This window comes from Paenibacillus qinlingensis (assembly GCF_013204845.1).
GTDB lineage: Bacteria > Bacillota > Bacilli > Paenibacillales > NBRC-103111 > Paenibacillus_E > Paenibacillus_E qinlingensis.
Genome location: NZ_JABMKY010000007.1, coordinates 1 through 57,671, shown reverse-complemented (window position 1 = coordinate 57,671; position 57,671 = coordinate 1). Strand labels below are relative to the sequence as shown.

Sequence of the window (57,671 nt, the reverse complement as noted above, 5' to 3'; positions counted from 1 at the left end):
GTCCAAGGAAATCTTAGGCCCATGGGTTGGCACCATTATCAATCTGCTCATTTTATTTCATTTCTGGCAGATCGTCGTTCGTGATATTTCCTCCGTATCTAGATTTAGTTCAACCCTTTTACTACATACGACACCTTTGGAAATTCTTATCTTACTAACCTGTGTGTTACTTATTTATTTCGGAAAAACAAGTGTAGAGGTCATAGCACGTGTGAATGACCTGTTCTACCCCCTATTTGTCGTAACCATGATGATCATGCCACTGCTCTTATCAAACGAATTCTATCTGCGGCTCACGACGCCTTTACTAACGATGCCACTTCAGAACTGGACGGCAAGTTCGATTCTGACTCTAGGGAGTGCTGGTGACATTTTCATTCTAGGCGCCTTTCTTCATATGCTGTCCAATGCCAATCACGTTCGATCGGCTATTCGACATGGCTCTTTGCTTGGTTTTTTTCTACTCACACTTATTCTCTTCGTTATTATTGCCGTGCTCGGCCCTAAGATGCCTGCAAGCTTCTCCTATCCTACTTATAATCTGGTTCAAACGATTCATGTCACTGATTTTCTAGATCGACTTGATCTTGTTATGCTCATGATCTGGTATCCAACGGTTACCTGTAAAATAATTACCATTTACTTGGCACTCCTGCTCGGCATTAGCTCTCTCTTCAATGAGCGGAATTATCCGATGATCAACAAACCGATAGCATTGCTATTAGCACTAAGTACATGTCTTTCTTTCAAAAGCACCACCGAGCTGCTCTCTTTTTCCAACTTCAGCTCACCTGTTATTGTTCTGGCGTATCAGCCCTTCATCATGGTCCTCCTTGTTGTATTCGGATATCGGAAGAAACAGAAATATACGAATAACTTCCCTAATTCTGATGGGGGAACTCATGTAAAGAAGGATCCCAAACAAAATTCAGGTAAACTTAGCCAACGAATGACCTACACACAGTGGCTCTGGGGAGGAAATCTAATTCTGGTCATTTGCGTTGCTTTTGTTCTAATCGGTTTGATGTTAGGGGAGAAATCAGCGATGATTGGCACAATTTGCGCAGTAGGCTTCGGCAGTTGTTTACTCCTAGCGAACTTAACCACCTATATGGAACTTACCAAACTGAAGCAAGCGGAGAACAGTAACTAATTTGAACTGCTAATCTGAAATTTGATTTGGAGGAATGCTTATACAAAAAAAAAGAAGCACCCGCCTTCAGCGAGTGCCTTGTACCCATTAAACGGGAACCGATTGATTTAAACGACTTTTCGCGACCTTCAAGTAGCCGTTAACGTTTAAGAATTCACTATCGTTCGTGAAACGCAATTTCATTGCTCCTGCCGCGTCTTGGATATACGGCTTCAGCGCAGTTGCACCGCCGCCAATCACGTAGAAACATTGAATATCTGGGCATTTGCGCCAGCGTTTCTTGATCATTTCCACCATGCGTACCGCAGCACGACGGAAATGCAAATCTACGATGGGCCGTATATCCACTTGTCCTTCTCCTGGAAGCTGAATCGTAAATTGACGATTCTTCACGCGTTGCGCAAGCTTCGCTCGGCTTGGGAACAAGTGGCCGTAGGCATCTTCAACGTCACGAATGATCGCATCCAAATACGTTGCAATACCGATCTGCTCGCCATGGCTAAAATGGTTATCAATCGCCATGCGTTTGATGACAGGGAAATCCGTCGTCAAGGCACCGATTTCGCAGACGCCAATGCAGCCGTTGTATATCTCTTCATCTTTGACCTGCAAGCTGTCGTGTGTAGCCATGTGGAACATAGCTGCAGCACCTTCGATAGAGACAGCTACTTTGCGGATCGAAACTTTAATTTTACGATTATGAAACTGTGGTGTGGAAAGGAATGTCACTTCGTGCTCACCCAGAAGTCGATGTTCAAATGTCTGACTGTATTTCGGGAAAGAACGAACAGGCAAGCCCGTACCCAATGTGTATTCAACTTCGTCAACGTTGCCGTATCCAGGATTAACCGCTTGATTCATGAGACCCTGATAAGCAAGTGCAGTCAGTGCTACAATGAGGGATTGATCCGATAGCGCTTTATTGTCCGTATCTTCCAGCTCTAGGTTATCCTCGTGCTCCAAGGCCAGCTGCCCTACGAAATAACGTTGATTCCGCTGCGAAAGACTTGGACTATAAATAACGACATCCAACGCTTTCCAAGGTGAATCTTCTTCTTGTAAAATGTGTCTTTCGTAGCCCGGCGCTATGATATTCGGTATCACGAATGGTTCTCTAGACCCATCTAGCACCAGCTTAATACTATCGTTCCCTATGTCAATACCTGCAAGCTTAATCATGTGTGCCTCCACTCCAAATCTACAGCTTTCTGTAATTGTATTAGTAAATTCGATCATATACGACAGGATTCCTTCCTACTTTAGACTCATTTTCATAGGACTAGTAGGTAGTAAGGCAGGTTTTTAGCAAAATATGACGAATGATGTACATACCTTCACTTTACCAAATTCAACCATGACAGGAGATAACTTAGTCCTTATGAAGCTTAAGTGGAAACCCAAAAAACTGACACTGGTTATCATTCCAGATGCTACGCAATCGGTTGTCAGATTTCGTATTTCCCATTTATCTGCCTATATCGCTGCAGCATGCTTTTCCTTGCTAATGCTGATTTCCATAACGATTTACTTTATGCATGCACATACAGTCAAACAGGCAAGTGACTTGAAATCGAAGCTAAGCGGTGTCAACCAGCAATGGAGCGCAACCCTAGTTTCTAAGAATGAAGCTATCGAACAATTGCAAAATGAAGTGATTCAACTGTCCCAGCAAGCTGAACAGATGAAAACGCAGGTCGAAGAAGTAAAAAAGCTAGAGAGTGATCTCAAAACTATTGCTGGCATCGATCACGAACCTAGTAACGTCGCCGTTGCAAGCAACACATCTGATGGCAAGGCTAAGAAAGATGCTAATCAACCGATAGTCGGAGAATCTCCCCCTTCAACCGGTGTAGGTGGAAGTCCCAATCCTGTCTCACAGGATATCATTCTTAAACTAGGTCAAGATACACTCGCCTCCTTCACTGCACTGAATGGCGAGGTGCAAGAATTGCAAACGAATTTAACTGCAACGAAACAGAAAGTGGCTGACAAACAGGAGCAGCTTCGCATTACACCAACGTTGTGGCCAACGAGCACGAAGGTTGTTACTTCCCCTTTTGGCTACCGATCAGATCCATTTACCAAAATACCGAGTTATCATTCCGGCATTGATTTCGGTGCTCATGAGAATGATCCCGTCTATGCCACTGCGGCTGGTAAGGTCGTCAGTACAGGTAAGGACATCTATCACGGCAACAACATTGTGATTGAGCATTCCAAGGGTTTACGCACCTGGTATATGCATTTAAATAAAATTTTAGTTAACAAAGGTGATTCTGTAGAAAAAGGCGGTACGATCGGCTTAGTCGGATCTACGGGCCGGAGCACAGGAGCACATCTCCACTATGAAGTACTTAAAAACGGCGAAAGCATCGATCCCAAGCCTTATCTTAAATCGATTCGAAAGGATGATAACTAACATGTTCAAAAAAACAAAAAATCTCATGAATCCAAATACAACCGATACACTGATAGGTGAAGGAACGAGCTTTGAGGGCCGTATTAAATCAGAGGCAAGCATTCGTATTGAAGGCGGAATTACGGGTGATATTGACTGCGCTGGCGATGTCATCATTGGCGAGCACGGCGTCGTGAAATCCAATATCTCGGCACGTGATGTGGTTCTGGCTGGAAGCGTACACGGCAATATCACGACCAAGGGCAAGCTGACTATTACTTCTACAGGGTCTTTAAATGGCAATATTAGCGCCGCTTCTTTCATCATTGAAGAGGGTGGTGTCTTCCAAGGCAGCAGTAAAATGGAGACGAAATCGGCCGTACCTGTTCCCGTGCCAAATAATGAACCTGAAACGGGGAACAGACCCGTTGCTGCTCCTGAAAATATGTATAAAGGCAACACAGTTGCCATGTAATTCCTTATAGCTAGGATAGAATCTTTCCGCATGATATACTAGTTGGAAATTCATTTCTAACTGATGTAGGAGACACGGAAACTATGAGAGAACAAGCCATCCTATTTGACCTAGATGACACGTTAGTGCATTGCAATAAATATTTTGACTTTGTCATTGACCAATTTGTAGATTTGATGCTTACTTGGTATTCAGGACATGGTCTGACTAAGCAGGACATCAGGCAAAAACAATTGCAAATCGACCTTGCTGGCATTCAAATTCACGGCTTTATGCCGGAACGGTTTCCGCAATCATTCGTTGAGACGTACCAATGGTTTGCGCAACACTACAACCGTCCTGTAAGCAGCAAAGAGGTGGACTGGCTCATGCAGCTCGGTCACACGGTCTACAGTTACACCGTCGAACCTTACCCACTGATGAATGAAACTCTTCACAACCTTCAACAAGCTGGTCACAACTTGTTTCTGTATACAGGCGGAGATGTTTCCATTCAAATGAAGAAAATCAAGGATGTCGGTCTTGATCAATTTTTCCAAGATCGTATCTTCGTAACCGTCCATAAGACACGTGAGTTTATGAATACATTGATGCATGAAAAGCAATTTGACCGAGGGCATACATGGATGATCGGCAACTCGATCACAACGGATGTTCTACCGGCACTCCATGCAGGTATCCATGCGATTCATATCCCCGTTGCTGATGATTGGGTATTTAACAATGGAACGATTGATGTCACACCGAAAGGCGCCTTTTACCAGCTGCCTTCCCTGCTGGAAGTGCCAGAGGCCATCCAATCATATATTAAGAAATAAATGACTGAACGAAGTTCCAAGAATGATGTTTAAAGATCTATGTCTAAGATCAAAGTACAAGATCGAAAAACAACAACACTGGAAAGTTCTCTACATTGCTAGCGCAAACAACACAGAAAAGCCCCAACTCCACTTTCCTAGTGGGATTGGGGCTTTTTCTGTGTTGGGCTATGCCTATATTTCGGGCCATTCCTTGAGAATTGTCCCGAATTCGCCGAATTAGCTGTACTTTTTCCAGTTAAACAACTACCGAACCAAAAAACAGTAATAATAGCTGTACTTTTTCCCGTTAATTAGCTCGCTCCGCCAATCGCAGTTGTTTTACTATGCCGCGACGTCGCGTCTGCGAAATATTTCCCAGGAAAGGACATTGAATAACAAGAAGTAGCATACAAGCATGGTGATGGAGAACCCTAACGTCATTCCCTCTGCTAGCGGTTGACCCTCTAAATACTGGGTGAGATCCGTATTCGCGAATAGGAAGTATTTGCCCCATGTATAACGTAAGAACAATAAGGTAATCACTTGGCCAGCGAACATGATGAAAATGCTAAGGCCGATCGCAAGAGAAGCGCTGCGAAACACGGTGGAAATCATAAAGGCCAGCGTAACAATCATCACGAGCTCAATTAATTTAAGTCCATAGGTCGCCAACACATAGAGCAGCATGTTTTTCTCCTGCACCTGCCCTGCGGCATTCACAATTAAATGAGGAAGACTCAGTCGTCCAAAGCCATAGGAGAAGCCGTTCACAATCAGGGCAGTAAGGAACAATACAACCAATAACGTAGCTGCAAAAATAAGTGTTGTCAGATACTTCGATATTAAGATCTTCGACCGGCTAGCAGGACGAATGAGCAGCAGCTTGATGGTTCCCCAAGTAAACTCCCCTGCTACCATATCTCCAGCAATAATGACCGTGAAGAGCGTAACCACAATAATTAACCCAGAAGCAGTGAGCATACCTTCCCATAATGTGTTATCAATTGGTGGGTAATTGTTATCCAGCATGTATTGCTGAAGCGCATTTTGTTCCCGCATCTGTTTCTTGAAATTCTCTGGAATATCCGTATTTGCAAGCTCTGTCTTATTGTGTTCAATCGTTTCGGAAGCTCTTATTTTCCAGCTATCATCATTGTTGTTCGTATCGGAATGTGATAACACACCCGTGAGCACGACAATGACAATTAACAAGACCACTAGAATCCATGTTCGAAGTCGACTATAAATCTTCATATGCTCATTCTTGATGAGATTAAGCAATAGGATCACTTCCCGTCATTTCTAAAAATTGATCTTCCAGCGACTTCATTGTTTTGCGGATGCCATACACGGAAATACCCGCCTGCACGAACTGTTTATTCAAAGAGGCTATCTCTTGTTTATCGAGATCCATAACAAGTTCGTTATCAACGACTTCAACTTGAAAACCTTGTTCGGAGGCTAGCTTTACGGCATGTTGGACGGCATCTACCTCATAGACGACCCGCTGCTTGCCGTCCTCCTGAGCATATTCTTTGATGAGTCTGACATCGACCAATTTCCCATTTTGAATAATAGCTACACGGTCACACATCAGTTCCATCTCTGCTAACAGATGTGAAGACACGATCACTGAAATCCCTTCGTCGCGGGTAAGCTTTCGCAAATGATCTCGCAGCTCCCGTATGCCAGCTGGATCCAACCCGTTTGTCGGCTCGTCCAAAATAAGCACCGAAGGCTTATGTAGAAGAGCTTGCGCGATGCCTAGTCGTTGCCGCATGCCCAGCGAGTAGGTTTTCACCTTGTCATGGATGCGATTCGTCATCCCGACAAGATCAATGACCTCCCCGATTCGCTCCTCGCCAATACCTGGAATCATCCTGGCATAATGCACCAAATTCTTATAACCGCTTAAAAATTTATACATTTCCGGATTTTCTACTATCGCGCCAATATGACGAATCGCCTGTTCAAAATGCGTGCGAATGGAATAACCGCCAATGCGAATATCCCCCTCCGAAATGGACATCAGTCCAACCATCATACGGATAGTAGTCGTTTTACCAGCGCCATTGGGCCCAAGAAATCCGAACACCTCGCCGCGCGGAACATCGAAACTCAGCTTATCAATGATCGTCTTAGAACCAATACGTTTCGAAATATGATCCACCTGTACAATGGGCGTAACAACCTCTTGTGATGCTAACATTCGACATCTCCTCTCTTTTTAACCAATATAATCCAATCCTAGCTTACTTCGGCTGTCATGCCTAGAGATTTTTCAGTCATATGACTGTGCTCACTATGGCTTTTTCCTAATTTTATGTACAATGGTAACATACGAACTGTTAGTAAAAGGAGCTCATCTATGATCCAAAGAAGACCGTGGCACGGTGTAGAGTGGTCACTGTTTATCGTCTTGACCGGCGCTGCACTACTTGGTTTACTGTATAGCTGCCTTCACATCTATGAACAACCATTCTCCCACATCCTGCTAACCATATTGGCTATTTTACTCTCTTACGGGGCTCCTTTTATATTCTGGCGACCTCACTATATTAATCCGACATGCTATCCGATTGCCGTTCTGCTTACAGGCATCCCCCTACAAATTTACTTGGCTTGGATGGAACAGGACGCCTTACTTACCATTAATTGCCCAATTATGGTCATTGGATTCCTCACCGATCGAAAAAATGCGTGGTGGACCGCCCCTATTTTCATGTTAGGCATGCCGATGACTTACTTTTTCCTTCTACATAGCGGTATGGGAGTCGGACAACTATTTAGTTTCATCCTAAATGCCGTTCTCTTCTTTGCAATCGGGTTAAGCTTACAACGCGCTGTTACCTCTAACGAGAAGACCGAGAAGCTGCTAGGCGAGAACCAACGTCAATACCATTTAATCCATGAGCAAAATAACGTCCTTGAACAGTACGCGAACCAAATTGAACAGCTTACTTTAGTTGAAGAGCGCAATCGGATGGCTCGTGAACTTCACGACACGGTTGGACATACATTTACATCCGTCATTATGGGCATGGACGCTGTCTCTTATCTAATCGAAGTTTCGCCTGAGAAAGCCAAGGAGAAGCTCGACGTCCTGCGCAATGTGACCAGAGGCGGTCTAGAAGAAGTACGCCGCAGCATTCATCAAATGGTTCCCCAAGAGGGCGACATGCTGTTATCCCAACAATTGTCACGGCTTGCCAATGAATTTGCCTTGCACACAGGGACTCAGATTCACTTCACGACGGTTAGTGACGAGTTCGAAATTCCCAAACAAACCAAACTGTCCTTAATTCGTTGTCTACAGGAATCACTGACGAATGCCAAACGCCATGGCAAAGCAGCTTCTATTGAAATTGTGCTTACTTATGCCGATGACCAAATCTCTCTTCGCATTGAAGATGATGGTATTGGCACCGAACAATTGAAAATGGGTTTCGGTATTGCTGCGATGCAAGAACGGATAACGGCGCTTCAGGGTACTTTGCAGGTACGCTCCTTGCCTGAAAAAGGCACCGTTGTCCATTGTTTTATTCCTGTCAAACGTTTTCCAACCTTTTAATCGCTGTGAGGAGGATTGTCTATGACTGTAAACCAAGCTCCGCTCAAACTGCTCTTGGTCGATGATCAGGATTTGATACGTGAAAGCTTACACATTGTACTGGGTATGGACCCCGATATTGAGGTCGTCGGCTTAGCTGAAAATGGGCAGGTCGCTGTAAAATTAAGTGAAGAAGTGCAACCCGATGTCGTTCTAATGGACATTCATATGCCGATTATGGATGGTGTTGAGGCTACACGTCAGATTAAAGCTGCTTGGCCGCATATTCGTGTCATCATTTTGACCACTTTCCAGGAAATTGGCTATGTTGTCGATGCACTTAGTGCAGGAGCTGAAGGCTACTTACTCAAAGCTATTCATCCCAAAGAGCTTGCCACAGGCATTAAATGGGTTCATCAAGGCGGCACTTTAATTCCGCATGATATCGCCAAAATGCTCGTTCAGCAAGCGCGTGACGGTGGCGGAGGGAGTTCCTCTGAAGATAAAGAAGAGAGCAGCGTTCGCGTAGAGACGTATGGCCTCAGTGAACGTGAGCTGCAGGTGCTTCATAGCATCGCCGACGGCCTCAATAACCGTGAAATTGCCGAGAAGCTTTTCTTGTCCGAGGGTACTGTGAAAAATTACATCTCCAACATCTACTCGAAAATGGACGTCCGAGACCGGGTTCAAGCTTCGAAGAAAGCGCATGATGAGGGAATTCTGTAATCGAGGGGAATTTCATGAGAAATGCTGCCGTAGCCTGTGCTTCAGGTGAATAGATGGATTTTATGTAGTTAAATTTTGCCATTCCCCGATCAAACATAGAATTGATGGATATTGTACAGTTAATTTCAACTATTTCTCCCAATTTGAACAAAACAGGCGGTTTTACCTACTTGTTCTACAGTTAATTCGAATTTTCGAGAACATTCATCGTAAATAGCTGTACCTTTTCCAGTTAATGCAAATTTGAATAACATTCTGGCATGTAACAAAGACCGCTCTTCATCTAAGAAGAAGCGGTCTTTGTTGTTACACGATTATTCGAAGAGCTTCTCGAGAAAACCCTTTTTTCTTTTGCGAATCTTACTATAGCTCTTCACTCTAGAAAATGGTAAGGACGTGTCTTCCGCTGACGAATCATGGATAGGCCCGGCACTGAGATTGACTTCCTCCGATGTAACTGGTGTATGAATCTCCATCTGATCTTCTTGATTCGCCGCATGCTGATGAACAACAATCGTGTTGACGAGCTGCTCATGCAGTTTGTTCTCAAGCTGGTGCCTGCACAGTCGCAGAAATTGCTCTTGCTGTCTATTCTGGAGTTCAAACTGCTCATGAAGTTGCGCCTGGAGCTCTTCTACCTGCTTGGAAAGCAGCATGACGGTCTTTTGCAAAGAATGCAGATCCTGTGCTCTGACTGGCTCATCGCTCCCGACCTCATCAGAAAACTCTTCATTCCCGACCAATAATGCTTGTAACTCCGCAGCTGTAAGAAGATCTTCTTTCCTCATGCGCTTCCCTCCATTCCGTACAACTTGCAGCCCATGCTTGCACTGCTCTTTCTTCTATTGTACATGAGTTTACGGAAATGTTCACGTTTATTAGTCTAATGAGTCGAACCAGCAGATGGGCTTGGAAGTTATTAGCTTTCTATTCCCAAATAAGATTAACAATGATTATACCTATAGACATAAGATGAAAATGTAGAAATTTGTCATATTTCAGTTGTTTTCATTACATTTACATTAAATATATTGATGTAGACTATTCAAATATAATGTCGAATTGTCGATAAATATTTAAAATGTAGCAAATAGTAAGGGGAGATTGTTAAAGATGTTGCTGCGTAACTGGAGATTATCTTTGAAATTAGGAGTCACAATTGGTTTGGTGCTTCTCTTAGCTTTTGGAAGCTTAATAGGCGTGAATCTCAAGCAAATCTACAGCAGCAGTATAAGTCAAGGAGAATCGGAGGCGAACGAAGCTTCGTCTGCAGTATCCAATGGCTTTCAGAAAGAGATAGATGATACTCTTTCTGCCTTATCCACACTTCGCAGTTTGGTACTGGATGCAAGTATCTCCAAGTCACTGACGCGAGAGGAAATTGTCCGAATTTTAAATGCCGAATTAGTTGAACATGAAAAAATATTGGCTTTCTATACGCTTTGGGAACCTAATGCATTTGATAAGAAAGATACAGCAAATATCAAAAAACAGCCTTATGACGACAGCACCGGGCGCTTTATTCCCTATGTAGTAAGAGTAGATGATAAAATTGATGTTCAACCCTTACTGGATTATGAAAAAGAAGGTGCGGGAGATTACTATCAAATCCCCAAAAAGTCGAAAAAAAATACGTGGATTGAGCCGTATAACTACCCAATCAGCGGAAAGGATGTTTTAATCACTTCATTGGTAATGCCGATTTTGGATAAGCAGGGTAATTTCCTTGGTATCGTAGGGGCAGATATGGCGCTAAGCGACCTTCAAAAGCAAATCCAACAACTAAAACCACTTGGCGGTTACGCATCGATGATCTCTACTGCTGGAAGCTATGTAGCCCATGGAATATCACCGGAGAAAGTGAGCAAGCCTTATAGTGAGAATCCGGAAGCTGCAGCTACGTGGGAAGGTGTTCAAAAAGGAAAGCTCTCCGCTTACATGAAGGGAAGCAACGAAATAGATCTTCACTTATTTACTCCCATACAACTTGAAGGCTCAGATCATGGGTGGTATATGGAATCTGTCATTCCCAAGGAAACGATCTTGCAAGCCTTTAATGAGGGACTGACAATCTCTCTGGTCATTGCAATTATGGCTTTAATTATTATGGCTGTCATTTTGTTCTATATTATTCGGCTCTTTGTTCTGAGTCCTATTCAAGCAGTAAGCCGACTTTCCGTGAAGCTTGCGGAAGGCGAATTTACCGAGAAATTGACGGTCAAAGGAAGAGATGAGTTCGGATTAATGTCGGAACAGTTTAATACAATGGTAGACAAGCTGCGTACGATGATTCACACAGTTACGGAGCATGCTATGTCAGTTGGCGCAACGTCCGAACAACTGAATGCAAGTGCAGAGCAAACAAGTCGAGCCGCCGAAACAATCGCGATTTCTATTCAGGAAATGGCAAGCGGCTCCGAGACACAATTAACTGATGCGCAGGAAACGGCACGATCGATGACGGAAATGGCTAGCGGTGTACAGAAAATTGCTGAATCTACCGCGATCGTTATGGACTCCACAGAGGATGTAAGAGCCAAAACAACGGCAGGAAATGATAATATCCAACAGGCTGTTCGCCAAATGGGCTTTTTGAAAGAGAAAGTGGAAGACGCTTCTATCGTCATTCGTCGTCTTGGAGAGCGATCCGAAGCTATCGGGAGTATCATTGGTGTTATTTCCGGGTTAAGCAGACAAACGAACTTATTAGCACTTAATGCTTCTATCGAAGCATCAAGAGCTGGTGAGCATGGCAAAGGTTTTGCAGTCGTAGCGGCGGAAGTTCGCAAGCTTGCCGAGCAGTCTAACGCAGCTTCGCTTCAAATTGCAGAACTAATCAGTGAAATCAGCGAAGATACGAAATTAGCAGTTAAAAGCATGGATCAAGGAACAACGGAAGTAACCAAGGGTGTTCAAATCGTAAACGATAGCGGTGCAATTTTCGCGTCCATTACACTGGATATGTCACAGGTACATCAACAAATTCAAGAAGTTTCAGCGGCATCTGAGCAAATGTCGGCAAGCACTGAGCAGGTCCTGGCGACAGTAGAACAACTGGCAGACATTGCAAGAAGTTCAAGCCACAATGCGCAAAATGTAGCTGCAGCATCCGAAGAACAATTGGCCACAATGGAAGAAATCAGTGCTTCATCGGAGGCGTTAGGACAACTTGTACAGGAGTTGTTAGATTTGCTTGCCCGATTTAAAGTGTAATGAAAAAGGCTGTCTCACAAGTATAGCTTGTGCGACAGCCTTTTTTGAACGATAAACATGGGGAATGATCCAGGAGTATCACCAGTTGTAGAAAACTGAAGTTTCATTGGAGGGCGGAAGCCCTCCTTTTACTTTATTCACTTACGATCTTTATGGCAAATTCGACGATCCCATCAAGAAACGATCCACTTCACGCGCTACGGCACGACCTTCATTGATCGCCCATACCACGAGACTTTGCCCGCGACGCATGTCGCCAGCAGCGAAAACGCCGTCTACGTTCGTAGCAAACTTCCCGTAGTCCGCTTTCGCGTTAGAGCGCTCGTCTTTGGCAACGCCGAGCTGATCTAATACAGTGCTTTCTGGTCCCGTGAAACCCATCGCAATCAACACCAGCTGCGCTGGGTACACTTTCTCGCTGCCAGGAACTTCAACAGGCACGAACGCGCCTTTATCGTTCTTCTGCCATTCGATCAGAACCGTGTGCAGCTCTTTCAAGTTGCCGTTCTCATCCCCCACGAATTTCTTCGTATTGATTAAGTACGTCCGCGGGTCTTCGCCTTGAAGCGCTGCCGCCTCTTGTTGACCGTAGTCCACTTTCAATACCTTCGGCCATTCTGGCCAAGGGTTGTTCGCTGGACGTGTCTCTGGTGACTTCGGCATGATCTCGAACTGCGTCACACTCTTACATTTGTGACGAATGGACGTACCCACGCAGTCAGTTCCCGTATCACCACCACCGATGACAATAACGTCCTTGCCTTCAGCGGAAATGAATTCACGATCCGCATGCTCGGAATCGAGTAAGCTCTTCGTGTTCTTGCTCAGGAATTCCATCGCCAGATGCACGCCGCCGAGCTCACGACCCTCGATCGGTAGATCGCGGCCTTTCGTAGCTCCGCCGCACAGGACGATCGCGTCGAATTCCTCTTGCAGCTTCTCAATCGGATAGTTCACACCGACGTGAGCACCCGTTACGAAGGCAATGCCCTCGGCTTCAAGTAAATCTACACGACGCTGGACATACTTTTTGTCCAGCTTCATGTTCGGAATACCGTACATTAGCAAGCCACCCACGCGGTCGGCCCGTTCAAATACGGTAACCCAATGCCCTGCTTTGTTCAGCTGCGCTGCTGCCGCAAGCCCGGAAGGACCTGAACCCACAACCGCAACCTTCTTACCTGTGCGCGTCTCCGGCGGTTCAGGCTTGATCCAGCCTTCATCGAAGCCTTTGTCGATGATCGCTTTCTCAATGCTTTTGATCGTAACTGGCGTATCCTTCAAGCCTACAGTACAGGAACCTTCACAAGGCGCCGGACACACGCGGCCTGTAAATTCCGGAAAATTATTCGTCTTGTGCAGACGATCCAAGGCTTCGCGCCATTGACCGCGATACACGAGATCATTCCATTCCGGAATGAGGTTGTTCACTGGGCAACCAGCGGCCATGCCGCTGATTAATGCCCCTGTGTGGCAGAAAGGAATTCCGCAATCCATACAGCGAGAGCCCTGTATCTGTAATTTATCTTGGGTGAGTGGTGTCGCAAACTCTTTCCAATGGCCGATTCGGACCAGCGGAGAAGCTTCGGATGCCACTTCACGAGCGTGTTCTATAAAACCGGTTGGTTTACCCATTTACGTTTAATCCCTCCTGAGTTTCGTTAATTTCCACCGACACGGGAAACATCTCTCATATTCGCCTCGAAAGCAACCATGACCGCTTCTTGCTGGCTTAGACCGGAGCGTTTCACTTTCTCGATAGCATCAAACATCCGTTTGTAGTCCTTCGGTATAACCTTCACGAACTTCCAAACGTACTCATCCCAGTGCTGTATAACCTGGTGGGCAACGCTGCTATCCGTAAATGTGGCATGATGCTGGATCATCGTTTTCAATTCATTCATCTCATACGTTTCTTCCAGCTGCTCGAGGTAAACCATCTCTTTATTCACTTTGCTTTGGAAATCACCGTTCACATCCAAGACGTACGCGATCCCGCCTGACATACCCGCTGCGAAGTTACGCCCTGTTGGACCAAGAACAACGACTCGACCACCTGTCATGTACTCACAGCCATGATCGCCTACACCCTCAACGACGGCACGCACACCACTGTTTCTTACGCAGAAGCGTTCTCCCGCGATACCACGGATGTAAACATCCCCGTCTGTTGCGCCGTATAAGGCTGTATTTCCGATAATCACATTATCTTCCGCTACAAAAGTCGACTTACTTGATGGGAAAATCGCCAGCTTACCGCCGGACAATCCTTTCCCTACATAGTCATTGGCATCTCCTTCGAGGGAAAGTGTGATCCCTTTCGGCACGAAAGCGCCAAAACTTTGACCTGCTGATCCTTCAAAATGAAGACGAATCGTATCGTGCGGCAAGCCTTCCACACCGTGACGGCGTGTCACCTCGCTGCCCACGATCGTTCCGACAACGCGGTTCACGTTCGTAATTGGCAGAATCGCGTGTACGTGCTCTTTGCGCTCAATCGCCGGCTCACAAATATCAAGCAGCTTCGTCATATCCAAGGAGCGATCCAAGCCGTGATCTTGCTGCATTTGGCAGAAGCGACCTACATCTTCGCCCATGTCTGGTTGGTGCAGCAGCGGCGAAAGATCGACGCCTTTGGCTTTCCAATGCTCGACCGCTGGCTTGGACTCCAAGATATCGGTACGTCCTACCATCTCTTCGATCGTGCGGAAGCCGAGCTCTGCCATCATCTCACGCACATCGTTCGCGATGAAGGTCATGAAGTTAACCACATGCTGCGGATCTCCAGCAAATTTCTTGCGAAGCTCCGGATTTTGCGTAGCGACGCCAACCGGACAAGTGTCCAAATGGCAGACGCGCATCATCACGCAGCCGATTGTGATCAGCGGAGTCGTTGCGAAGCCGAACTCCTCGGCACCGAGCAAGGCAGCTACGACAACGTCGCGCCCTGTCATCAGCTTGCCATCCGTCTCGACGACGATACGGCTGCGCAGGTTGTTCAGCACGAGTGTCTGATGCGTCTCCGCCAGACCGAGCTCCCACGGCAGTCCCGCGTGACGAATACTCGTCTGCGGTGACGCGCCTGTGCCTCCATCGTAGCCGGAGATGAGGACAACGTCCGCTTTCCCTTTGGCTACGCCGGCAGCGATCGTGCCAACACCCACCTCGGATACCAGCTTCACGCTGATTCGTGCCCGTGGGTTGGCATTCTTGAGATCGTGGATCAGCTCTGCGAGATCCTCGATCGAATAAATATCATGATGCGGCGGCGGCGAAATCAAGCCTACGCCTGGCGTAACACCGCGAACCTCTGCTACCCAAGGGTACACCTTAGTTCCTGGGAGCTGACCGCCCTCGCCGGGCTTCGCGCCTTGCGCCATCTTGATCTGAATCTCGTCAGCGTTGACGAGATAGTGGCTCGTGACGCCGAAGCGGCCGGACGCCACCTGCTTGATGCTACTTCGGCGAAGATCGCCGTTCGCATCTGGCGTGAAGCGCTCCGGATGCTCGCCGCCTTCGCCGGTGTTGCTCTTGCCGCCGATGCGGTTCATCGCGATCGCGATCGTTTCGTGCGCTTCTTTGGAGATGGAGCCGTAGGACATGGCTCCCGTCTTGAAGCGCTTGAAGATCGATTCGATCGGTTCCACCTCTTCGATCGGAATCGGTGTGCGTCCTGCCTTAAAGCTCAGCAGTCCGCGCAAAGCCATATATTTCTCGTCTTCACGTTTGACGAGTTTGGAGAAGCTTTTATATTGCGCGTAATTGTTCGTGCGAACAGCAGATTGCAAAGCATGCACAGTTTCCGGGGTATAAATGTGATCTTCCCCGTCTCTGCGCCATTGCAAGTCGCCGCCTGTATCCAGCACGCGATCACGTCCCTCTTGCTCGGAGAACGCACGGCTGTGACGCATCAAGGTTTCCTTCGCCACCATTTCGATCCCGATACCACCCACTGGCGTATACGTCCAAGTGAAGTAGCTATCTACCAGCTCTTGGCTCAAGCCGATCGCTTCGAAAATTTGCGCCCCGCGATAGCTCTGAATGGTGGAAATACCCATTTTCGCTAACACTTTGACTACACCTTTCGTGACAGCTTTGATGTAATTATAGACCGCTTTCTCGTGATCAACGCCTACTAGCTGTTTACGCTGAATCATGTCATCTAACGTTTCTAACGCCAGATACGGGTTGATCGCGCCTGCGCCATAGCCGAGCAATAGGGCAAAATGGTGCACTTCACGCGGTTCACCAGACTCAACAAGCAAGCTGACCTTGGTACGTGTACCTTGACGGATCAAATGGTGATGTAAGCCCGATGTTGCCAAAAGAGCTGGAATCGGTGCGCTCACACTATCTACGCCTCGATCAGACAGAATGAGGAGCGTAGCTCCATCAACAATGGCTTGATCTGCAGCCGTGTACAAAGCTTGCATCGCACTTTCTAGCCCATCTGTGCCTGCTGATGCTTCGAAAAGCGTAGACAACGTGACCGTTTTGAAACCGTCGCGCTGAATATGACGCAGCTTCGCCAATTCTTCATTGGAGAGAAACGGCGACTTCAAACGAATTTGACGGCAGCTCTCTGGCTCCGGCTTAATCAGGTTGCGTTCTGGCCCGATCGTGGTGCCCTGCGCCGTAATAATTTCTTCAAAGTTCGCATCAATTGGCGGGTTCGTTACTTGCGCGAACAATTGTTTAAAATAGTTATAAAGCAGCTGCGGACGATCCGAAAGCACCGCCAGTGGCGCATCCGTGCCCATGGAACCGATCGGGTCCACACCTGTTTTGCCCATAGGCTCAAGTGTCTTACGCAGTTGTTCGAACGTATAGCCGAATGCTTGCTGGCGCTGCAGAATCGTATCATGGTCAGAACCAAGTACAATTGGCGCATCTTCTAGATCCTCTAAAGAAACGAGATGCTCATTCAACCAATCCCGATACGGCTGCTCGCTTGCGATGCCGCTCTTGATTTCTTCATCGGTCACGATGCGACCTTCTACGGTATCGACAAGCAGCATACGTCCTGGTCTCAGACGGTCTTTGTACAAAATACGCTCAGGCTCGATATCCAGCACGCCTACCTCGGAAGCAAGCACGATGAAATCGTCCGTCGTTACATAATAACGAGAAGGACGCAATCCGTTACGATCAAGAATAGCCCCGATTTGACTGCCATCTGTAAAAGCAATCGCTGCAGGACCATCCCAAGGCTCCATCAAGGTGCTGTGATATTCGTAAAACGCTTTTTTATCATCATCCATACCTTCGTGCTTGGACCAAGGCTCTGGTACCATCATCATAGCCGCATGCGGCAATGAACGGCCTGAAAGCATCAGGAACTCTAGTGTATTATCAAACATTTGAGAATCCGAACCATCGGTATCAATGACTGGAAGAATACGTTTGAAATCTTCACCAAATAAATCGGAGTCACACATCGCTTGACGTGCATGCATCCAGTTGACGTTACCACGAAGTGTATTGATCTCACCATTGTGAATCAAATAACGGTACGGATGCGCGCGTTCCCAGCTTGGGAACGTGTTTGTACTGAAACGGGAGTGAACAAGCGCTAAGGCAGATTCTACCTTCTCATCTTGCAATTCCACGTAATACGCATCTACTTGCTCAGGTGTTAACATCCCTTTATATACAATCGTTCTGCTAGACAAGCTAGAATAGTAAAATTGCGATCCCGGATGGGATAATTTGATAGCGTTTTCAGATAATTTGCGAATCATGTATAGCTTGCGCTCAAAATCAAGATTCGTCGTAGTATCTGCGCTTTGGCCGATAAACACCTGACGAATATAGGGTTCAGCGGATACCGCAGAATCCCCCAACGAACTGTTATTTGTTGGAACGGTTCTCCATCCAAGAAATTGTTGCCCTTCTTGTTTGACTATTCGCTCAATTGTACTTTCACAAGCTTGACGCGCCTCTAATTCTTGAGGAAAATAGACCATACCTACGCCATAGCTGCCAGCTGTTGGAAGTTTAATGTTCTCTTGTTCACAGGCGGATTGAAAATAAGTATCTGGAATTTGCATCAAAATGCCTGCTCCATCACCCGTATTCGGGTCACTGCCTTGCCCGCCTCGATGATCCAAATTGCAAAGTACACGCAGCGCTTGCTTGACGATGGCATGAGATTTGACACCCTTGATATTGGCAACAAAGCCTATACCACAAGCATCATGCTCATTCCTCGGATCGTACAATCCCTGTTTGGGAGGTAATCCATTAATAGTCATGTTTTGCAACCTTTCTTCCCTCGTTTTTCGCTGGACTTTGTTAGACGCAAGCTTTAAAGTGCTAAAAACCAAAAATTCAATGCTCCATATTTCGACTACATCCGCAATAAGTAGAGGAAATATTCTCAATATTTTTTATATTATATTAACACTTGGTTTCCTATAGTTCAATTTAAAAATATTTAAATTGAAAAGGTTTTCATTTTAATAGAATCGCGATTAGAATCATATTGTAAAGGCACGATCATTTATCTCATTTCCTATATAAGTACGACTAGCCCAGCATGTGATAGCAAACTTTCTATGTTTCATGCTATGATAGCTAATACCGCTGCAAGAACATACATCCAGATTCCACATCTTAGGAGGAGCTCTGTTTGAGTATACAGCATACTTTTGGGGACGGCATGATTAGGGAGCCTCTTTATCAATGGCAGCTAGAAGCTCATCCGGTTGAAATTGAGCTTTTCCGCTCAAAGCCGGTACGCCGCCTGAAGTTTTTACATCATTTCGGGGCATCGGCTCTATTTTCACCACTTACACATTCACGTTTCGAACATACGGTTGGCGTTTGGTCACTCATGGCTCACTTTTGCCCAGAAGAATCTCATCTGCGCATTGCGGCACTGCTCCATGATATCGGGCACCTGCCTTTCTCCCATGCGGTTGAGCGCACACTTGGGTATAATCATCACCGTCAGACTGAACAGTTAATCGGGCAAGGCGTCATCGCGGATATTCTGATCAAGCACGGCATTTCGCCGCGAGCTATTATTGATCTTTTGAAACAAGAAACACCGCTAACGAACCCCTCAACGGTTCTTGGACTCGATCACTTGGATAGCTTCTTGCGCGATACATACTATGCGGGGCGTCAGACGCTGCCGCCTTCGGAAGTAGTAAAAGGACTTCGCTTACGCGGACCCTACATAGAAGCGAATGAGGCTTCAGCCACGGCGCTTGTTGATGCAATTGTCGAAGAGCACCGACTCATCCTGCATCCGCAGTTTCTAGCCATGGATGCGCTGCTGGCGAAAGCAACGGCACATCATTGCGAGACAAATCCTGGCATGAAGGATCGAATCCCCGCACTCATGGATCATGAATTGATTCAAGAGCTGCTGCAGAGCAATAATGAGACGGCTCGCGAAACGATTCATGTACTCATGTACGAGCCACATCGCATTCAAATTACACAAGAACCCGTACCAGGCAGCATCGAAGTCAAGATCGGGAAAGTTTATAAAAAACAACCGCTAATTGGCGAAAAACTCGCCTCAGAAGTTAGCTTTCAAGCCGCTGTAAAGCTGGCTGAGCTGGATAGCATGGCCGCAACTTATTTTTTCACCATATAACCATCCGCAGAAGGGACTGTCCCAGCTTGGCAAAATTGTACTTTCGTTATGGCACGATGAATAGCGGTAAATCGATTGAAGTCTTACGTGTAGCTCATAATTATGAGGAACAGGGCAAAAAGGTGCTTCTCCTCACTTCCGTTATGGATGATCGCTTCGGTGTTGGTAAGGTCGCTTCCCGCATCGGTATGCAAAAAGGAGCCATCGTCGTAGACGAACATTTGGATATGGTCGCTTTAGCGCAGACCGAGCGTCCGAATTGCATTCTAGTCGACGAGGCTCAGTTCCTGAACAAAGCCCAAGTCTCTCAGCTGATTGAAGTCGTTGATGAACTGGATATTCCCGTTATCGCTTACGGGCTTCGCGCTGATTTCATGGGACAATTATTTGAAGGCAGCAATGCACTACTGGCTGTGGCTGATACGATCGAGGAAATTAAAACTGTTTGTTGGTATTGTGATAAAAAGGCGATTATGAACATGCGCTGCAAAGACGGTGTGCCTATCTTCCATGGAGAACAGATCCAGATTGGCGGTAACGAAAGTTACGTTCCAGTATGTCGGAAATGCTATGCCTCCAAAAAGAAAGCTGCGCACATGTAAAGATGGATATGGTATGTGCAAAGAAAGGTGAGTTCCTTGCGTAAAAAACGGATTTTGCTATTATCCGAGGGCTTCGGGAAAGGTCATACACAAGCTGCTCATGCGCTTTCTGGTGAGCTACGCCAATCTTCTTCAGACATGATTACCCGCGTGATTGAGCTTGGCGCTTTCTTGCATCCTACCTTAGCACCTTGGGTCTTCTCGGCATACCGCCGCACGGTAACATCACAACCCAGACTGTACGGTATGCTCTATCGACATCACTATGATAAAAGGCCGAGTCGTGTAGCCAGTCTCGTGCTGCATCGCATCTTCTATGCACGAACGAAAGCTGTTATCAAGCAGTTGAAACCTGATTTGATCGTCTGTACACATCCATTCCCAAGCATCATTGTCTCTAGGTTAAAACGCGCGGGACTGGATATCCCTCTTTTCACCGTAATCACCGATTACGATGTTCATGGGACATGGATAGACTCCGCAGTAGATAAATATTTGGTATCCACTCCCCTTGTCAGGGAGCGCCTAATGGACTGCGGCGTTCAGGACAAGCGGATTGAGGTGACCGGTATTCCGGTTCACCCTAATTTCCGCAAGGCGCACAGCAAAGAACATATTCGTCAAGAATTTGGTCTCAAAGCTATGCCTACCGTCATGGTCATGGGTGGTGGCTGGGGTGTATTTAAGAAAGAAGAAAAAGAAGAGATGCTGACTTATTTAGCGAGCTGGAGCAAGGATATTCAGCTGCTAATCTGTCTCGGCACGAATGAAAAAGCACGCCTCCAGTTGCTGGAGGAAGATGCCTTCCGTCAACCGAATGTTCATCTCATTGGCTATACCACCGAGATTAGCAAGCTGATGGATATCTCCGATCTGCTGATTACGAAGCCAGGCGGGATGACCTGTACAGAGGCGATGGCCAAAGGAATCCCTATGCTGTTCTATAGCCCGATTCCCGGGCAGGAAGAAAAAAACTGCACGTATTTTCAGGAAAATGGATACGGACAGCGCATTACATCGGTGGCGATGATTGACCATTGGTTTAAGCTGCTGCTCGAGCAATATCCCGAGCTTGCCAAACGGAGAACGGACATTCGTGAAGGCTACAATGAAGAAGAACGAAGCTGTGCAACAGCAATCATAGCGTACCTAGAACAGTCGGATAAGCGTTCTTATATTCAGGCATCATCAAAAACACCGCTCATACAATGGTAGTATCCATTGTGAGGGCGGTGTTTTGTTATGAATCCCATTCACCGATTCGGCAAGCAGGCTATTTTTGCTTATTTAGTGATCTGGTTTGTCGGCAGTCTATGGATGATGGCCGTGCTGGGCAGCGGATCTTTCCAGCGCAAAATAATGGGCGTTGATTTCGTCCTCTATCATGAGTATGCCTGTTACGGCTTTGCAGGTGCTCTGGGTGGCGCTCTCTATGGCTTACGCATGTTTCATGAGCATTATCAAGAGCTCACTACGCAGTGGATCTACTGGTACCTCATGCGGCCTGTGCTGTGCTTCGGCTCCGCGATTATTACAATCATCCTCTTCGCGAGCGGTATTATGCTGCTGGAAGTAGGCGACTCGATGTCAGCGCGTATCAGCATCGCCTTTCTAACGGGTTATGGCTATGGAAAATTCATGGAAAAGCTGCGTGATCTGACATCCACATTCTTCAATGGGAAGAATACGAATGGGACGAACGGGAGTGGAAATGGGAGTGATACGCCTACGAAGTGAGTAGGCGGCACAGTGGGCGATCGCACCTGAAACGCAATAACTGGAAAAACTCCATCTATTTATCACCAATTTTCACTTTAATAAAGAATACATGTAAAAAGTACAGCTATATCCACCTACTTGGATCAAATCAACGCTTTCCGGCTTAATTACCTACAGAAAATCCATCTAATCACCGAAAACAAGAAAAAACAGCTGAAATAGATGGAGAAAATCCATCTATTCAGTGATCTTGGCTAGTTGGGGTAGGTGGAGGCTGTGGATGCGAAATGCGGCATTGGACGGAGTGAGGTGTGTAGAGAGTAGATAGATTATACTGTGTGGGGCGTGTCACCAAACACAAAAAATCCACCGCGCGAAAACAGCCGCGGTGGCCAATTGCCTTAGGGTGCATCGAACGTATGCACCTTGTTCCAGTTCACACCACCACTGCCGGTGGTGTACATGACGCTCGGCTGCTCATTATCATTCGTGATGAGCCAGCCGCTATTCGCGTCTGCCATGCCGAGCAGCAGATCGCCATACCCTGTGAACGACTCCGTCCCGTTCACCCAGGTTTTGCCGCCGTCCTTCGTCCAACCGACGGAGTTCGGCTTGTCGCATGCCGGGCAGCTACCGCCCATGAACGCTACGTCGGTGTTCACGACGTAGAGAGGGCCGGGCTTCGAGCCCGTGTTCTTCGGCCCCGACGTATCCCCCGTAGGGAATCCAGGGGCCGGGCCGCCGCCAGCCGTGCTGTTCACCAGCACGGTTTGCCAGCTCTTCCCTCCGTCTTTCGTGTGAAACAGCGAATACGAAGTTTGTGTCATCCCCGATTCCCCAATCAGCTCGATCCACGCGTCATCCGCGCCAGCGGAGCGAATGACGTTGCCTGTCAATGTCGCCACGGTTTTGCGTGATAGGACGGATTTCCAATTGAGCCCGCCATCCTGCGTCCTCAAGACCTCGATCGTATCTTCCACTTGCCTAACTGCCCAGCCATTCTTGCCATCATGAAAATAAGCATCCCCTTGTGTCCCCGTTGGAACTGGGAGCTTCACCCATTTGACACCACCATCCTTGGTTTGCGCATTGCCGCTATAAGCTTCCTGCTTCGATACGAAATGGAGAAACGCTTGATTGGGAACGGTTCCGACCGTCGACCAATGCGCTCCGCCATCCTGCGTACTAAACAGCTTCCCCGTTTCTTTCTCGGCTGCCCACGCATCCTGATCATTCAAGGCAAAAAGCTGCCTTACCTCACTAATGCCTGTGTACTGCACCTTCCACTTCCCGCCACCGTCATCGGTATGAGCGATCCAACCTTTGCCGCCTATCCAGCCTTTTTGAGCATCCGCCAGTCTCAGCGCAGTTATCACTTTCATAAGAGGTGTTGATCCTTCGCTGCCTTTGGTAGGCACGGTTGTAGGTTCCGCCCCAGGTGTCGCAGGGGTTGTTGATGGCTCCGCCACTGCACTCGATGTCGGTGATTCCGAAACGGTCACCTGACCATTCGTCTGTCCGGAAGATTTACACCCTGTTAAAGCAAGACTTGTTATGGCTAACAGCAGAAGCGTCTTTTTTATCATCATCCGTACTCCCTTCATTTTCTTTGTATAGATATTTCATAGACGTTATCAAGGTGGGAATAGTTGAACTCACTTACCATCTTCCCACCATGTCCGAGAAATTAGTCATGACTCACCCCATTGAGGAATACAATCGTAAACAAGAAGGGGGACATTGTTAGGTTACGGAAAGGGAGGAGGATCTGTTGAAATTCATTTGGGGCAAAAAGGAACTCACCTTTATGATCATTCCGGGTGCCAACCGCCGTACGGTAAGGTTCAAGCTTCCACACAGCTCTTTGTATATTGTGCCTAGCGTGATCTTACTTGTGCTGATCGGGTTTTTCGTGACGATTTATATCATGAATACCCAATCTCATCAAACTCAAAACAACATGCAGCAAACTTTCGATGGACAAGAACGTCAGTTGGTTGATCAAATTACACATAAAACGAGTGAGCTTGAGCAGCTGCAAATCGATTTGATTGACCTTGCTCAGCAGGCCGATGAATTTAAGGTAAAGCTAGAAGAAATCAAGAAAATAGATCATGTGATAGAGCTCATGAGTCAGCCAGAAACCGTGAACGGGACAAGCAAAAAAGTAGCAAGCACCCCGAGCTCTAAGCCCGTGAATGGAACCAATGTTGATGTTGGCGGCAGCAATGTTCCTATCACTACGGATGATGTATCTACCCTCGTAAGCAACACGAAGCAAGGGCTTTTTTCATTAGTTGGCGATATTAATGCACTCCTCGTCAATCTAAATGAATCCGAAGCCAAAATTAAAGAAGCTGAACACTTACGCAGTATTACGCCTACACTATGGCCCATCGCCTCGCACAGTATTACCTCCGGCTTCGGCATCCGCATCGATCCTTTTACATTCAGGCCCTCCATGCACACAGGCTATGATATTGACGGTGAATACAATGATCCAGTCTATGTAACTGCCGCAGGAAAAGTCATTGCTGTGGGCTTTGATGGCGAGCTTGGCAACTATATTATCGTTGATCACGGCAGGGGCATTGAAACGGAGTATATGCATTTGAATAAAATATTGGTAAAACGCGGAGAATCTGTAACAAAAGGTCAGCATATCGGTCTCGTTGGTTCCACTGGACGCAGCACGGGCTCGCATCTTCATTATGAGGTACATAAAAATGGTATCCAGATTGACCCTAAACCTTATCTCATTTCAGATCGAAAGGATGAACGTAAATGATTGGAAGCTCGAAATTAAAACGTATCGATACGAAAAGTACAGACACGCTTATCGGCGCCAGTACGATCTGTGAAGGCAAAATCATGTCCGAAGCCAGCCTTCGTATTGAGGGTCAAATGAACGGCGACATTGAATGTGCAGGTGACATCACTATTGGTGAGAACGCTGTCGTTCAATCGAATATCCATGCACGCGATGTGATTGTAGCTGGCAAAGTGAAAGGCAACATTTATACCAAGGGCAAGTTGATCGTGACAAGCTCCGGGGTTCTAATTGGGAATATTGATGTACGCTCCTTCATTATCGAAGAAGGTGGCATCTTCCAGGGAAGTAGTGCGATGAATGCAGCTGGGGTGCCTAACGAGAAAAGCGTTGGTGGCAAGGTCATCGATGCCAAGGCGCACAAGCAGCAAAAAAGTGAGCAACAAGCTGCTTCTGGTGGGAATTAATTTCGGTATATAAAAAGTTATGACGGCGGTAATATTAAGGTTTGATCTTGTTAAGACTTCATATTTGAAATAAGACAAGGGTTATCCCTTAAGCAGTTTATTCTACTGCTTAGAGGATAACCCTTGTTATTTAAATCTACAATCAATTTGGACTGACAATTTACCTTTACTTGCTCTTTTGTGCCAGCATTTTCAGCAGAACCGTTACAGCCTCTGCTCTTGTTGTTTTACCATTCGCATCAAATTCGTTCGCGCCTTTTCCTTCTACAAGGCCAAGTTGCTTCACAGCTGCAACTGCGCCTCTCGTCCAAGCCGGAATATCCTTGTCGTCTGCAAAACCTGTTGCGATATTCGACTCAACGGTTAGACTGAGCGCATTCGCGATCATCGCTACCATCTCAGCGCGTGTAATTTCCTCATCCGGACGGAAAGAGCCGTCCTCATAACCTTTAATGACCCCAGCTTTCACCGCTTGCGCGATTGCTTTCTGCGCCCATGCGCCGATCTTCGCCGTATCTGTAAAAGTCAGCTCCGCTCCCGCTTCTTGCGGCTTCAGCGCATTCATCAGCATGACCGCGAATTCCGCGCGACTCACGGTAGAACCTGGCTTAAAAGTGCCGTCCGGATAACCAGTGACGATTCCGATGCTTACCGCTTGCTTGACGCTTGCCTCCGCCCAGTGTTCGGAGATATCGTTAAAGTTAATCGTCGGTTTCGTGTCCCCTGTTGGCACAGCTGCGGCTATGTCTACAACGAATACTGCATATTTCGTAAAATGATTGACATCTACGATGATGTGATCGCCGTCAACCTTGCCGCCGACTTCCACCCATTCCTTCTTCACTTCGTCATAGTAGAATACGACTGCCTTTTGATTGTCCTTTAAGCTATTCAGATCGAAGCTGAAAGTCAACGTTACCGGCTTACTGAAGTTACCTGAAAAGTTTTTCAAAATTTCAAAGATTGGACTGGCCAGAACCTCTTGTTTCGTTAAAAGATCTGGAGTGTCCAACACTTTTTCAATTGTCAATTTCAATTCTTTGTCTGTTGCGTTTGCCGGAATATCGATCTTGATCGCATCGCCCAAACGAACCTCGCCAGTTTTACCTGTAGGAAGCGTTAATTTACCCTCCATTGAGGTAACTTTGTCGTCGTTTGGAGACGCTGGCGTTGGAGATTGACCGCTGACACCGGATTCTTCCTGTGCCGCTCGGCTCACTGTAACGGTATATGTCTTCGTGGTCGTACCGTCCTGCGCCGTCGCCACCACCGTGATCGTGTTGCTTCCCACGCTCAAGCTAATGGCTTCCGATGCTGCTCCGCTCGCAACGGCTGTGCCGTTCACCTTCACTGTCGCGCTGATGTCCGACACCGTCGGCGTGACCGTGATACTGCTCACGCCATTAGCCACACTTGCCGTGTAGCTTGTCGTGCCAGATGCAAATACCGGACTCAACGTTCCACTCGACAGTCCCAACCCGCTCAAGTCAGCGTTGTTACTTAGCGCTGCGGCCGCTCGTGTCACCGTCACCGTGTACGTCTTCGTAGTCGTGCCATCCTCTGCCGTCACGATCGTCGTGATCGTGTTGCTTCCCACGCTCAAGCTAATGGCTTCCGATGCTGCTCCGCTCGCAACGGCTGTGCCGTTCACCTTCACTGTCGCGCTGATGTCCGACACCGTCGGCGTTACCGTGATACTGCTCACGCTATTGGCTACGCTGGCCGTGTAGCTTATCGTGCCGGATGCAAATACCGGACTCAGCGTTCCGCTTGATAACGACAAACCGCTCAAGTCAGCGTTGTTACTTAGCGCTGCGGCCGCTCGTGTCACCGTCACTGTGTACGTCTTCGTCGTCGTACCGTCCTGCGCAGTCGCCACCACCGTGATCGTGTTGCTGCCCACGCTCAAGCTAATGGCTCCCGATGTTGCTCCGCTCGCAACGGCTATGCCGTTCACCTTCACCGTCGCGTTACTGTCCGACACCGTTGGTGTTGCGGTGATGCTGCTCACGCCATTAGCCACACTTGTCGTGTAGCTTGTCGTGCCGGATGCAAACACCGGACTCAGCGTTCCGCTCGATAACGACAAGCCGCCTAAGTCAGCGTTGTTACTTAGCGCTGCTGCCGCTCGTGTCACCGTCACCGTGTACGTTTTCGTCGTTGTGCCATCCTCTGCCGTTACCATCGTCGTGATCGTGTTGCTTCCCACGCTCAAGCTAATGGCTTCCGATGCTGCTCCGCTCGCAACGGCTATGCCGTTCACCTTCACCGTCGCGTTACTGTCCGACACCGTTGGTGTTGCGGTGAAGCTGCTCACGCCATTAGCTACGCTAGCCGTGTAGCTTGTCGTGCCAGATGCAAATACCGGACTCAACGTTCCACTCGACAGACCCAAACCGCTCAAGTCAGCGTTGTTACTTAGCGCTGCGGCCGCTCGTGTCACCGTCACCGTGTACGTCTTCGTCGTTGTGCCATCCTCTGCCGTCACGACCGTCGTGATCGTGTTGCTCCCCACACTCAAGCTAATGGCTCCCGACGCTGCTCCGCTCGCAACGGCTGTGCCGTTCACCGTCACCGTCGCGTTACTGTCCGACAACGTCGGTGTTGCGGTGATGCTGCTCACGTTATTGACTACGCTGGCCGTGTAGCTTGTCGTGCCAGATGCAAATACCGGACTCAACGTTCCACTCGACAGACCCAAACCGCTCAAGTCAGCGTTGTTACTTAGCGCTGCGGCCGCTCGTGTCACCGTCACCGTGTACGTTTTCGTCGTTGTGCCATCCTCTGCCATTACCACCGTCGTGATCGTGTTGCTTCCTACGCTCAAGCTAATGACTTCCGATGCTGCTCCGCTCGCAACGGCTGTGCCGTTCACCGTCACCGTCGCGTTGCTGTCTGACACCGTCGGCGTGACCGTGATACTACTCACGCCATTAGCTACGCTCGCCGTGTAGCTTGTCGTGCCAGATGTAAATACCGGACTCAATGTTCCACTCGACAGTCCCAAATCGCTCAAGTCAGCGTTGTTACTTAGCGCTGCGGCGGCTCGTGTCACCGTCACCGTGTACGTCTTCGTCGTTGTGCCATCCTCTGCCGTTACTACCGTCGTGATCGTGTTGCTTCCCACGCTCAAGCTAATCTCTCCTGATGCTGCTCCGCTCGCAACGGCTGTGCCGTTCACCGTCACCGTCGCGTCGGCGTCCGACACCGTTGGCGTGACCGTAATACTGCTCACGTCATTCGCTACGCTCGCCGTGTAGCTTATTGTGCCAGAATCAAACAACGGACTCAATGTTCCACTCAACAGACCCAACCCGCTCAAGTCAGCGTTGTTACTTAGCGCTGCGGCCGCTCGTGTCACCGTCACCGTGTATGTCTTCGTCATTGTGCCATCCTCTGCCGTTACCACCGTCGTGATCGTGTTGCTCCCCGCGCTCAAGCTAATGGCTTCCGATGCTGCTCCGCTCGCAACGGCTGTGCCGTTCACCGTCACCGTCGCGTCGGCGTCTGACACCGTTGGCGTGACCGTAATACTGCTCACGTCATTCGCTACGCTCGCCGTGTAGCTTATCGTGCCAGATTCAAACACCGGACTCAATGTTCCGCTCGATAACGACAAGCTGTTTAAATCAGCATCGCTGTATTGTATTATCCTTCCATTATCCCCCACCGCTACATAAGTACCGTTGGAGGAGATGACACCTGTAAGTGATTCCTTGATTCCTGACGAGCGACTCGTCCAGGTTTCCCCGTCACTGGAGGTCAATATACTTCCACTGTGCCCCACCGCTACAAACTTGCCATCGTGGTAATTCACAGCTCGAAGATGCTTCGCGATGCCCGATGTACGGCTTGTCCAAGTTTCCCCATTACCGGAGGTCAATATCGATCCTGCTGTTCCCACCGCCACATACATGTTGGTACCGTTGCTGACGACATTTAAAAGATCATTTGTATGTAATGGGGATGTTTGATCCGTCCAGGTCACTGCATCACTGGAAGTCAAAATCGTCCCACCCCCTCCCACCGCTACAAACTTACCATTGCCGTACGTGACAGCATAAAGTTGATTCGTGGTGCCTGACGTGCCGACCGTCCAGGTCACTCCATCAGTGGAACTCACTATCGTACCACTGTCCCCCACCGCCACAAATGTATTAGTACCATAGGTAATGCCATTTAACACATTCTCGGTACCCGCTTCAGATGTGTCTGTCCAAGACACTCCATCAACTGAATTCAACACTTTTCCAGTGTACCCCACCGCTACAAACTTATTATTGCCATAGGTGACGGCATTACGTTGAATAAAACCTGACCTACGGACCGTCCAGAATGCTCCGTCATTGGAAGTCACTATCGTATCGTCTGTCCCAATAGCCACATACATACCGTTTCCGTAGCTCACACTAAGAAGATTCTTCGGGATGCCCGATGTACGACTCGTCCAGCTCGCTCCATCAGATGAGGTCAATATCATTCCACCGCCCCCCACCGCTACAAGCTTGCTGTTGCCGTAAGTCACGTCATAAAGATGATTCGCAGTATTAGACGTCCTGCTCGTCCAACTTATCCCATCATTGGATGCCAATATCATTCCATTATTCCCAACCACTATAAACGTACTGTTACCGTAGATAACACCATGAAGGAAATTCGTGTTACCCGACGCACGGTGCGCCCAACTCAGTCCATCACTGGATGTCAGTATGATTCCACTGAACCCTACCGCTATGAACATACCGTTGTCGTAGATAACATCCTTGAGATGAGCAATTACACCCGGAGAGCCATTCACCCAGGTCGATCCGTCACTCGAGGTCAGTATCGTCCCACTACTTCCCACCGTCACATACTTACCATTACCGTAGCTCACCTGACTAAGATCTTCAAGAGTGTTCGACATCTTGCTCGTCCAACTTTTGCCATCACTCGAGGTCAGTATTGTTCCATTGTTTCCAACCACCACAAACTGGCCATTGTCAAATTTGATACCATTTAGATATTCCGTAGTTCCCGACGGACGCCTCGTCCAACTTATACCATCACTTGAGCTCAATATCTCTCCAAACATCCCCACCGCTACATACATACCACTACCGTAGCTGATGTCATATAAGTCGTATGTTGTTCCAGACGTTCGGCTCGTCCAGCTTACTTCGTCACTAGATGTCAATATCGTTCCGTTGTCCCCCACTGACATATACATACCGTTCACATAGCTAATGCCATTCATATCTAGACTCGTGGGCAACGGACTCCGAATATTCCATTGATCAAAAGAAGCTGCAGAAACAAAACTAGGAGTCATTCCTACTAGCATACATAATAGCGTGAATAAAAAAATACAACGTCTAATCATAATTACGATCCTCACCTTTTCTTGAAACACGAATATAGTCCAATAAAAGTATAACAACAGCAAGGAATAGAATTCTTAATGGATTCTTAATGAAATGTAGAGTTGTATGCTACTCTTTCTTTTGGTGACTTGATATACTGTACAAAAGAGCCGTAACTATGGAGTGTGACACTAGTACAATGAACCCAGACAAAATTCTAATCGTTGACGACGAATCCGAAATCCGTCAGCTCATCCGTATTCACGTCGAACAGGCCGGAATGGAAGTTTTCGAAGCTGAATCAGGACAGGAAGCAATCGCGCAATTAAAGGGAACTCCTTTTAGCCTGATGATTCTCGATCTGATGATGGATGATCGAAACGGGTTCGAGGTCTTAAACTATCTGCGAGAGAATGAATCTGAGCTACTAGTCATCGTACTTAGTGCCAGAAGAGACGAAGAAGACAAGATCACCGCACTCGGTCTTGGCGCAGTAGATTTCGTTACTAAACCCTTTAGTCCAATGGAGCTTATTGCCCGTTTACAAACCAATCTCCGACGACTACGTCCCAAAGTTCATCTCAAAACCCCTGTGATTCAACTGAATAATTTGGAGCTCGATGTTGACAATCTACTCCTTATTAATAATGGAGAAAGATATACCTTGACTCAGATGGAGTGTGAACTCACTCATTTGTTTATGAGAAATCCCGATCGCGTATTAACCAAAAGAGAAATCTATAAGCAAATCTGGAATCACGAAAATTATGATGATAACACGTTAAGCGTTTTCATTAATCGACTACGCAAAAAGCTAGAACCTCTATCCTCTTCTCCCCAGCATATTCATACGATACGAAGTGTCGGTTATCGTTTTTCAGGAGATGGACTATGAGACTTCGTACAAAAATGTGGATTTCCGTCATTTCCAGCTACTTAATCAGCTTGATTGTATTCCTCATCCTCTTCAAATCGATAGCAAATATCGCTAATAACGGATATTCTTTACATATTTTGGACGAGATTGCACATTCCGCATTGGAATCGGCTCAAGAGCAGCAAGTATTCAGTAAGTATGGAATTGAATCAGCTTTAACACCTTTTTCCAAGGAACATCCGAAAATCCGTTTTGAATGGATCGCCTCTGATGGCACAACGATATACGACTCTTCCGGCATCATGAAACAATATCATTTTAAAGAACTGGCCGATCGTTTTCTCAACATGCGGTACACGCTATCTACCGACGGGAATCAGGTAACACTTGCCTATGCAGCAGAACAGAATGGGGAAACCTATTATTTACTAATGGGATTGCCTACTGATGCTTTAAAGCCAGGCCAAATGTATTTCTACATTCGTACCTTCGCAGTACTTTTTATTTTTGCATTACCTTTATTGGTCGCACTTTTAATACCGTACTTACTGTCTTCATGGTATTTCTACTCTATTAATAGGCGTATTCACAGGTTAAATATGGCCTTGAATCAGGTTAACATCCAAAGTAATGATATGGAGCTCAAAGATAACTCAAAGGATGAAATCGGTCATCTCACTCGGCATTACAATGACATGACTCGAAGGATACGGACGCAAGTCGCTCAAATTGAGCAATTGGAGAATAATCGCAAGCTCCTGTTGTCTAATTTGTCGCACGACCTGCGAACGCCTCTAACCATGGTGCTCGGCTATGCCGAGGTGATTCGAACTGGCCAATATAAAGATGAGAAGGAACTGCAGACCAGCGCTAAAATCATTCATCAGCGTTCCCGATACATGGACAAATTGCTTGATCAAATACTGGACGTCTCGCGACAGGATGCCGATATGTTGGAGATCGATGTTTCCTCTCATAACTTGTCTGAGCTCATTCGAAAGATCGCCTCTGATTACCTTCTCGTCATAGATGAAAAGGAATTCTTGCTAGAAGTGGAACTGCCGGAAAATGAAGTGTATGCCGATATAGACCCATCGCTAATTGAGAGGATGATCCGCAACCTGCTCGATAATGCCATTCGTCATGGGAGAGATGGACATTATCTCCAAATCGAGTTGTTTGAAGAAGAGCAAGCTGTGTGTATCACGGTGAAGGACAGGGGCAAAGGAGTTTCTCTGGAAGAACAAGAACGTATCTTTGAACGATTCTATCGTATAGATCGGGGAAGAAAAGGTGAAGGCCTTGGCATTGGACTTTCTATCGTCAAGGAAATCACCGAAGTTCATCATGGGAGCGTACAACTTACGAGTATTCCCTATGAGGAGACCGCGTTTCAAATTAAGCTGCCGAAACAGGATGAACCAAAATAAGAAACACCCAGTTAACCATATGGTCAACTGGGTGTTTCTTTCACCTTATTGCCCAGCCTTTACTTCAGCTAGCATGGAGAGGTCCACGAACTTGCTCAAGTTCAGCTCCTCCGGCTTAATGCCTTTGATGTATCTAGCGCCGATCGACACTTTCGCCATCTCTTCCATGACCTTGACATCAACATCCGTCGTCAGTTTCAGGCGGCTGAGCGAGGCTTTAATCAAGCCTTTGTCCATGCCCTTACCGCTGTATTGTTTCAGTTGATTGTTAATCAGATCATAGGCTTGGTCAGGACTGCTTTGAATGAACGCAATGCCGTCCAAATTAGCCTTGATCGCCCCCTTCACAATATCACGATGCTTGGCGATAAACGTATCACTGGCCACCATGATCACGGTAGGGTAGTCCCCCTTGTTTGGCGGGATCGCTTGCCAATCGGCAACAACTTTTCCGACCCCTGCCTTCTCAATCTGGGTCCCCCATGGTTCCGGGACCAAGGCAGCATCGATCTCTTTCTGACGGAAAGAGATGAGCGTATCCGCAGGAGAGCGAACGATGAGATGCGCGTTATCTGCGCCTCTACCTAGCGAAATTCCTGCTTGCCCAAGCAGTAGACGCAGTGAAATTTCATTCGTGTTTCCCTTAGCAGGAATCGCGATGGTTTTATCTCGCAAGTCAGCGGTCGTTTGAATACCCGCATCTGATCTCGCTACCAGCACGGCACCGCCGTTGTTGGATCCGGAGACCACGCGGAAATTGCCGCTTTTCAGAAAAAAGGTCGTCGCAGGTCCTGGACCTACGAATCCAACGTCGATATCCCCTGTCGCCATCGCGATGGACAGATCGGAACCGTTATCGAAAGGTGTCACTTCGATCTTTACTTCGTCGCCCCATTCGCGGGCAAAGTAACCTTTTTCCAGCGCGATGTACGCGGCGGCATGGGTCACATTTTTGAATACACCGACTCGAACGACTTGTGGTTTGCCGGATGCTGTCAGCTTCTCCTCACATGCACTCAGGAGTGTCATCGCGAAGAGTAACAGCAGAAGTATGTTAATACGTCTAGTCATCACGCCACTCCTCTACGACTTGGAGCCAGCGAGGCCGTAGCGCTCTAGCACTTTATCTTCTAATTTTTTGAAGCAGAAATGGTCAGAAACCGTGCCTAGCACAGCGATAATAATGACGATACAGAGCATCAAAGAGGTATCCCCGAGATTACGTCCATCCTGCAAAAGCTGACCTAACCCCGCACCTTTCGCAATCAGCTCACCAGCAACGAGTGCCCGCCAAGCGAATGCCCATGCTGTACGTACACCGTTGATCAAATGAGGAAAGGAAGCTGGAATCATCACCTGTAGAAATAGGTTAAAACCATTCCCTGTCCCCATCGTCTGAGCGGCGCGCAAATAAATCGGCGGGATATTCTTGATCCCTGTACGGCTTGCCAAAGCCATCGTCCAGGTGGCACCTAACGTTGTAATGAAAATAACCGATGATTCGTTTAATCCGAACCAAATAATAGCAAAAGGCAACCAAGCAATACTCGGAATGGTCTGCAATGAAACGACTAGAAAGCCTAACGTGTCATCGAGCCAGCGATATCTAGCAAATAGGAAGCCTAACGTCGTTCCAATGACGAGTGACAAAGCAAAGGAAATGAGCAATCGCAGCATACTCGCACCTGCAGCTTGCAGCAGCTCACCGTGTACGATACCATCGTAGAAAGCTTGCAGTGTCTGGGAAACCGAAGGAAATTTCCAGCCCCAATCGAAAATTCTATATCCCGCCTCCCAAGCTATCAGAAGCAGTACCAGAAAAATCGTTCTTCTTAATGCTGTACTCATCGCCAGTCTCCTCTCTCACAACTTTCTCCAGCTCATCCGCCAGTGCGTCCATAATCAACGCCTCCATATGATGGAGCACGGAATCTGCGCTATCGCGAGGTCTCGCTGCTTTGACAGTGAACTCCTTCTTGATCGTGCCGGGACGTGTAGACATCACCAGAACCCGATCCGATAGGATGACCGCTTCGCGAATGTTGTGGGTAATGAAGAGAATCGTTTTGCGCGTACGCATCCATATTTCTTCCAATTCTTTATGCAAAATAAGGCGTGTTTGCTCGTCTAGTGCCGCGAAAGGCTCGTCCATCAGCAGTATTTCCGGATCCATCGCGAGCGCTCTGGCAATCGCTGCCCGCTGTTTCATCCCGCCTGAGAGCTCATGCGGATACCGGTCCGCGAAACGGCTCAGATGCACAGATTTGATCTGCTCCATCGCCATCTCGTGGCGTTCTTTCTTCGCGATTCCCTTCTGCTTCAGGCCAAAGGCCACATTGTCTAGAACCGTCAGCCATGGGAACAACCCATGCTCCTGAAACACGACGACGCGATCCGCACCGGCGCCTGTTACCTTTTTCCCATTGACCTGAATGGTGCCTTCAGATTGTGTATCAAACCCTGCTACAAGGTTCAGAACTGTCGATTTCCCACAGCCTGAAGGGCCTAGCAGTGAGACGAACTCCCCTTTTTGAATCGTTAGTGTGATATCGTCCAACGCTTTGTAATTGCCGCCGATACGCTGGTTGAACGTCTTGCTGACTCCCTTAATTTCGATCAAGCTCTCTCATCCCCCACGTTGTCGCGTTAGAATAACATTTTAAGACCTGCCAACCCTAAACCGATGATGAATCCACAGATAGCACCATTCACCCGAATCCATTGCAGATCGCTGCCGATCTTCTCTTCCATGAGCACCGTCAACTTCTCGTTGTCGAGTTTGTCTAGGTTCTCTTTCACCAGTTGGCCGATTTTACTGTGATTTTGTTCCACATAAGACGCGATCTGCTCTTGAATCCAGTCTTCACCCTTGTGCAGCATATCAGGGTTTTCGCGGATGGATAGAAGAACTTTACGGATAATTGGCACCACATGGTGCGGAACAAAATCGGGATCATCAATGAACGCTTCCGCTTTTTCTTTTAGATTAGAGAGTAGATGCGCTAACTTCTCATCTAGATCGAATATTTCTGGAAGCTTCGTTTTTAGTTTTTCCAGTTCAGCTAGCAGCTGTGGATTGCGTTCTAACTTGTGCAGTTCGCTCCGGATAAACGTGAGTACAGATTCCCGACGCGGATGGTTTTTCGTACGCATTTGTTCAATGTAGGAGAGTACGAAATTCTGGATAATGCCACCGATTTTCTCCTCGTTCACCATCCCGATAAAGGCATTCACAGCAAACGCCATGAAGCCATTGGACTGTAGTCCCTCGAAAGCTTTGATCGCCATCGCGCCTAACTGGTCACGAGTATCCGCTTTGATCGCCCAAGCTGCCACTTTGTCTAGGACAAAATCGAATGTTTTGCCATCGTATCCGCCATCCTCGATGCTGTCTATGACCGTTCTTACAAGACGACTTGTGTCCACATCTTGAATCGCTTTATGAATCTCCTCTGCCAAGAGAGGAGTTAATTTCTCAAGGTCAATTGCTTGAAGAGCTTGTTTCGCTAGCGCAGTGAGCCCTTTGTGCAAGGACACATTGTCCAATTGCTTGTCCGCCAGCTCTAGCCCGCGCTCCAAGAACCGGATTTGTTGCAGGCGAGCACGAATGGTTTCTTTGGAGAGCAGCTCATTCTGCACAGTGGAAACGAGCGCCTTCGTAATCTTCTCCCGATTGTTCGGCAACAGCGCCGTGTGCGGAATGGGAATGCCAAGCGGGTGACGGAAAAGAGCGCTAACTGCGAACCAGTCGGCCAAACCGCCGACTACCCCAGCCTCGAACCCGCCTTGTAGGAACGTCCCCCACACGGTGCCGGATACTGCTGTTGGCAACGTAGCCAGAAAGCCCGCGCCCATAACACCAAGTGAAACCGTTGCTATATACTTTGCTTCTTTTTTCATCGTCATAACATCTCTTTCCTCGTGGGGTTGATGAATCATTCCTTTTATTTTATCACATTTTGGAAGGAAAGGTGGGAGGGGTGTTGGTGGGGGAGGAATTGGGGGCAGACTAGCTGTTGGAAACGGCAGTTGCAGGACCATCAATGGCAGAAACCACAATTATAGGAGCGATAATTACTGGAACGTCAGTTGCTGGAACCACAGTTATAGGAAAGACAATTACAGAGACAACATTTGCAAGAACCACAGTTCTAGCAATAACAAATACGGAATGACAGTTTCAGCAACGACGATTACAGAGACAACTGCTGTTTTAACCCTTTTAGCTGCTGTTCATCGCAACATGTACAATTATCCGCCTTAGTGACTCCTGTTTGTTTCAAACAAATCAAACTCCCTTCCTCCTCTTCCGTTACACTCACACTCCCTACGCACAAAATAACTGGATTTTACGTAGCTAATTTTGTACTTTCTCGCTTGATTTGGTATTTAGATGGAAAATATGCAGCTGATTTCGCCTAATTTCCTCATTTCCATCGAATTGGCTTGGATTAGCTGTAGGAAATCCAGTTATTTGTTGTAAACGGCAGAATACTGTATAAATAACTGGAGAATATCCATTTAATCACCAATGTGGTCGCTAGGGTGACGGAGTGCTCAGGGGGGATCGGGTGACTGGGCAATCGGGGGCTGGCTGAGGTGAAGAGGGAGATCGGTGACAGGGCAATCGGGGGCTGGCTGAGGTGAAGGGAGATCGGTGACAGGGCAATCGGGGGATGCTGGCTAGGGTGACGGAGGATCGGTGACAGGGCAATCGGATGATGCTGGCTAGGGTGACGGGAGATCGGTGACAGGGCAATCGGATGATGCTGGCTAGGGTGACGGAGGATCGGTGACAGGGCAATCGGGGGATGCTGGCAGATTACAGGGTAATGGTGACGGACGCGGGATGACTGCAAACTTATGATGGATGCAATTGCATTCTGTACGCCCAGTATAGAAACCACAAAAAAGAGAGCCACTGTCGGCTCCCCAATTTGCAATCTTATCGCTCGCCTTCCCACTCCGCATAAAACTGCTGCAGATAAAGCTCCATGAAGCGATGCCGCTCCTCCGCGAGCTGCCTTGCGTAGGCCGTATTCATAAGCTCCTTCAACTTGAGGAGCTTCTCGTAAAAGTGATTAATCGCGGTGTCGTTGCCCCCGCGATACTCCGCCTCTGTCATGTGCTCGCGCGCGATGACGGAAGGATCATGAATCGGGCGGCCTTTCCAGCCCGAATAGGCAAACACGCGCGAGATGCCCACCGCGCCAATAGCATCCAACCGGTCGGCATCCTGCACGACCTGGCCCTCCAGCGTGCGCATCGGCGGACGCGCGCCGCCTTTATAAGACATCGTGCTGATAATCTCCAGCACGTGCTCTACTTGCGCCGCCGGCGTGCCGCTGGCGGCGAGCCAAGCCTCCAGCTCGCGCTGCGCCGCAGCTGGATCGGCGTTAAGCTTCTCGTCGACAACGTCGTGAAGCAACGCCGCAAGCTCGCAGACGAAGCGGTCAGCGCCCTCCTGGGCGGCAATGCGCTTCGTCGTCTGCACCACGCGATAAATATGCCACCAATCGTGGCCGCTGCTATCGCGCTCTAGCTTTTCCTTCACGAGTGTCTCCGCCGCGAGTAATATCCGTTGTTGATCCTCTAGTCTCTCTCCATCTGCTCTACCCTCAAACTGCATCATTTCTTCTTCTTCCTCTTCCCTTGTCCAGACTTTCCTTCCAATTTTTCTTGCTCAGTCTTCCCTTGTCCAGACTTCCCTTCCAATTTTTCTTGCTCAGTCTTCCCTTGTCCTGACTTTCCTTGTTCCAGCTTATCAGAATGATCTTCTTTAGCACTCTCATCACTCAAAAGTTCTCCACCGGATACGTTCTCATCAAGATGTCCAAGCTCTCCGGCAATCTCATTACCCGCATGAAGCTTAAGCGCAACTGCTTTACTATCATCCGTTTTCTTCGGTTCAGGTACTTTGCCATCTATCTGTTTTTGTATGATTTTTTTGAAATTTTTGCCGTACTTATCCTCCAGCTTTGTCCCCATATCCTGCTGAAGCTCCTGTAACACGACACTGCTGCAAAAATGATTATACAACAGCTCCACCATCGCAGGATGCTCGGTTATCATCGCCACCGTGGGATCTTCGACGCCTCGCGTGCCAATAATCGCCAGTTTACGATCAATAAGTATCGCGAATTTACGCCCCTGCTGCCCCTTCAGACCCTCGCCACGTTTACGTGCAAATGGGTAGAAACCAGCTCCCGCATCACGTGTAGGCATCACAATAATACGCACGCCCTGTGCAGACACCTCGCGGATATCATCCTTCAGCAGCTTCGCTTCCTCTGGAGACAGATCACAGAACGCTTCCTCGTGCGCTTTCCTAAGCTCCGAACGAATACGTTCGATAACCTTGGTTTCACCCTCCAAGCTGAAATACTCCGACATATGCGTCTCTTGCTTGGGCAGATGCTCTTTCACGTAACGGATAGAGGCTTGCAGCTCCGCTTCCATCCGCTCGCCGATTTCCTCAATCGGTACGCTCTGATATACGGTTGGTTCACCATGACTCGTGAGCACTGCGCCCTTTTCTGCGAGCTTTTGTAAAGCTGCATATACGTTCGAACGCGATACGCCAAGCCCCTTGGCGATTTCATAGCCAGTTTGCGTACCACTCACTGCTAGTACGTGCAGACACTTTGCTTCCAAATCCGTGAAGCCAAGGTTTTTCAAATGCTGTAGAACATTTTCCATGGCGCAGCCCCCCTCATATCCCTATTGTAGCACGATCAAAAGCATAGTCGTATCGTTTCACAGTACGTCCAAATTAATTTTTATATTGACAATGATAATCATTATCACATAATATGGTGGAAGTTAATGGGTTGCTTTTTTATATAACCACTAGGAGGTCCACCATGTCCAAAATTATCATCGTATTCGCAAGCATGTCTGGAAATACAGAAGAACTCGCTGAGGCGATTGCAGCCGGCATTCAAGAGGCAGGGATAGAGCCTGTTCTCAAAAACGTCATGGATACGAACGCGAGTGAGCTCGAGAAATATGAAGGTGTTCTCCTCGGGGCTTATACGTGGGGAGATGGCGATTTACCGGATGAGTACGAAGATTTCTACGATGAAATGGATGACATTAATCTAGAAGGACGCAAGTTCGGCGTATTTGGTTCTGCTGATTCTTCTTACACCTATTTTGGCAAAGCAGTAGATACGCTTGAAGAGAAGTTGGCTGAAATTGGCGGGGAAAAAGTATTTGATGGTTTCAAAGTAGAACTTAATCCATCCAAGGATGAGAAACAATTGTGCCATGAGCTTGGCCTTAAATTCGCAGCAGCACTAGCCTAATATCAGCACTTTATTAAAAATTAAAGACCGGACAGCAGCCCCTGCGGCCACAATCCGGTCCCTTCTTCACAACGTTTCTACTTCGGCTATCTCGATGTAGGTCATACTTTTCAACTCATCATATACTTCGGAAGCATATTTGCGATCAATATACACGATGAAATTCAGTTCCTGCAGTTCTTGGTTCAATTCTTTGATATGAACACTTTTCATTTTGTATCCTTTGGCAATAATCGCTTTAATAATCGTCGTTAAATTTCCCTCATGAGAAACAATCAGACGCACACGAAGATCTTTCATGATCAGCGGTCTCGGACCCATTTTCTTAATAAAATAAGGTAACACGATTACGCTGATGAGAATTAGCAAGAGTCCGAAGAAGGCTTCAACGTAGAATCCTGCACCAACTGCAATTCCAAGTCCCGCAGCTCCCCAAATCATGGCAGCCGTTGTCAAACCGCTAATAACATCATTGTGCTTACGAAGAATAACACCTGCTCCTAGAAACCCAATCCCGCTTACTACTTGCGCTGCTAGCCTCATAGGGTCCATGACGTGTAAACCAGCAACCGCATACTTATTTGCCGATTCGATGGACACGATGGTTAATAGGCAGCTGCTTAAACAAATGACAAGCGATGTCTTCAGTCCAAGCGGTTTATTCCTTATTTCCCGTTCCAATCCAATAATTAATCCAAATATTGCTGAAATCCCAAGTTTCATTAAAATATGCAGATCTACAGTAAGTTCCATTGTCTTTAACTCCTCTAGTTAACTTAGTTAACTAATCTTTACAATATCTTAACAAAGTATCGATGTAAATAACCATTTGTCAAAAAATATACCCCTATTTGTTTTACACAATACGTTGGCAATATTTCTAGATAAACACTCCTGTCCTAAGTGGATGGCGTAGTCATTTATTTCGACTGGGAATAGGTTTATGCCGAAAACCAAAAAGCCCGAGATGAGTTAGGTAACTCTCCCAAGGCTTAGCTAGTTAGATTCGGAAGCGATAGCCCGCTCCCCATATGGTTTCAATATATTGTGGATTCGAAGGATCCTGCTCCACTTTCTCTCGCAGCTTGCGGATATGTACGGTCACAGTGGCAATTTCCCCCATGGCATCCATGCCCCACAAAAGATCAAACAATTGCTCCTTGCTGTATACCCGATTGGGGTTCATTGCTAAATGTGTCAGCAGATCAAATTCTTTAGTCGTGAACACGACTTCCCGCTCGTTCACAAACACGCGCCGCGCTGTTTTATCAATCATTAACCCGCGAATGCGAACCTCATCGTTCTTCGACTCGCGACGTCCCATTAATCGTTCGTACCTAGCCAAATGTGCTTTCACTCTAGCAACGAGCTCACTTGGACTAAACGGTTTAATCATGTAATCATCGGCTCCAAGGCCGAGACCGCGTATCTTGTCGATGTCTTCCTTTTTAGCAGAAACCATGACGATTGGAATATCTTTCACACTTCGAATACGCCGGCAAATTTCAAAGCCATCCATAATCGGAAGCATGAGATCAAGAATCACGAGGTCATAATCTATCGCCAGCGCCCGCTCTAGCCCACGCTCACCGCTAGTCTCAATATCCACCTCGTACCCGCTAATTTCCAAATAATCACGTTCTAGCTCGGCAATGCTTTGTTCATCTTCTACGATCAAAATCCGACTCATGCTTCGCTTCCCTTCCCCTGATGGAGTGGTAAGGCCATAAACACGGTAGTGCCCAGCCCTAACACGCTTGTCGCACCGATGCGCCCGCTATGCTCTTCAATGATTTGCTTCGCAATCGCCAGTCCTAGCCCGCTGCCTCCCGTTGCTGTATTCCGCGAAGGATCTGCGCGGTAGAAACGATCGAAAATATGCGGAAGCGCTTCTTCCGAAATGCCCTGACCATTGTCCTTGATTTGAATAACAGCGAATTCATTCTGTCGCAGCACGCTTAATGTAATCTGACAGTTGCCTTCTTCACTGTATTTAACTGCATTCTCTATAATGTTTAGAAGCACGCGTCTCAGCTTGTCGCGATCTGCTGTAACCAATATCGGCTCTTGTGGCAGATCGGCAAGTGTCAACTGGACTCCTTTTTTCTCCATATCAAATTGCAATTCCTGCGCACAATCCTGCACGTAGTTCCCTAGGTCGACGGTCTCGAATTGAAATGGTACTTTACCCAGATCCAACTTGGAAAATAGAAACAGCTCATCAATCAGACGGTCCATATCCGCCGCTTTGTTATAAATGGTTCGAATATATTTATCCATTTTATCCGGCGAGTTCGAAACACCGTCCATGATGCCTTCGACATAGCCTTTGATCGCGGTGACTGGTGTTTTCAAATCATGAGAGATATTCGAGATGAGCTCTTTGCGATTCTCCTCATACTGGAGCTGAAGCTCCACGGATTTCTTGAGTTTACGACGCATTTCTTCAAAAGCAACACTGAGCTCGCCAAGCTCATCTTTACGATGAGGGATGATTTCGAAGTCCAAGTTTCCTTCTTTAATATGTTCTGCCGCTCGTTTCAAAGCGCGTAACGGCCTTATAATACTGCGTGAAACGAAATAAGTCAGCACGCCATTGGTAGCGATTAAGATGATTATAAATGTTAAGAAAACCGTTTTTGAGAATTGAAGCAAATATTTCTGAAAAGGACCACCATTTAGAAATACGAATACCGTTCCTTTACTCTGATCCGAAAACAAAAAATCTTGTTGTCTAGTTATCCACAGAGAACCTTGATTACGTTGAAATTTGCCTTGTGGTGTACCGTAAAGTGGAAGCTGCGAGGTGTCTCCAGCTTCTTTATCCTTCAGATAAGAAGATACATAAGCAATGTCTTGATCCTTCCGAATGATAAGTCCCATATTAATTTTGTGAAACCGCTCGTTCAAATCCTTCACAAACGTCTCCTGCAGAAAGGCATCGGGATCGGTTTCAATCTTGGCCTTGATATAAGCGACGTTTTCCGCTTCCTGATCAATCACACGCTTAATGGGGTTACCATGCTGCGAAAAGTCGACATCAAAGCCAGATTTCAAGTTCCCGAATGTCGCGATGGAGATGAGAATAACGGCTAGCCCAAACAGCACAAGCGGTACAAGCAGCATGGCAATATAGGATAGGACTAGCCGTATGCGAATCGACATCGGGTTCAGAGCTCCTTTTTATCAAACAAATAATAACCTGCTGTAAAAAATAGTATACTGCACGCTGCTAAAAACATAAAGATCGAGAAGATCTTGCTCGTCACCATCGAACCGCCAACCCAAAGCATATGCCAATCCATGTAGGCTGTCGGTGAGTACGTTGCGATTTGTGGGAGGAAGAACGCCGCTACTTTGAAAGCTAAGTATAACAGGATGCTGACAGTCAGTGCCGAGCTGCTGCTCGAGAAAAACTGCGCTAAACATACCGCGGCAATACTCAATGCAAGCAGGGGGACGAACGCAGCGCCGTAGGCGAGCAACCAATTGGCGAGTGTACCGATGCCACCGAAATGCTGAAACAATAAAGCGGACAGCATCGATGCAATGAGCGCTACGACTAGGTAGAGGGCAATATAGATGGCAAGCGCTAGTTGTTTGGATGCGAATACTTTAAAGCGGGAAAGTGGTCGAGTTAGGATATTTTTCATCGTGCAGTCCCCCATCTCGCCGGAGAACACGTCAGCGGCACCCATGAACACGAACAGAGGTAAGAAAATCGTCGTGAACAAGCCCAATATGACGATAGGGAAATCCTTCGCGGCGATCGCTCCGATCCCAATACCATCCTGGAACCTCGAAAGCAGAATGCCCGCTAGGATGGGGAGCAGCAACGTAACCACTAGGAAGAAGATGGTTTTCTTTTTGTAGGCTAATTTAAGTGTCTCGTTCCAGACATTAGCTGTCAAAATACTAGGCATTGGCGGCAAGCCCCCTAACTGCTTGAATTTCACTTAGGTAAGCAGCTTCCAAAGATGGACATCCCTTGGTCAAATCAGTGACGAGCCCCTCACGAACGAGCTTTCCTTGATGGATAATGCCAATGCGATTGCACATCAGCTCCATTTCGTGGATGAGATGGGAGGAGATTAGGAATGTAATCCGCTCCTCACGCGCTAACCGTAAGATGATTTCACGAATGTGAACCATGCCCTCAATATCGAGACCGTTCGTCGGCTCATCTAGAATGAGAAGTTCCGGCTTAGAGAGCATAGCGGCCGCTAGTCCGAGCCTTTGCTTCATGCCCAGCGAGTAACCGGCTACCTTTTCATGCTGATAAGGAGTTAGATCAACGATTTCCAGCACTTCGTCTATTCGCTGTTTGCTCACTCCTGGATATAATCGCGCTGCTTGCTCCAGATTTCTTCTGCCGCTCATGTAAGTGTAGGCTTCTGCCGTTTCGATCAACACGCCGACTTTCGCCATCGCTTGCTCATACTGTGTTTTCACATCGTAGCCAAACAACTTGACCTGACCCTGCTGTGCCTGAGATAGGCCAGTCATGATCTTCATGACGGTTGTTTTTCCCGCTCCGTTCGGCCCAAAAAAACCATAGATATCACCACGCTGCACCGTCATATTGACTTGATGGATACCTCGAAGGTTTCTGAATATTTTCGTCACATTGCTGAGTTGGGCGACGTGTTCCATGCTGTTCCGCCTTTCAAAAGGGAAATGAGGAGGAGGGCCGAGGTTGACCTCTCCTCTTTGGTGCTTATTAGTGCTTGTCGTCCCATTTTTTGTGGCCCGACATGTCATCGAATTTCACGCTCTCCACTTGCTTCCCGCTCAAATCAATCGTATCTGGCGTTGTCGAGTTCAGGCTGGACAATGTCATGTCAATGCGGAGCACAACATCATGTTCGGCACCTTGCTCATCTTTTCCTGACAAATGAATTTGTGCAGATTGACTCGTTATGTGGTCGTCCCCATCCACGCTCGCATTCACTTCCACTTCATCCATAGAAATATCGGAAGCAAGCTGTGGCAAGCTGTTACGCAGGGTGGCAAGGTCGATGCCCAACGTGTTTGCTTTGGTTGGCATTGGCTCATCTTTGGCCATCGTGCCATGTTTGATGACTAGTGAACCCACCGTATTCACAATCGGAGAGATCTGGCTGCCGGATAGTTTGAAATGAATTTCCTTCCCGTTCCCAGCAGCGTCATCCATCGTGACATAATTTTTCAAGTTGCCCACGAGGGCATCTACCACATTTTCCACCTCGCTGATGACTGCAGGGTCTGGGGTATGGTTGCCTTTGTCATGTCCTTTGAATTTGACTGATTCGTTGTCACCTTCGATGACTTTGTATACGTCAGAATCGGCTGTTTTGATAATCTGCTTGCCATCTTGGCTGTAAAATTGAATCGTTTGCTGCTCAGTACCGCTGCTTTGAACCTGTACTTGCGCGCTTCCAACTTGATCGGCTCCACCGGTTTTGATCGTTGATTTCACTTGGAGCAGTGAAGCCCCGTTGTCCTGTAGGGACACGTTCACTTGGCGTGTTACGTTCTTAATCGTCGCTGTTTGTTTCACCGCTGTTTTGAACGCTTCATATCCGGGAGCCTCTCCCACACCTGCATATACGGAAGTCACTAGCATCATGCTGCCAACTGCTACACCTAATCCCAACATCGCTAACTTCTTATTCATCTCGTCCTGCCTCCGCGTAATCCATACGCTTTCTCTAATTTGGCCGCGCCTTGCGCTTCCATATTGACTATCTTAGCCCTCAAGAGTTAACTGCCTCTAAACCGCCTATTAACACCGCCTAAAACAATTCTTAAATATTTCTAAACTGGTGGGAGCAAGCTTACGGTGCAGGGAATTAGCTAGTTGGCAGGAATGGTGTGGGTGAATTGTGAGTAGATGGTGGGTTGGTGGTGAATGGTCATTGATAGGTGAAGGTGGAGTTGACTAATTTGAGGAAGGAGGGAAGGTTGACGGTTGGGTTGGGTTGGGTTGGGTTGGGTTGGGTTTAGCCCCACGGAGCACGCCTTGACCAAATAACTGGAAAACCTCCAGTTAAATATTTGATTTCACCTTGAATTTAAACAATACATGTAAAAAGTACAGCTAATTTCTTTGAAAATAGTCATCTTGTCGGAAATGCCCAATATTAGCTGGAGAAAATCCATGTAATCTAATTTTCAAGCCATAATGAGCTGAATTAGCTGTATGTTTTCCAGTTATTTTACAGCGGTTGCGTAAGAAGCAGTATCAGAAAGGGTGCTGGTACGAGTGGGAGTGAGATTCTGAGTCTAGCTTCTGGTGGTATAACGAGCTCGTACTAGTCACCTTTAGTTAGTTCCCCAAAAGAAAAAGAAGCCCCCTGATCTGCGATGGGTAGCTTCTTGTTTATTAGTTGCTGACTAATACTGTGTTTGTTTTATATTCGTTTTCAACATGCCTGAGTGGAGAATAGTTGGTTTTACAAGAATGGTACCGAGCTCATAGTCGGATAGTGGCTTTTCACCGTAAGCAGTGAGCTTCGCCCATGTAGCGAATTCATCCCTATAAAGGATATGCTCCAGTCCATATGCATCAATTCCACTGCTTTTGCCAAGTTTAAATGTCTGCTCAATTTCTTCCTTTACTTGGTTGGCAATCAGTTTTTTCAACTCAGCCTCACCAACCTCTTCGTATATTTCAGCTATTGTAGACGAAGCTATAACATCCACATCAAAAAAGGTTTTCTCACCATCCGCTCGTATCTTGATATGAGCCTTCGGTTTGATAATCACGTTGTGTACCGCTCTCCCCTCTCTATATACAACCATTGGGGTACGAATTGTATCTGTATTCAACCACCTTGCACCAACAAATTCTTCCTCCGAAAACCATTGCAAACTACGGTGCTTGTTTAAGGCATAAACGCCATTCACCCTTAGTTTGGGATCTGGCTTTTTGTTTTTACTCCATACTTTATCTACAATGTCCAATGTGGGCAACATCACCGTATACCCAGGCTCTCGCAATCTCGAAGCCACCCAAAATAGCCGATGTGGAGCAATGTCAGATCGTTGTCGAAAGCTTTCAGTTGGCTGCATTAAGATGGAACTCATCGGCGAGACATTGAAAAAGGGAATAACGGAGAAAATGTCCTCAATCGGCTCGTCTGTACTATAAAACCACTGAGTGAATCTCGTTTCACTATAGCGAACGTTACCGTCTGTAAATTTGCCTATTCCTTGATTTAACGCATTTTTGGAAAACAAGTAAGCACCGACATGTCCCCAAAATACACGTTGCTGGGACGTCCGATAGAGCTTATTGAATGCCTCGCTAACGGTTCCACCTTCTTCTTTACCCACCCAAATCAATGGCAGCTGTGCGGATTGACCCCCCTCTTGTTTTGCCACACTTGCAAAATCCAACATTTGTCCGTAGACAATGTATTTCCCATCTTTATAATCAAAGCCAATCGCTGTCATGTAGTTCGTGTCTTGAATCGTTTTTAAATCCCAACAGCCCGTCAAGCTAGTTAACAAGAAGGCAGTCACCGTTAATTTCACCCACATTTTCATCATGGAGATTCACTGCCTTGTCTTGTATCTTCCTCCGTTTTGAGCTCAATCGGCCTGCGTGCAAGCTTCTTCCAAGCTTTCGAAAATAAGGAAGTGGTCATTTCCCCGAAAAATGGCGGTGAAATCGGTGTGAGATAGGGCACGCCAAATGACTCCAGCGTCGACATCAAAAGAACTAAGCCCATGAGCGAAATCATGAATCCGTATATACCGAACATGGTGGAAATCAGAAGAATAATAATACGTAATACCGTAATAGTTCCAGCGAGATTTTGATTAACTAACGTATACATCGATATCGTAGATAGCGAAGTAACTACCAAGGTAGTGGGACTTGTAATTCCAGAGCGTATTGCCGCATCGCCAACAATTAATCCACCTACTACGGTAACCGTTTGTCCAACTACTTTAGGCAATCGAGCGCCCGCTTCACGGAACAATTCAAATAGCATCAACATGATTATGAAATCCATTGGGCCTGATAAAGGCAAACCTAATCGTGAAGAAGAAATCGTGGCTACGAGTTGATACGGAATTTGGTCCAAATTAAAGCTGGACACCGAAATCCAAAGGCCTGGCAACAATACCGATATGAGCAAACCGACTATTCGGAGTAATTTCTCGAATGCGACATAATAGAAGGGATTATGGACATCTTCAGGTGAGTTTAAAATATAGGTTAAAGTAACTGGTGCAACTAGAACCATAGGTGAACCATCCACGATAATCGCAAATCGGCCGCGAAGGAGGCTATCCGCCACAAAATCTGGCCTCCCCGTATAATTCAGGAGAGGGAAAAACGAATAGGTTCGCCCTGATAAGGCATCCTCGAGCTGTGCACTGGAGATAACCGCATCGACATCAATGGATTGCAGGCGATCTTTTGCCTCTTGCAGAACCGACTCATTAATGATATCGCCGAGATACAGTAAAGCAACTACCGTGTTGCTTCTTCGCCCTAAATGTATCTTTTCAACACATAAGCTTGATGTGGCCAAACGTTTGCGGATTAAGGCGATATTTGTGATGACATCTTCAATGAATCCGTCGCGTGGCCCTTTAATCGACGTTTCCGTACTTGACTCTTCAGGTGTACGGTTCGGAGGAGAGGCAATATCTAGTGAGTATATAGCTTGGCTATTTTCAAAAAATAAAATTAGCTGTCCCGCATAAACAGATAATTTCATATCATTTATGACATTTTTACCAGTGAACTTGACCAATTGAAGCAAAGTACTCAGATCAAGAGCTTCTTCATTTTGATAATAATCACTATTTATAAACGCCTGTAGATTAGGCAGCACGAGACCATCAATCATATCCTTTCTTACCATGCCCTCACAATACAACATCGTTACACGCTCAAACCTGTCCCCTTGCGTGACAGGGTACGTTTTTACAATAACATCATCTGAAAGGGCAAACCATTCACAGAAATCCTGCTCATTCACTTAAGCATCCTGCTCCTTTCGCCGAATAGGTAGCATAGCAACTACAAGTAAAAACAACAGTAGCGATAGACCGACTACAAACATCAACATATAGTAATATTTCTGAAGCCAAATCACCATTTGGTTATCCGATACGGGATACAGCGTGATAGCAAATAAGACTAGACTTATTCCAATAAGAATGTATGTTCTTGTTGTTTTTTTCTGAATCTTCATCATATCCAAACTAATAAACAACAATATCGAGGTCCGCATGCTAGACCCTGAAATCCATTGAAAAATGGATAAAAAATCTAGATGGGAAATATATTTCCCAAGGGACACCATCCGCCATTGTTCAAAGGCTGGGTACCTTAAATCCGCTGCTTCAAAGGGACCGAATATAGCGATTGCTCCTGTTAGTGGACCGATAGTAAGCCCTATTACACACGTGGTCAATATCAATAATCCTCGTAATCGGATACGCGTTCGGACATGATGCTGCATAACGAGAATACTCAGTATTTCAAAGGAAGCGCTGCAAGTTAACAGCATACACATGAGTGTGGGTCCATATCCATGTGTGAAAAGCGGTGTTAACAGCGTGTAATCCTTATATTGAAAATTAGCACCCATCACAAAGTATCCGAGAACAACAACAGCTGGTAAAAGGAGACCAGATGCAATCGCAATCGCTTTAATACCTTCTCTTGCTGCAAAAAAGCAAAATAGGATAAACATAAATGAAATCATAAAAAGGGGGGTTCTTGGCAAGTAAGTGACGTGAGTCCACATGGTGACATCTTTAATCGTGACTAAGGCATGCGTTAAACAGATTAAGACAATGAATGATTGAAAGAGATACGCCCCCCATTTTCCCAACCTCATTCTTATCCATGTGATCAAGTCACCTTGTTTAGTTCGTTTAACCAAGAAGTAGATCAGACAAGTCCAGACAAGCATCGGGATAATGGCCAATGAGGCTCCTAACCAGGAATCTCGTTTCCCATAGTGCAGTAGAACAGGGATGAGCAGAACATGATTCGTTATCGCGATGGCAATAATCACGATCCCATATAATTGAATGGAAGTAATTTGTTTATTGACAGACATAAGCGTTCTCCCGCTTTGGTATGACGTGGAAATGATGGCATAGGCTATCGTTAAGTTCTCCCGCATCTGGAAAATTATGCGTATAAACACAACAAAGCCGCCTTCCAAGGTTCGGAAGGCGGCTTATACGGCCAATTAATTAATAGAATGTTGCCAATATGATAACCAACAAAATGTACAATACCAGAACAACAGCTGTGCTGGAGTATCCAACGTTTGACATGGTTAGTTCCCCCTTCCGCCTTATACAACCTGATCTTGGTTCTCCCTATATCCTATGTCAGGCAGGGCGGATGGGTATGGACGTATGTCTATTTATCCGCGAAGAAACGGGGTTAATTCACCTAGATAACAGACGTCTAGATAGTGAAGTGCCCGGGTGCAAGCCGTGTAAAACAGCTTGCGTTCCTTCGCCTCCGCGTAGACTGCTGCCCCGGCATCGTAGAGAATAACCGCGTCGAACTCGAGCCCTTTGGCGAGGTACGCCGGCAGGATCATCACGCCTGCTTCGTAGTGCAGCGTATCTTTGCTGATCCGCGCGAGCTCCGGCAGCAGCGGCTTCAAGCGCCCGTGCGCAGACTCCGTCTCGCGCTCGGTCTTGCAGATGATCGCGACGGAGCTTGCGCCGCCATCGCGCCTCAGAGCTGCCGCCTCTGCGACGAGGCGGATCAGGTCGTGCTCGCTTGCTGCGCGCAGCAAGCGCGGCTCTTCGCCGCTGCGGCTGAACGGTTCCACCGGTTCGCCGCCCGGCAAGACCTGACACGCGAACTCGGTGATTTCGCGTGTCGAGCGGTAACTCTTGACGAGACGAATCGTATTCGTCTCGTCTTCTCCCATCAGCTCGCTAATCGAGCTGTAGGCTTGCTCTTGCTGCGTGGAGTCTGACCCCCCGCCAGCACTGACAAGCTCGCTCACAGTCGCATTCGCGTGCGTGAAGATCCCTTGATTCCAATCGCCCAGCAGTGTGAAACGGGCGCGTGGGAACATCTTTTTCAAATAAGCATAGTGAAACGGTGAGTAATCCTGTGCTTCATCGACGAGACAGTAGCGAATTGTTCCCACGCGCAGCTGTCCCTCGACTAGTCCTTTGAGATACACTAGCGGGGTCGCATCCTCGTAGCGTAAATGGCCTTGCGCCAGCGCCTCCACCGTGAAATCACTGATCGTCGCCCATGCTTCAGGCAGGGGCTGATGGGCAAGTTTCACCAGTACTTGTTGCAGGCTCGTATCCGTAAACAAGGCTTGATACATGCCGAGCACGTCAACATAAGCTAATTTTTGTGCTTTTTCACGGAGCGGCGTGATCGCTTTGTGCGCTTTGACTCTGCTCATTTTCTTCATCTCGGGCTCTGAGCCCATGTATTTCGGCTCACGCACAAGCTTGCGATAAAACCGCTTCTGCACATCAGCTTGAAACACGTCCAGCTGCGCCAATATCCATTCGGACAGCTGCTCCATGCGCTCACCGATAGCAAGAATCGAAGGCTTGCCGTAGAAGCGTTCACTTAGCTCATCTGCGGTGATCAATACCTTTTTACCCACAGCCAAATCAACGAATCGGATCCCGCCCTCTTTCAATTTATCCCCATAAGCTTCAATTACACTTAGGAAAGCCTCCGAGGTCTTATAGGTAATACTCTGCAATCGTGCAGCGTACAAAGGATCCTGTTCCGTTCCTGTCAAAATAAATTCGAGCTGATCGTACGGATCTTCCAGCTTCAGTCCGGTATCCGTTAATTTATGTGTTAAATAATCTTGGAAAGTCGTTTGCTGCATGGTCGCTTCTCCCAGCTCTGGCAGAACGCGAGAAACGTAATCGCTGAACAGCGAGTTCGGCGAAAAGAGGATCATATTATCGGCACTAAGTGTCGTCCGATACTTGTAGAGCAAATACGCGATGCGCTGCAGCGCAACGGACGTTTTGCCGCTGCCCGCCGCACCTTGGACGACCAGCACCTTGTGATGATCATCGCGGATGATCTGATTCTGCTCGCGCTGAATCGTCGTCACGATGGAGCTCATCTTCTCATCCGCGCTGCGGCTGAGCATCTTCTGCAGCATCTCATCACCGATCGAGATGCCCGTATCGAACACATCCTGCAGCTCGCCAGCTTTGATGATATATTGGCGCTTGAGCCAGAGCTCACCGCTCACATCCATCTCTGGCGTGCGGTATGTCGCCGGACCCGGAGGATAGTCATAGAACAAGCTGGCGATCGGAGCCCGCCAGTCATAAATGAGAATTTCATCAGTCTTACTGTCGATGAACGACGTCAAACCGATATAGATTTTCTCCCGCTCCTGCTCGTCCTTCTCTTGAAAATCAATTCGGCTGAAATACGGCGCATCAACGACTCGCTCCAGTTTACGAAGTGCATCCTGCGCTAGTCGGTAGCTGCGCTCCTGCCCTTGCAGCACATGCTCCTGCTGAGCCATACTCGCAGCCGTTTCAATCAAATCATCGTCATTGTCTGCATTGACGGAAATATCGTCCCAGAAGCTACGGCCAATAGCCGTCGCTTCCGATCTGCGGTCATCTACCGTTTGGCGCAGCTCTATAATACGTCGCTGAATGTTTCCTCGCACCACAGAGACGCGCTGCGCTTCCTTTTCTCGTTCTTCATTCCCTATCGCCATGGTTCAGTCCACTCCCAAATGATTTCTATATTATTTTAACTCACAGTTGTCAGAATTCTCCCGTCTTCTATAGCGGGGGATGAATGACACGGTCTAATCTATTGCAATCTAGTTTTACGAACTTATGTTCCCTATTTTTCTGTTTCATGGTATAATTATGGAAATATTATACTGTGAAAGGAGCGGTGCGAATCATGCTAAGAGCCTATAAATATCGCATCTATCCTAGCCTCGAACAGCAACAATATCTGTCTAAGGTATTCGGCTGTGTTCGGTTTATCTATAACAAAATGCTAGGGGATAAAATCGAGCATTATAAGCAAACAGAAACCATGCTAAAAAATACCCCCGCTCAGTACAAAAAAGAGTTCGACTGGCTGAATGAAGTGGACAGTCTTGCGCTTGCCAATGCTCAGCTAAACTTGGATAAGGCATATAAGAATTTCTTCCGTAATAAGAGTATAGGCTTCCCGAAATTCAAGAGCAAGAAAACAAATAGTCATAGCTTTACGACCAATAATCAGAATGGGACGATTTCCATTGACGGTAGACACATGAAGATTCCGAAGCTAAAGAGCAGAATAAGAATCAAGATGCACCGGCAATTTGATGGACTCATTAAATCATGTGCGATTTCCAAGACCCCTAGCGGCAAGTATTTCGCTTCTGTTTTGGTGGATACCGATATTCAGACGCTACCCCAACTGGAAAGCAGAATCGGGATTGACCTTGGACTGAAAACATTTGCTGTTACTTCGGGCGGTGCGCCGCCAATCGAAAACCCGAAGCATTTTCGTAGATCAGAGAAGCGTTTGGCTAAACTCCAACGCGACTTGTCACGCAAACAGAAAGGCAGTCGCAACCGTCATAAGGCACGAATGCGAGTAGCTAGCATACATGAAAAGATAGCCAACCAGCGCAAAGACTTTTTGCATAAGGAATCTTCTAAGATGATTAACGAAAACCAAGTCATCGTCATAGAAGACCTTTGCGTAAAGAACATGGTGCAGAATCACAATTTGGCTAAAGCAATCAACGAAGTATCTTGGCGTATGTTTCGTTCTATGCTCGAATACAAAGCTAACTGGTACGGCAGAGATATGATCATTGCCCCGAAGAACTACGCTAGTAGTCAGCTTTGCTCATGCTGCGGCTATAAGCATGCCGATGTAAAGAATCTGGCTTTGCGTGAATGGACATGTCCAGCTTGCAACGCTAACCATGATCGGGATGTCAACGCCGCTATAAACTTGCTCAAACTCGCAATGTAAATTGCATAAACTAGGCGGGGCAGGAACTGTCCTTGGAGCGTAGCTAAACTTGGAGCATTAGCTCTATTGACTACGAAGCACCCACTTCTAAAGTGGTGTGTAGTTCACAGATACACGTTCTGAATGACTTCTTCAAATTCCGGCTCTTCCATATGTACATCATCCATATCACCCCAACTGCTCACGATCCGCAGGACGTCCATTGCTTTCAGTTCTTGGCGGTTGCAAGCAATCGTCAGCCTGTTTGCCTCGTGTGCGATCACTTGAAACGGCAGCTCCCAGCTATCCGGCACTTGAATCTCACCCCGATAGGACACCTTCATCATCGTCGGTAATCCAATACGATCTCTTAGCTTGTCTATGGAACCATCATAGCCAATTTGCCCATGATTAATGACAATAACCCTTGGGCACAGCTGCTCGATATCGTCCATGTCATGCGTCGTTAGCAAGATAGTCTTACCGAAATCCCGGTTCAGTGTCTGTAAGAAACCACGGATATTCTTTTTGGCTACCACATCCAGGCCGATTGTTGGCTCATCCAAGAACAAAATATCAGGATCATGCAGCATCGAAGCTGCCAAGTCGGCTCGCATTCGCTGACCGAGGGATAGTTTGCGAACCGGGGTATCCAGGATCTCTTTTAAATCGAGCAGCTCCGTCAATTCACCTAGTCGCCGATTGGCATCTGCCGCTTCTACGCGATACATCGCGAGAAGGATTTCATAGGAATCCTTCACGGGGAGATCCCACCACAGCTGACTCCGTTGGCCGAATACAACACCAAGCTGCCTAACAACTTCCTTCCGTTGTTTTTGCGGAGAGCTGCCATGAATCAAAACCTCACCAGATGTGGGGTGCAGGATGCCTGTGAGCATTTTAATCGTCGTCGACTTTCCTGCTCCATTAGGACCAATATACCCGACGAACTCGCCGTTTTCAATTTCGAAGCTCACATCGCGCACGGCTTCTTTCTCTTTATATGCCCTAGAGAATAGGGTTCGGATCCCCGAAAACTTCCCTTCTTGGATGATTGGGGATTGAAAGGTTTTGCGTAAATGCCTGACCGTTATCATGAGGAACATACCCTCCCTTTTGGTTAATGTGATTAACTACCTGTACTTTGATAGCGAGACAACCCTAGCTTCCAGAATCGCATGGCTAGCCACAGCACAACTACAGCGACCATTAATGTGCCTAACAATAGGCCCACGCCACTTTCATTCCTCAATACATAGAGGGCAGGAATGTAATTGACGAAACCGACTGGAACGAGTACTAGCAGCGCGCCTTGCAACCATTTGGGATAGATGCTAAGCGGGTAACGAGCCGCTGTTTGCGAGGCGTCCTCGGTCATATTTTGCAGGGACTCGATACGTGTGAGCCAGAAGCCTGCCGCCGCCGTCGCCAGCCCAATAGCGAATAAAATCACAGCACCTGTGAGGATGATAAACCCCGTTAAAGGTATAGCGATCCAACCAATTTGCCCGCTTCCGATAAGCGCTTTCATTGAAATGATCAACAGGATGGAGCCTTGACCGATTTCGGCAATGAGAATCCTTGAATTTTGAGTCATTAAAGCAAGCAAGACAGGGACAGGACGAATCAGAATCGCATCCAGGTCGCCGGACACGAGATATTTCTCGAGATGATGCACATCAGAGGCGAGTGTGCGATAAATCGCTTTAGAAACCATAATCACCCCGTACAAGTAACTCACCTCATACAGTGTCCAGCCATGTATAGAGCCAAATTTCATCATCACCAGCGCCACCATCAAGAATTCAGAGATTTGAATGAACGATGACATGAGCGTCGAGAACACAAAATTAAACTTATATTGCATGCGACTTCGGAAACTTGCCCGAATGAGCAGCATAAACAGCCGAATCGAGATCATCCGCCCTGCACCTCCAGTTTCTTGCGAACTACCGCAGTAACGGCCAAGCAGACACAAGTAAACCCGATGCCCCAAAGAATTGCGCCAAGCACCACAGTGCCATGTTCAAGTCCAAGGTAGATTCGAGTCGGGTAATAGAGTAAATAGGGATATGGCGTGTATAAGCTAATGGTCCGAAGCCAGCCTGGCAGCCATTCCACAGGGATAAAAAAGCCAGATAACAGCATAGCGAACGAATAGTTGACCCAGTAAAACCAACGGGATTCCGTTGTCCATAAGGCGGCTACACCAATTAAGTAATTCATACAGATGGAAATATAAGAGGCCGTGACGAGTGAGAGTGCTGTCCATCCATACACCGAGGCGATTTGTGGAAGCTGTAAGGAGAAGATGAAGACGTAGAGGACATAAATCGGAATACTTTTATAAAGGAATTGATACCACACTTGGCCCCATTCACGGCTCATCGCTTGATAAAATAAATGCACGGGCCGCATCAGATCGACCGCTATTTGACCCGTCCGAACCGATTGCTCGAGTCCGAGTCCATTCGTCGTAAACTGTGTAATCCACAGAATCGCCTGGTTAAAAGCAATGTAACTCACGATGCCTTTGGCACCATATTCGCCTAGCGATGCATCGCTGCCTAAGCTGGTCCAGATGCTGGCATAAATAAAGCCGAACACCGCGCTTACGGCATTATGCAGCAGATGCGAGCCACGATACTGCAAGTTCCTTGCGTACGCCTTGCGCGCCAAAACCGCGAAAAGCATAAAACACCTCCTGTTTTGTCATTCAAGATCCGTTTGACTTTTCGTTTAACGTGCAGTCGCCGCGTAGAGACGGAATATCATATTACCAAAATAACCCTCTTGCTGGCAACAATTATTTCTTGCAGGGATTTTAGGGGTTGATTCCCTCGCAGACAGCTATCACTTGGGGCGATGTGGCGCGTAATTTGCTCTGAACTTGTGGAGTTGGCGAATGAAGGAGATTGAAATTGCAGTTGGTGGGTGGCGGTATGTTGGGCGAGCTTATTTATAACAAATGAATGGTTAACTGTAAAAACTACAGCTATTTCAGCCACTATTTTCACTTTTTATAGAATAACTGGATTTCCTGTAGCTAATTGCGCTACATTCCGCTGAAACAGCTGATAGCGAGATAATTAACTGTACTTTTTACATTTAATCTGTTTTTTCTGGCTTTTTCCGCGAAAATAGATGGAGTTTTGGACCTCTGTCAAGAAAGTAGACACCTAATAAGAGAAGTTAACTAACGCTTTTGTAGTAAAGTTCTTCAAATCGATCCGGCGAGACATAGCCCAAAGAACCATGGATTCTTTTACGGTT

At 47.2% G+C, this 57,671-nt stretch carries 46 protein-coding genes (1 of these 46 running past the window's edge); 18 read left to right on the top strand and 28 right to left on the bottom strand.

Features of this window, described 5'->3' with window-relative positions; translation table 11 throughout:
* On the top strand, positions 1–1,153 hold the 3' portion of the coding sequence (locus HQN88_RS14975; protein ID WP_173113274.1) for an endospore germination permease. Its footprint begins 227 nt before the window's first position; only the last 1,153 of its 1,380 coding nucleotides appear in the window; its start codon lies beyond the left edge, outside the window; it ends in the stop codon at positions 1,151–1,153.
* A gap of 87 nt (positions 1,154–1,240) precedes the next feature.
* Here the strand turns inward: HQN88_RS14975 and HQN88_RS14970 are convergent, their stop codons facing one another.
* Entirely contained in the window at positions 1,241–2,332 is a 1,092-nt protein-coding gene (locus HQN88_RS14970) for a ParM/StbA family protein (RefSeq protein WP_173113271.1), read from the bottom strand.
* 199 nt (positions 2,333–2,531) lie between these two features.
* Here HQN88_RS14970 and HQN88_RS14965 point away from each other — a divergent pair, with 199 nt between their 5' ends.
* The 3 genes from HQN88_RS14965 (at position 2,532) to HQN88_RS14955 (ending at position 4,844) form a co-directional block, all read left to right on the top strand.
* Positions 2,532–3,572, top strand: coding sequence for a M23 family metallopeptidase (locus tag HQN88_RS14965; protein ID WP_173113268.1), 1,041 nt, complete (start codon positions 2,532–2,534; stop codon positions 3,570–3,572).
* A 1-nt stretch (position 3,573) separates the two neighbouring features.
* The gene (locus HQN88_RS14960; protein ID WP_173113265.1) at positions 3,574–4,026 is read left to right on the top strand and encodes a bactofilin family protein; all 453 of its coding nucleotides are present in this window, start codon (positions 3,574–3,576) and stop codon (positions 4,024–4,026) included.
* Between the two features lie 83 nt (positions 4,027–4,109).
* A complete protein-coding gene (locus HQN88_RS14955; protein ID WP_173113262.1) occupies positions 4,110–4,844 on the top strand; it encodes an HAD family hydrolase in 735 nt (244 codons plus the stop codon).
* A gap of 324 nt (positions 4,845–5,168) precedes the next feature.
* Here the strand turns inward: HQN88_RS14955 and HQN88_RS14950 are convergent, their stop codons facing one another.
* A complete protein-coding gene (locus HQN88_RS14950; RefSeq protein ID WP_173113259.1) occupies positions 5,169–6,107 on the bottom strand; it encodes an ABC transporter permease in 939 nt (312 codons plus the stop codon).
* A complete protein-coding gene (locus tag HQN88_RS14945) occupies positions 6,100–7,035 on the bottom strand; it encodes an ABC transporter ATP-binding protein (RefSeq protein ID WP_173113256.1) in 936 nt (311 codons plus the stop codon). Before HQN88_RS14945 ends, HQN88_RS14950 begins: the two co-directional genes overlap by 8 nt.
* Before the next feature lie 159 nt (positions 7,036–7,194).
* Between HQN88_RS14945 and HQN88_RS14940 the strand changes: the two genes are divergently transcribed.
* Together HQN88_RS14940 and HQN88_RS14935 are read left to right on the top strand one after the other, a co-directional pair.
* On the top strand, positions 7,195–8,397 hold the full coding sequence (locus HQN88_RS14940; protein WP_173113253.1) for a sensor histidine kinase: 1,203 nt from the start codon (positions 7,195–7,197) through the stop codon (positions 8,395–8,397).
* A gap of 21 nt (positions 8,398–8,418) precedes the next feature.
* Positions 8,419–9,102 carry a response regulator transcription factor gene (locus HQN88_RS14935; protein WP_173113250.1) on the top strand — a complete coding sequence of 228 codons (684 nt, stop codon included), beginning with the start codon at positions 8,419–8,421 and terminating at the stop codon, positions 9,100–9,102.
* A 314-nt stretch (positions 9,103–9,416) separates the two neighbouring features.
* Here the strand turns inward: HQN88_RS14935 and HQN88_RS14930 are convergent, their stop codons facing one another.
* Positions 9,417–9,890: a hypothetical protein gene (locus HQN88_RS14930; protein WP_173113247.1), complete on the bottom strand. Its 474-nt coding sequence runs from the start codon at positions 9,888–9,890 to the stop codon at positions 9,417–9,419.
* A 325-nt stretch (positions 9,891–10,215) separates the two neighbouring features.
* Between HQN88_RS14930 and HQN88_RS14925 the strand changes: the two genes are divergently transcribed.
* Positions 10,216–12,315, top strand: a complete 2,100-nt coding sequence (locus HQN88_RS14925; protein ID WP_173113244.1) for a methyl-accepting chemotaxis protein — start codon at positions 10,216–10,218, stop codon at positions 12,313–12,315.
* Positions 12,316–12,465: 150 nt separating this feature from the next.
* Here HQN88_RS14925 and HQN88_RS14920 read toward each other — a convergent pair whose 3' ends face one another.
* Together HQN88_RS14920 and gltB are read right to left on the bottom strand one after the other, a co-directional pair.
* A complete protein-coding gene (locus HQN88_RS14920; protein WP_173113241.1) occupies positions 12,466–13,950 on the bottom strand; it encodes a glutamate synthase subunit beta in 1,485 nt (494 codons plus the stop codon).
* 26 nt (positions 13,951–13,976) lie between these two features.
* On the bottom strand, positions 13,977–18,569 hold the full coding sequence (gene gltB, locus HQN88_RS14915; RefSeq protein WP_173113238.1) for a glutamate synthase large subunit: 4,593 nt from the start codon (positions 18,567–18,569) through the stop codon (positions 13,977–13,979).
* A 377-nt stretch (positions 18,570–18,946) separates the two neighbouring features.
* On the opposite strand from gltB, the gene HQN88_RS14910 reads away from it, so the two are divergent.
* From HQN88_RS14910 to HQN88_RS14895, 4 genes are read left to right on the top strand one after another with little or no spacing between them, the layout of a single operon-like run.
* Positions 18,947–19,924 carry an HD domain-containing protein gene (locus HQN88_RS14910; protein ID WP_173113235.1) on the top strand — a complete coding sequence of 326 codons (978 nt, stop codon included), beginning with the start codon at positions 18,947–18,949 and terminating at the stop codon, positions 19,922–19,924.
* Positions 19,925–19,950: 26 nt separating this feature from the next.
* The gene (locus tag HQN88_RS14905) at positions 19,951–20,526 is read left to right on the top strand and encodes a thymidine kinase (RefSeq protein WP_173113232.1); all 576 of its coding nucleotides are present in this window, start codon (positions 19,951–19,953) and stop codon (positions 20,524–20,526) included.
* Between the two features lie 36 nt (positions 20,527–20,562).
* Positions 20,563–21,741 carry an MGDG synthase family glycosyltransferase gene (locus HQN88_RS14900; RefSeq protein ID WP_173113229.1) on the top strand — a complete coding sequence of 393 codons (1,179 nt, stop codon included), beginning with the start codon at positions 20,563–20,565 and terminating at the stop codon, positions 21,739–21,741.
* Between the two features lie 27 nt (positions 21,742–21,768).
* Positions 21,769–22,263 carry a hypothetical protein gene (locus HQN88_RS14895; protein WP_173113226.1) on the top strand — a complete coding sequence of 165 codons (495 nt, stop codon included), beginning with the start codon at positions 21,769–21,771 and terminating at the stop codon, positions 22,261–22,263.
* Positions 22,264–22,646: 383 nt separating this feature from the next.
* Here the strand turns inward: HQN88_RS14895 and HQN88_RS14890 are convergent, their stop codons facing one another.
* Complete coding sequence (locus tag HQN88_RS14890) at positions 22,647–23,834, bottom strand: beta propeller repeat protein (protein WP_246320256.1); 1,188 nt, start codon at positions 23,832–23,834, stop codon at positions 22,647–22,649.
* A 182-nt stretch (positions 23,835–24,016) separates the two neighbouring features.
* On the opposite strand from HQN88_RS14890, the gene HQN88_RS14885 reads away from it, so the two are divergent.
* Positions 24,017–25,033, top strand: coding sequence for a M23 family metallopeptidase (locus HQN88_RS14885; RefSeq protein ID WP_246320255.1), 1,017 nt, complete (start codon positions 24,017–24,019; stop codon positions 25,031–25,033).
* Positions 25,030–25,482 (top strand): bactofilin family protein, encoded by a 453-nt coding sequence (locus HQN88_RS14880; protein ID WP_173113224.1) that lies wholly within the window; start codon positions 25,030–25,032, stop codon positions 25,480–25,482. The genes HQN88_RS14885 and HQN88_RS14880 overlap by 4 nt, the downstream gene beginning before the upstream one ends.
* A 166-nt stretch (positions 25,483–25,648) precedes the next feature.
* Here HQN88_RS14880 and HQN88_RS14875 read toward each other — a convergent pair whose 3' ends face one another.
* Positions 25,649–30,844, bottom strand: a complete 5,196-nt coding sequence (locus HQN88_RS14875; RefSeq protein WP_173113221.1) for a cadherin-like beta sandwich domain-containing protein — start codon at positions 30,842–30,844, stop codon at positions 25,649–25,651.
* A gap of 179 nt (positions 30,845–31,023) precedes the next feature.
* Between HQN88_RS14875 and HQN88_RS14870 the strand changes: the two genes are divergently transcribed.
* Both HQN88_RS14870 and HQN88_RS14865 read left to right on the top strand, forming a co-directional pair.
* Positions 31,024–31,719: a response regulator transcription factor gene (locus HQN88_RS14870; protein WP_173113218.1), complete on the top strand. Its 696-nt coding sequence runs from the start codon at positions 31,024–31,026 to the stop codon at positions 31,717–31,719.
* Positions 31,716–33,131, top strand: coding sequence for a sensor histidine kinase (locus tag HQN88_RS14865; protein WP_173113215.1), 1,416 nt, complete (start codon positions 31,716–31,718; stop codon positions 33,129–33,131). The genes HQN88_RS14870 and HQN88_RS14865 overlap by 4 nt, the downstream gene beginning before the upstream one ends.
* A 45-nt stretch (positions 33,132–33,176) precedes the next feature.
* On the opposite strand, the gene HQN88_RS14860 is transcribed toward HQN88_RS14865, so the two are convergent.
* Genes HQN88_RS14860 through HQN88_RS14845 form a run of 4 tightly spaced genes read right to left on the bottom strand, consistent with a single transcriptional unit; the run spans position 33,177 to position 37,037 of the window.
* Positions 33,177–34,202, bottom strand: a complete 1,026-nt coding sequence (locus HQN88_RS14860) for an ABC transporter substrate-binding protein (RefSeq protein WP_173113213.1) — start codon at positions 34,200–34,202, stop codon at positions 33,177–33,179.
* A gap of 12 nt (positions 34,203–34,214) precedes the next feature.
* The gene (locus HQN88_RS14855; protein WP_173113210.1) at positions 34,215–34,979 is read right to left on the bottom strand and encodes an ABC transporter permease; all 765 of its coding nucleotides are present in this window, start codon (positions 34,977–34,979) and stop codon (positions 34,215–34,217) included.
* A complete protein-coding gene (locus HQN88_RS14850) occupies positions 34,912–35,751 on the bottom strand; it encodes an ABC transporter ATP-binding protein (RefSeq protein ID WP_173113207.1) in 840 nt (279 codons plus the stop codon). The genes HQN88_RS14855 and HQN88_RS14850 overlap by 68 nt, the downstream gene beginning before the upstream one ends.
* A 26-nt stretch (positions 35,752–35,777) precedes the next feature.
* Entirely contained in the window at positions 35,778–37,037 is a 1,260-nt protein-coding gene (locus tag HQN88_RS14845; protein ID WP_173113203.1) for a DUF445 domain-containing protein, read from the bottom strand.
* A gap of 110 nt (positions 37,038–37,147) precedes the next feature.
* Between HQN88_RS14845 and HQN88_RS14840 the strand changes: the two genes are divergently transcribed.
* On the top strand, positions 37,148–37,306 hold the full coding sequence (locus HQN88_RS14840; protein WP_173113200.1) for a hypothetical protein: 159 nt from the start codon (positions 37,148–37,150) through the stop codon (positions 37,304–37,306).
* A gap of 276 nt (positions 37,307–37,582) precedes the next feature.
* On the opposite strand, the gene HQN88_RS14835 is transcribed toward HQN88_RS14840, so the two are convergent.
* The 3 genes from HQN88_RS14835 to HQN88_RS14825 are packed head-to-tail and all read right to left on the bottom strand — an operon-like array spanning position 37,583 to position 39,830.
* Positions 37,583–38,074 (bottom strand): hypothetical protein, encoded by a 492-nt coding sequence (locus HQN88_RS14835; protein WP_173113197.1) that lies wholly within the window; start codon positions 38,072–38,074, stop codon positions 37,583–37,585.
* Between the two features lie 2 nt (positions 38,075–38,076).
* A complete protein-coding gene (locus tag HQN88_RS14830; RefSeq protein WP_246320254.1) occupies positions 38,077–38,763 on the bottom strand; it encodes an HD domain-containing protein in 687 nt (228 codons plus the stop codon).
* Entirely contained in the window at positions 38,760–39,830 is a 1,071-nt protein-coding gene (locus HQN88_RS14825) for a TrmB family transcriptional regulator (RefSeq protein WP_173113194.1), read from the bottom strand. The genes HQN88_RS14830 and HQN88_RS14825 overlap by 4 nt, the downstream gene beginning before the upstream one ends.
* A 164-nt stretch (positions 39,831–39,994) precedes the next feature.
* On the opposite strand from HQN88_RS14825, the gene HQN88_RS14820 reads away from it, so the two are divergent.
* Entirely contained in the window at positions 39,995–40,438 is a 444-nt protein-coding gene (locus HQN88_RS14820; RefSeq protein ID WP_173113191.1) for a flavodoxin, read from the top strand.
* Positions 40,439–40,504: 66 nt separating this feature from the next.
* Here HQN88_RS14820 and HQN88_RS14815 read toward each other — a convergent pair whose 3' ends face one another.
* The 10 genes from HQN88_RS14815 to helD form a co-directional block, all read right to left on the bottom strand.
* The gene (locus HQN88_RS14815) at positions 40,505–41,191 is read right to left on the bottom strand and encodes an MgtC/SapB family protein (protein ID WP_173113188.1); all 687 of its coding nucleotides are present in this window, start codon (positions 41,189–41,191) and stop codon (positions 40,505–40,507) included.
* A 247-nt stretch (positions 41,192–41,438) separates the two neighbouring features.
* Positions 41,439–42,128 carry a response regulator transcription factor gene (locus tag HQN88_RS14810; RefSeq protein WP_173113185.1) on the bottom strand — a complete coding sequence of 230 codons (690 nt, stop codon included), beginning with the start codon at positions 42,126–42,128 and terminating at the stop codon, positions 41,439–41,441.
* A complete protein-coding gene (locus HQN88_RS14805) occupies positions 42,125–43,603 on the bottom strand; it encodes a sensor histidine kinase (RefSeq protein ID WP_173113183.1) in 1,479 nt (492 codons plus the stop codon). Before HQN88_RS14805 ends, HQN88_RS14810 begins: the two co-directional genes overlap by 4 nt.
* A gap of 5 nt (positions 43,604–43,608) precedes the next feature.
* Positions 43,609–44,361 carry an ABC transporter permease gene (locus HQN88_RS14800; protein WP_173113180.1) on the bottom strand — a complete coding sequence of 251 codons (753 nt, stop codon included), beginning with the start codon at positions 44,359–44,361 and terminating at the stop codon, positions 43,609–43,611.
* Positions 44,354–45,091: an ABC transporter ATP-binding protein gene (locus tag HQN88_RS14795; protein WP_173113177.1), complete on the bottom strand. Its 738-nt coding sequence runs from the start codon at positions 45,089–45,091 to the stop codon at positions 44,354–44,356. The genes HQN88_RS14800 and HQN88_RS14795 overlap by 8 nt, the downstream gene beginning before the upstream one ends.
* 67 nt (positions 45,092–45,158) lie before the next feature.
* The gene (locus HQN88_RS14790) at positions 45,159–46,094 is read right to left on the bottom strand and encodes a hypothetical protein (RefSeq protein WP_173113174.1); all 936 of its coding nucleotides are present in this window, start codon (positions 46,092–46,094) and stop codon (positions 45,159–45,161) included.
* A gap of 719 nt (positions 46,095–46,813) precedes the next feature.
* Complete coding sequence (locus HQN88_RS14785) at positions 46,814–47,971, bottom strand: Ger(x)C family spore germination protein (protein ID WP_173113171.1); 1,158 nt, start codon at positions 47,969–47,971, stop codon at positions 46,814–46,816.
* Positions 47,968–49,419 (bottom strand): spore germination protein, encoded by a 1,452-nt coding sequence (locus HQN88_RS14780; protein ID WP_173113169.1) that lies wholly within the window; start codon positions 49,417–49,419, stop codon positions 47,968–47,970. Before HQN88_RS14780 ends, HQN88_RS14785 begins: the two co-directional genes overlap by 4 nt.
* Positions 49,420–50,511, bottom strand: coding sequence for a GerAB/ArcD/ProY family transporter (locus HQN88_RS14775; RefSeq protein ID WP_173113166.1), 1,092 nt, complete (start codon positions 50,509–50,511; stop codon positions 49,420–49,422).
* 315 nt (positions 50,512–50,826) lie between these two features.
* Complete coding sequence (helD, locus tag HQN88_RS14770; RefSeq protein ID WP_173113163.1) at positions 50,827–53,148, bottom strand: RNA polymerase recycling motor HelD; 2,322 nt, start codon at positions 53,146–53,148, stop codon at positions 50,827–50,829.
* A gap of 194 nt (positions 53,149–53,342) precedes the next feature.
* On the opposite strand from helD, the gene tnpB reads away from it, so the two are divergent.
* Positions 53,343–54,419: an IS200/IS605 family element RNA-guided endonuclease TnpB gene (gene tnpB, locus HQN88_RS14765; RefSeq protein WP_173113160.1), complete on the top strand. Its 1,077-nt coding sequence runs from the start codon at positions 53,343–53,345 to the stop codon at positions 54,417–54,419.
* A gap of 104 nt (positions 54,420–54,523) precedes the next feature.
* Here tnpB and HQN88_RS14760 read toward each other — a convergent pair whose 3' ends face one another.
* The 3 genes from HQN88_RS14760 to HQN88_RS14750 are packed head-to-tail and all read right to left on the bottom strand — an operon-like array spanning position 54,524 to position 57,092.
* Positions 54,524–55,495 carry an ABC transporter ATP-binding protein gene (locus tag HQN88_RS14760; protein ID WP_173113157.1) on the bottom strand — a complete coding sequence of 324 codons (972 nt, stop codon included), beginning with the start codon at positions 55,493–55,495 and terminating at the stop codon, positions 54,524–54,526.
* 32 nt (positions 55,496–55,527) lie between these two features.
* Entirely contained in the window at positions 55,528–56,319 is a 792-nt protein-coding gene (locus HQN88_RS14755) for an ABC transporter permease (protein WP_173113154.1), read from the bottom strand.
* On the bottom strand, positions 56,316–57,092 hold the full coding sequence (locus tag HQN88_RS14750; protein ID WP_173113151.1) for an ABC transporter permease: 777 nt from the start codon (positions 57,090–57,092) through the stop codon (positions 56,316–56,318). Before HQN88_RS14750 ends, HQN88_RS14755 begins: the two co-directional genes overlap by 4 nt.
* Positions 57,093–57,671 lie beyond the last annotated feature (579 nt).

Coding starts and splice junctions, on each gene's coding strand:
- HQN88_RS14945 (WP_173113256.1), bottom strand. CDS start 7,035: ATGTTAGCATCACAAGAGGTTGTTACGCCCATTGTACAGGTGGATCAT.
- HQN88_RS14960 (WP_173113265.1), top strand. CDS start 3,574: ATGTTCAAAAAAACAAAAAATCTCATGAATCCAAATACAACCGATACA.
- HQN88_RS14820 (WP_173113191.1), top strand. CDS start 39,995: ATGTCCAAAATTATCATCGTATTCGCAAGCATGTCTGGAAATACAGAA.
- HQN88_RS14800 (WP_173113180.1), bottom strand. CDS start 44,361: ATGCCTAGTATTTTGACAGCTAATGTCTGGAACGAGACACTTAAATTA.
- HQN88_RS14880 (WP_173113224.1), top strand. CDS start 25,030: ATGATTGGAAGCTCGAAATTAAAACGTATCGATACGAAAAGTACAGAC.
- HQN88_RS14965 (WP_173113268.1), top strand. CDS start 2,532: ATGAAGCTTAAGTGGAAACCCAAAAAACTGACACTGGTTATCATTCCA.
- HQN88_RS14845 (WP_173113203.1), bottom strand. CDS start 37,037: ATGACGATGAAAAAAGAAGCAAAGTATATAGCAACGGTTTCACTTGGT.
- HQN88_RS14970 (WP_173113271.1), bottom strand. CDS start 2,332: ATGATTAAGCTTGCAGGTATTGACATAGGGAACGATAGTATTAAGCTG.
- HQN88_RS14870 (WP_173113218.1), top strand. CDS start 31,024: ATGAACCCAGACAAAATTCTAATCGTTGACGACGAATCCGAAATCCGT.
- HQN88_RS14860 (WP_173113213.1), bottom strand. CDS start 34,202: ATGACTAGACGTATTAACATACTTCTGCTGTTACTCTTCGCGATGACA.
- HQN88_RS14795 (WP_173113177.1), bottom strand. CDS start 45,091: ATGGAACACGTCGCCCAACTCAGCAATGTGACGAAAATATTCAGAAAC.
- HQN88_RS14920 (WP_173113241.1), bottom strand. CDS start 13,950: ATGGGTAAACCAACCGGTTTTATAGAACACGCTCGTGAAGTGGCATCC.
- HQN88_RS14865 (WP_173113215.1), top strand. CDS start 31,716: ATGAGACTTCGTACAAAAATGTGGATTTCCGTCATTTCCAGCTACTTA.
- HQN88_RS14790 (WP_173113174.1), bottom strand. CDS start 46,094: ATGAATAAGAAGTTAGCGATGTTGGGATTAGGTGTAGCAGTTGGCAGC.
- HQN88_RS14855 (WP_173113210.1), bottom strand. CDS start 34,979: ATGAGTACAGCATTAAGAAGAACGATTTTTCTGGTACTGCTTCTGATA.
- HQN88_RS14895 (WP_173113226.1), top strand. CDS start 21,769: ATGAATCCCATTCACCGATTCGGCAAGCAGGCTATTTTTGCTTATTTA.
- tnpB (WP_173113160.1), top strand. CDS start 53,343: ATGCTAAGAGCCTATAAATATCGCATCTATCCTAGCCTCGAACAGCAA.
- HQN88_RS14805 (WP_173113183.1), bottom strand. CDS start 43,603: ATGTCGATTCGCATACGGCTAGTCCTATCCTATATTGCCATGCTGCTT.
- HQN88_RS14875 (WP_173113221.1), bottom strand. CDS start 30,844: ATGATTAGACGTTGTATTTTTTTATTCACGCTATTATGTATGCTAGTA.
- HQN88_RS14955 (WP_173113262.1), top strand. CDS start 4,110: ATGAGAGAACAAGCCATCCTATTTGACCTAGATGACACGTTAGTGCAT.
- HQN88_RS14830 (WP_246320254.1), bottom strand. CDS start 38,763: ATGATGCAGTTTGAGGGTAGAGCAGATGGAGAGAGACTAGAGGATCAA.
- HQN88_RS14760 (WP_173113157.1), bottom strand. CDS start 55,495: ATGATAACGGTCAGGCATTTACGCAAAACCTTTCAATCCCCAATCATC.
- HQN88_RS14890 (WP_246320256.1), bottom strand. CDS start 23,834: ATGATGATAAAAAAGACGCTTCTGCTGTTAGCCATAACAAGTCTTGCT.
- HQN88_RS14750 (WP_173113151.1), bottom strand. CDS start 57,092: ATGCTTTTCGCGGTTTTGGCGCGCAAGGCGTACGCAAGGAACTTGCAG.
- HQN88_RS14775 (WP_173113166.1), bottom strand. CDS start 50,511: ATGTCTGTCAATAAACAAATTACTTCCATTCAATTATATGGGATCGTG.
- HQN88_RS14940 (WP_173113253.1), top strand. CDS start 7,195: ATGATCCAAAGAAGACCGTGGCACGGTGTAGAGTGGTCACTGTTTATC.
- HQN88_RS14825 (WP_173113194.1), bottom strand. CDS start 39,830: ATGGAAAATGTTCTACAGCATTTGAAAAACCTTGGCTTCACGGATTTG.
- HQN88_RS14925 (WP_173113244.1), top strand. CDS start 10,216: ATGTTGCTGCGTAACTGGAGATTATCTTTGAAATTAGGAGTCACAATT.
- HQN88_RS14930 (WP_173113247.1), bottom strand. CDS start 9,890: ATGAGGAAAGAAGATCTTCTTACAGCTGCGGAGTTACAAGCATTATTG.
- gltB (WP_173113238.1), bottom strand. CDS start 18,569: ATGACTATTAATGGATTACCTCCCAAACAGGGATTGTACGATCCGAGG.
- HQN88_RS14785 (WP_173113171.1), bottom strand. CDS start 47,971: ATGATGAAAATGTGGGTGAAATTAACGGTGACTGCCTTCTTGTTAACT.
- HQN88_RS14810 (WP_173113185.1), bottom strand. CDS start 42,128: ATGAGTCGGATTTTGATCGTAGAAGATGAACAAAGCATTGCCGAGCTA.
- helD (WP_173113163.1), bottom strand. CDS start 53,148: ATGGCGATAGGGAATGAAGAACGAGAAAAGGAAGCGCAGCGCGTCTCT.
- HQN88_RS14935 (WP_173113250.1), top strand. CDS start 8,419: ATGACTGTAAACCAAGCTCCGCTCAAACTGCTCTTGGTCGATGATCAG.
- HQN88_RS14815 (WP_173113188.1), bottom strand. CDS start 41,191: ATGGAACTTACTGTAGATCTGCATATTTTAATGAAACTTGGGATTTCA.
- HQN88_RS14755 (WP_173113154.1), bottom strand. CDS start 56,319: ATGATCTCGATTCGGCTGTTTATGCTGCTCATTCGGGCAAGTTTCCGA.